Genomic DNA, 45304 nt, shown 5'->3' on the forward strand with positions numbered 1-45304 from the left:
GCGTGTCCAGGTGGGGGCGGTCTGCCGGTGCTACGGACACTGCGCGTGGTCTACAGCGACGGCGAGTGCCCCATCGAAGCCACGGTCATGGCCAAGGCGGGCCACCTCTACGAGCTCCAGTACGAGTTCACGCCGTCCTGATCTGCCGCCGTCCGCTGTTGAGGTCAGCAGTAGACGTCACTGACGTCGGCTTCGGACCCTTGATCGTCGCAAGCCACGGCCTCCGTCGCAGGGCTGGCTTCCGCGTGATCGGTATCCGCGAGCGCATCGTGATCAGCAACTGCGCCCTACACAGAGCCCCCCGCCAGGACGGGGCACGGATGGGGTACGGCGCGGGGCTACTGGTGCTTTCCGCTGCCCGTCCCGCCGCTTGCCTGTCCCGTCCCGCCGCTAACCTGGCCGTTCCCGGTCGCATTGTGCGTACCGCCGGGGTCGGCACCGGATGCGCCGGTGCCGGACGTGCCGTTGCCGGACGCGCCGGTGTCCCCCGTTGCGCCGCTGTCGGCGTTCGCGGGGCCCTTGCCGGGTTTGCCCGCGCCGGTGGTCCTGTTCGGGGTGGCCGTAGCCCGCGTCAGCTGCTCGGAGCAATACGTGGCGACCTTGTCCTGTCCGCCGGCGGCCGTGACGAGCTGCTGCCAGGCCGTCGCGTTGAGTGCTTTGCCGTGCTTCCCGACCTGCTCGTAGGCGCGGCAGTGAGCCTCGGTGTCCTGGGCGCGGGAGGGGTGGTCCGTCGGTTCGGGGCGGTCGGAGGACGCCGACGAGGCCGTGCCGCCCGGCTGGTCCGAGGCGGCCGTCGATGGGTGCGTGGTTCCCCGGCCGGTGTCGGCTCGGTCGGCGGAACCGATGGCCGCGACCGCAACGCCGCCCAGGGCGAGGCTGGCAAACGCCACGCCGAATGTCATCCGCATCGGGCGCCGTATGCGCCGCTCCTCGGGCCGGCGCCAGTCGTCGCAGCGCCGGGTACGCGCCCGGCGCGCGCCCGTGCTGCCGTGGGCGGCGGACCGGAAGGCGGCCAGGGCCTGCTGCTCGGCCCTGGGGTCGAGGTGGTCTGCGCGTAGGGCGGCGGTCAGCGCCGTTTCCAGCGTGGCGGAGTCCTGCACGTCCGGCGGACCGGACACGGTTCCGTCAGGGTGCCCATGCCGGTGACGGACCGGAACTCCGTCGCCGCTCAGTCGTTCACCCATGTTCGCTTCCGTTCCTGCCTGGCTGTTTCGTTCGAGGTGGCGGGCCTGGCGCTTCCCGGCTGCCTGCTGGTGCCCGCGTCGTTCATTTCGACTCCCCCAGCGTTCGGGAAGCCTCATCCGTCACATCCGCATCCGCCTTGCCGCCGACGCCCAGCTGGCGGGCCAGGCGTTTCAGGCCCCGGTGCGCGGCCGTGCGCACCGCTCCCGGACGTTTGCCGAGGACGCGTGCCGTGGCCGGACCGTCCAGGCCCATGACGACCCGCAGGAGCACCGCCTCGGCCTGGTCCCGTGGCAGCCCGCGGACCAGCTCCAGGGCCCGCTCGGTGGAGAGAGACTCCAGGGCCTGGTCATAGGTGTTGTGCGGTCCGGGCAGGTGCAATACGTCCTGTTCGGTCCCGCCGGCCCGGGGCCGTACGCGCTGGCGGCGCAGATGGTCCAGGGCCCGGTGCCGGGCGATGGTCGCGGTCCAGCCACGGAACCCGGCCCCGTCCCCCTTGAAACGCCCGAGGTCGCGGGCTATCTCCAGCCAGGCGTCGGAGGCCACGTCCTCCGCGTCGTTGCCGACCAGCCCGTGGAGATAGCCCAGCAGGCCCGGCTGCACGATCCGGTAGGCCAACGCGAAAGCGGCCTCGTCGCCGTCCTGGGCCCGCGCGATGGCAGCGCCCAGTTCCCCGTCGCATGCCTGTATGCGCCGGGGTTGCCGTGCCTGGCCCAAGACTGTCCTCGTTCGCACCGGGTTCATAGCGATCCGTGTCGTCCGCCGCGCTCCGGTCGCATCGACGGCCCGTGGTGAACAGCGTCCGCCGTCAGAGAAGTGTCACAACGCCCCAGGTCTTCACGTCGTCGCCGGAGTCCGGCCGTGCATCCGCCGTAGCGAGAGGACCGGCACGGCGGCTCCGGTGAACGGCGCTGTCCCGGCCGGGTGACGTTTCGCGTACCTCGTGCGCTGGCTGAATACCGGGGTCGGTACCGGTCCGGTGCGCACTCCCGCCGGATGCCGACACCGCCGGACCTCTCTCCGTGCTGCCGCTGACTCCCCCCGGTGAGCCGCGCGGAGAGGGAAGGGGCGGCTGGGAACCCGCCCACTGCACGGGTTCCCGGCCGCCCATGCGCATCGGACCGCCGGTGGGCGGCCGGGCGTGGATCACGGATCTCACCGCGTCCGCCGATGCCTGCGCTCCGGTGCGCTCGCCATCGCTTCGCGGCACAGCAGCCGCAGCGAGCCGTCCCGGGCGAGGCGGTGATGGCACAGCGGGCCGGATCCCACAGCCACACAATGCTTCGGCGCCGCGGTGCGCTCCTCCTGGTATGAGTGCGTACCTGCGTCTGCGAGCGGTGCCGCCCCCGGCACTGCGCGACAGCGCGACCGTTCGCCGCGGCGGACCAAGAGCTGGGGGCGTTCTACGCACACGCGGCCGAGTGCGGCGACGCGGTGGTGAAGTGGTTGCCGGCCTGGGGTGCGTTATCGGCCCGCTGCTCACTCCTTGTCTTGATCGCCCTCTTCGGGGGTTTTGTAGGTCCCGTGAGGCCCAGGTGTAACACTTCCGGCCGCGTTCGCTCTTTCCATGTGGGCGACCGCACCGGTCGGCCAGGACAGGGGACACGACTCGTGCGGTGGACAGACGAAAGCGGAGCAGGGTACGGCGAGGATCCGTACGGCAGCCCCGGCTACACCTATGCCTACGGCCACGAGTACGCCTACGGCCACGAGTACGGCGGGGGCGTCACCACCGCCACCGCCTCGCCGCCCTGGCACGGGGTGCAGCCCGCGCAGTGGAGGCACCCGACGGGTCACACCCCGACGGCGTGGGACTCCCCGCACGGTCACGTCCTCCCGCACGGTCACGTCCTCCCGCACAGTCACGTCCTCCCGCACGGTGACGTCCTCACCGCGCAGCTCCCGGTGTGCGACACACCCGGCAACCCCGTCCCGGAACCGGGTACGTCCGAGAGTGAGTCCGCGCGGCCCGTCTTCGTCGATTCCTCTGGGCGACGCCAGCGCCGCGTGCTCCGCGCCGCCCGGCTGCTGGTGATCCCAGCCGGCGGCTATGTCGCCCTGCTGATCAGCACGATGCTGGGCGGCCCCAGCATCAGCTCTCCGTTCGTTCCGCACGCGGACTCCACGCACCCGGCCGCGCCCGGGGCGGCCGCACCCGACTCCTCGTCCGGCACCGGACACTCGACGCCGAGGCCCACCGCGGCGCAGAAGAACTCCGACGCCGCGGTACCCAAGGCCCCCAGCCCCACTGATCGGTCGGCGGCCTCCACCGCCCCGGCGGCTGCGTCCCGGCCCACGGCTGTGCCCACCACGACCGCCATTCCGACCTCGACCACCTCGTCGGCCTCGACCGCCGCCCCCGCACGCTCCTCCCACGGGCGGGCCCTCGGCTCGTCCCACAAGCCCGTGAAGTGATCCAAGGCTCTGACGTGAGCGATCGCCGACGCCGCACCGCTCGTGCCCGCCGCCGCGGCCGCACGCGCCAGATCACACCCCGTGCCCACTGGCTCCTGCTGAGCGTGCTCGCGGTGACCCTGTCGATGGCCCTCCTGTTGCAGGGGTACACCCACCACATGTTCGGGATCACAGCGGACGCCGTGACCGATGCCCGTGGCCCGAGCGGGGTGGTGCCCGGCCGGGTGGCCCACGGCGGTCCCGTGATCGCGGACGCCGCCGGCGCTGCGCACACCGCTCGGGTCAAGGACCGCACCATCGCGCTCACCTTCGACGACGGTCCCGACCCCGTCTGGACGCCGCGCATCCTGGACGTACTGCGCCGCAACCATGTGCACGCGACGTTCTTCGTCGTCGGAACCCAGGTCGTGGCCCACCCGGAGCTGGTCCGCCGGATCGTCGCCGAGGGCCACCAGATCGGCATCCACACCTTCACCCATCCCGACCTGGCCCGCCTCGCCCCATGGCAGCGTTCCCTGGAACTGCGGGAGACGCAGCTGGCGCTGGCCGGCGCCGCACGGGTCACCACCGCACTGCTCAGGCCGCCGTATTCCGCGAAGAACGACGCGCTGGACGACGCCGACTGGTCCGTCCTCAAGCAGGCCGACGCGGCAGGCTATGTCGCGGTGCTCTCCACACAGGACGCCGAGGACTGGCAGCGCCCCGGTGTGGACCGCATCCTCGCCAACGCGACCCCCCGCGGCCACGCGGGGCAGATCGTGCTGATGCATGACGCCGGCGGTGACCGGTCACAGACCGTCGCCGCGCTGAGCGCCCTGATCCCACGGGTCAAGGCGCATGGCTTCAGGTTCGCGACAGTCGGTGCCGCGGTCGGCATGGCCGGGCCCGTCCAGCGCGCCGGGTTCGGCGACCATCTGCAGGGGATGGCGCTCATCGGGCTGCTGCGGGTCGGGGACTGGGTCGTGTGGCTGCTGGGCGTGCTGATGTGCGCGGCCGGAGTGATCAGCGTGCTGCGCGCGGCGGTCGTGCTGATCGCGGCCCGCCGGCACCGGCGGCTGCGGACGGGGTGGTGGGGCCGGTCCTGGGGGCCGCCGGTGACCGAACCGGTCAGTGTCATCGTCCCGGCGTACAACGAGAGCGCCGGGATCGAGGCGGCCGTGCGCTCACTGCTCGCCTCGGACCATCCGGGGGAGATCATCGTGGTGGACGACGGTTCCACCGACGGCACCGCCGACCTGGTGGAGTCGCTCCACCTGCCGGTGCGGGTGATCCGCCAGCAGAACGCGGGCAAGCCCGCCGCACTCAACACCGGACTCGCTGCCGCCACCTACGACCTGGTGGTCATGGTCGACGGTGACACGGTCTTCGAAACCGACACCGTCCGCACGATCGTGCAGCCCTTCGCCGACCCCCGGGTGGGCGCCGTGTCGGGCAACGCCAAGGTCGTCAACCGCGGTGGCCTGCTGGGCCGCTGGCAGCACATCGAGTACGTGGTCGGCTTCAACCTCGACCGCCGCCTGTTCGACCTCGCCGAGTGCATGCCGACCGTCCCCGGAGCGGTAGGCGCGTTCCGCCGCCGGGCGCTGCTGGCTCTCGGCGGCGTCAGCGACGTCACCCTCGCCGAGGACACCGACCTGACCATGGCGCTGTGCCGGGCCGGCTGGCGTGTGGTGTACGAGGAGGGCGCGGTGGCCTGGACGGAGGCGCCCGCGTCACTGAACGCCCTGTGGCGGCAGCGGTACCGCTGGTGCTACGGCACCTTGCAGGCTATGTGGAAGCACCGCGGCGCGCTGGTGCAGCGCGGCGCCGCCGGGAAACTGGGCCGCCGCGGCCTCATCTACCTGCTGCTCTTCCAGGTCCTGCTGCCGCTGCTCGCACCCGTCGTGGACATCATCGCCCTCTACGGGCTGCTCTTCCTCGACCCGGTCCGGACCATCGGACTCTGGCTGACCTTCCTCCTGCTGCAACTCCTGATGGGCCTGTACGCGTTCGGCCTGGACGGAGAAAGGCCCGGCCCGCTGTGGAGCCTGCCGCTGCAGCAGTTCGTCTACCGACAGCTGATGTACCTGGTGGTGATCCAGTCCGTCTTCACCGCCGTGTCGGGCTCCCGGCTGAGATGGCAGCGCATGGAGCGGTACGGCAGCCTCCAGGCCCCGGCAGGGGCACAGACGCGCAGCGACGATCTGCCTCCGCAGGTCCCCGGCAGCCTTCCGCGACCGGCACCGTACGAGCCCCTCCAGCAGCCGGCGTCGTACGAGGGTCATCCACCGATCCCGCCTCACCCCGAATCGTATGAGACATCGCAGTTGTACTGGTAAGTCAGTAGTCCTGCGTGCATGCCGTTGGGGGCTCTGCGGGTCAGAGGCCCCAGCGACATGGACGTACGCGCAGCCGCAGCCCGATGTTGCTGCGGCCGCGATGAACGCGGTAGTCGGCGTCGAGCACCCGGGCGGCGGCACTTTCGGCAGTCGAGGGGGAGTTCCCGCGGGAGGCCGGAGCCGCCCCTCCAGCCGGCTGCCAGCGGATCCAGACCGCATTGCCGGTACGTTGAGGACTGGGTGGCCGTGAAGACGGCGTCGGCGCCTCTCGGTGGACCCGGCCGAGGTGGCGCGCTCCAACAGGTCGCGGCTGGCTGAGCACTCGATGGCGCCCAGGCTCTTTGAGACGCCGGTGTCAGGACGCTCTGCGTTCGCTTGCGGATGTGTGAGCGGTCGGCAACGTGTGTTCGGTCAGACCCGCAAGGAGCCCGAGCGAGGTTTCCGCTTCGGATCCTGCCGGGGCGCTGTAGATCATCATGGTCATGTCCGGGTCGTCCGGGGCTCGCATGGCGACGTAGTCGAGGGCGAGTTCGCCGATGAGGGGATGGGCGAAACGCTTGCGGCCGCGGGTCTTGCCGCGGACATGGTGACCAGCCCACAGGCGTCGGAAGTCTTCGCTGTACAGGGACAGTTCGCCGACCAGACTGACGAGCTGGGGGTCGTCCGAGTGGCGACCGGCGTCGAACCGGAGGTTGGCGACGGTGTCGCGGGCCTTGGACTCCCAATCGGGATAGAGGTCCTTCGCCCCGCTGTCGAGGAAGACCAGCCGGGCCATGTTCCGCTCGATCGTCGGCAGGGCCGGGGAAGTCGGCGATCAGCACTCGGGCCAGCTCGTTCCAGGCGAGGATGTCCAGGCGGCGGCCGATGATGTAAGCCGGGACGGTGTTGAGCGCCTCCAGAGCCTGACGCATCTCGGCACCGACCTGCTGAGGACGCCCGGAACGCGTGCGCCTTGCGGCCGGTGTGGCGAGGTTGTGCAGGTGGGTGCGTTCGTCGTCGTCCAGCCGCAGTGCACGGGCGACCGCATCGAGCACTTCGGTGGAGACGTGGCGTGCCCGCCCCTGTTCCAGCCTGGTGTAGTAGTCGACGCTCACTCCGGCAAGCAGAGCGAGTTCCTCGCGGCGAAGCCCTGGCGCTCGCCGCTGGGTTCCGAAGTCGTTCGCGCCGGCTTCTTCCGGGCGAAGGCGCGCCCGCCGGGCCTTCAAGAACTCGCTGAGCTGCTGTGCGCGATCCATGCGTTTCAGTGTGCGCCAGGACGGGCCGGTTCTGCCTGGTTCTGACAGACCCAGGCAGGGCCGACCCCGGCTGATCGGAACCCTGGGTGGAGGGGTGCCCAGCACTCAGGATGAGTGGCGTTCGCGAACAAAGCCCGTCGAGAACGATGACGCATCAGGAGCAACCTCATGTCGAACACGCTCACCATCATCGCCGACTTCACCGCCAAGCCGGGCCAGGAGGAGCGTCTGCGTACGGAGCTGAACGCGATGGTCGAACTGTCACTGGCCGAGGAAGGCTGCCTCGGCTACCAGCCCTTCACCGACGCCGGCCGTACCGACCGCATGGTCATCATTGAGGAGTGGGCCGACAGTGAGGCCCTGGAGCACCACTTCTCGCTGCCGCACTTCAAGCACGTCGCCGCGGTCCTGGAGGAGATTCTGGCGGAGCCGTTCACTTTGCGTCGCCTGACCGACATCCCTGCCCGAGTGCCGCCGGCCTCAGCGGCAGATCGGCAGATGACCAAGGTTGACTGAGACACGCGACCGGATGGTTCAGGTAGACCGAGAATGGCTCGCCCTTCAGCGAGACGGGTCGGTCTCGCCCCCTCGCCTGGCCTTCGGGCCGGACGAGGGGGCTTTGGTGATGTCATGTCATCACCCGCCAGGTGGACAGACTCGTATACCGCGCCCCCAGCGGCGTAGCGTGGATGGACCATCCACCTGGCGGGGGTGCGGAAGCTTGAGCAGAACCGGCGGTTGACGGCGCGGCTTTCCACGCTGAACCAGCTGGCCGGCGCGCTGGACGTCGAGACGTCCGTGCCAGTCGGACAGCCAACTACCCTTGAAGTGCGCTCCGATGGTGATACCCCCTCCGTGCTCGCACTGAGGCAGGCGGTATCGCCCCTGTCCGACCTGCTCGGCGAGGACCTCGACGCGGAGGACCCGCCATCCCGGTTGGGGCCGGGGCCGCCGTGCTCTTCGCTGGGTGTCTGCGTTACCGGTTCAGCCGTTGGGCTCGGGCCTTGCGGAGGATGTCGAGGAGTCCTTGCGGGTTGGTGCCGTTGTTGATGCCGACGTGGAGCATGTCGGCCATGGTGTATTCCGGGTCGGTGGCAGTTCGAGAAGGCCGAGGCGGACGCTCCCCTCGCCCTCGTACCAGGGGCCCTGATCGAGGGGCGGCAGCTGTGCTTCCGCTGCCAGCTGCCGACGGACGAGCCGGTCATCGTCGGCGAAGAGCACGGCGGCAGCCTCGGCGGCGACACGATCTACGCCTGCCCGCCGCACGCCGCGTACTTCCCGGAGAGCGCCCGGATTCGGCCGGCTCCCATGCGTCCGGTGACGAGGTACTGATGGCCGGCTCCCAAGTCGCCGAGAGGACCCCGAACGCGGAGCTTCTGCCCGCCCTGCTCGCCTCCGTGGATCCCCAGAAGCTGACGTTCCGCCAGTCCCAGGGATGGACCTGCGCGCTGTGTCGGAAACCGCTCCGCGCGGACCAGTTGCTTGGCACCGTCGAGCTGACGTACGGCGGGGGCGAGGTCACCGAGCAGGTCGAGTTGTGGGTGTGCCGCCCCCTGTGCCGGGAGGCGCCTGATGCGTGACCGCTTCCTGCGGTGTTTCCGCGCCGCCCGCGCCGGACTGGTGCTCGGGGCGGGCCTGGGCCTGCTGGCCGGGGTCGTTGCCCTGTGCGTGGCCGGAGACCCGGCCCGATGACCGGGTGGGTCGCTGGCGTCCCCGGGGCCCGCACCGGGGTGGCTTCGCCGTCAGCGGCCCACCCGCCAGACCCCTGCCGTCGGCGCGCACACCCCTCGGCAGGGTGGCGGGGATCCGGTGCTGATCGGAGCCCCGTCGAGAAAGGCTCGTCCCGGCCGCCTGCTTGGAGGCCGGCGGCCGGGACGAGGACCGTGCACCACCCCACACTGAGAGGTAGGCACATGCGAGACGTTACTGCGTTACTCGACCCACCCGCCCGGGATGCGGTCGTGGGCACCGTCCTGAGAGACAACCCGGAACTCGACGAGGCCATGGCGCTCCGAATCGTGTCCGAGGCCGTGAAGTTCGTCGCCGCCGAGGCCGTTTCGGACCGCCCGCTCACCCCGTCGCGAGTCGTCGACGAAGGGTGGCACGCGCTCATCCTCCACACCCAGCTGTACCGCGAGCTCTGTCGGCGCCTGGGCAGGTTCGTCCACCACGTCCCGGAGGCCCCGGACCCCGAGCGACGCGAGCCCGAGGCGCTGACGCGGACCCAGGAGCGCATCGTCGAAGCCGGGTTCACCGTCGATGACGCACTGTGGCTCGCGCCCACTGACACCTCGATCCCGGTCGCGGCCACGTGCCAGCACTCGGACGATGGCGGCCCGATCGTCATCATCCCCAAGCCCAAGGGCTGACGCGTAGGCTGCGGGCCGGAAGAGAGAGGAGAGCGCCCATGGAGTGGATCGACCCGAGGTACGCCGAGTTGGTCGCCGCCATGCGAGCCGCTCAGGCGGAGGCCGAGGAGCACCCGCCCACGGCCGGGCGTCTCCAGGGGTTCATCGTCCCTGACTCCGACCCCGGCCCGCTGCCGCGCTGAGCCGGGCCCCGCGTGCGCGTCGCCAAGGTGGCGCGTCGGCGGGGCCGAACTGCTGGAGGTAGGCCCGCGCCGATCCGAACCGAGCGTTCTTCCTTGGTGTGAGCCTCCCACCCAGTGACCACGGGTCCGCTGAGGCGGAAATCGGCGACGCTGGATGGGGAGCAGCGCCGCCCCTCGTAGTCTCACTGTGTGGACTGCTTCCCTCTGCCGTGCAGGGTTATACCCCGTTGCAATCCATGATCCTTTGGGGATGTGGCATCCCGTCGTGAAGGAGGCCCCCCGTTCGAATGAACGAGGGGCCTTGTGACTCTCTGACCTGCTGCGCAGGTGGTGCCCCCGGCAGGGCACCAGGCAGATGGGAACGGCGCAGGGCGGTGGTCCCCGGGATCGCGGATCACTGTGGAATCCACTCTGTACCCATGAAGCGGCTCGGTCGTTGGCCGCAGGTTCGAGTCCTGGGCGGGAGCCGCAATCAAGGGCTGGTCGTGCTGTACCCCCTGTGACCTGCGGAAATCCCCTGGTCGTGACGATGTCGGCGCGTCTACCGAAGACGCGGGTCGCATGACGCACAGCGTGAGTCTGATGCGCAGCGTGGGGCATGGGCCCGGGGGCGGGTTCGGTGCGGTAGCCCAGCGCAGCACCGCCAGGCGACGAGCCGCGGAACGGGGCACGGTGGTCGCCGTTCCAGAACAGGCGGGGCCGAAGAGCCTAACCGCCGGCGGCCCAGGCGAGCGCGCCGCATGTGTGCGGGGCAACCTGAGGGGGCCACGCGGCATGCGCGTGGCCCCCTCTGTTACCGGTTTCGGTGCGGAGTCCGGCGCTGTACGCGCCGAGATCCGTCTCGCCAGTCCCCTCGGCGCCGGATATCGAGCCTGAGAAGGGCTCAGGAGACGATTTGGGCGAGAGCACCGGTCAGGGCGGCCGCAAGGGTGAGCGCGGCAGCGAACGTGGTGGTGGCCCGCATGAGGGCAGCGGGGTAAGTGGCGCCATCCAGCCGGGCGAGCAGGCCCGCAGCGGCGGCAGCCAGTAGGGCGAGCATGACGACCAGCGCAGTAACGAGGAGGACAACGACGAGACGGGTCACGGCAGGCTCCTGCAAAGGTGAGGCGTTGACGTGACGAAGGTCGCGGAGACGATGTTCGCCGGGGTCCGGCTGAACAATGATGAACACGGGCGAACACATCGAGCCGGGGCGGGACGAATGCACGAAGAATCTAGCGAGCTGGCGGCGCTCATCGAGCTGCGCAAGAGGTTCGCCGACGGCCTGGCTCGTGCCGGGCTGAACAAGACTCAGCTCGCCGCCCGAGCAGAACTGGGCCGCACCACCGTGCAAGAGGCGTTCCAGGCGGGCAAGCCCGCTCCATCAGCCGAGACGGTTGTCGCGCTGGCCCGCGTGCTACGCCTGCCAGACCAGCAACTGCTAGATCTGCGGCGCGTCGCCGCTAGAGAGAACGACCCTGCCCTTGGAAAGGACCACGGCCCGGGCAAGCCGATCACGGAGTGGGACCCTCACGACTTGGAGGTCCACCCCGCCGGGGTCGGCTCTGGGATCGTGCCTCAGCGGGTGCTGCCCGGCTATGTCCCGCGTGGCCATGACCGGATCCTCACCGACGCGGCGCTGGAGGCCGCACAGGGCAACAGCCGGATGCTGGTCCTGGTCGGAACGTCCTCCACCGGCAAGACAAGGGCCTGCTGGGAGGCCATTCAGCCGCTCGAGACCCGCGGGTGGCGGCTGTGGCACCCGTTCGACCCGACCCGAGCCGAAGCCGCCCTCGACGACCTCGAACGTGTCGTGCCTCGCACAGTAGTCTGGCTCAACGAAGCCCAGCACTACCTCGGCAACCCCCAGCTCGGCGAGCGGATCGCGGCCGCCGTCCATTCGCTCCTCACCCAGCCCCAGCGCCGACCGGTCCTCGTTCTGGGCACCCTCTGGCCCGAATACGCCGACCAGTACACAGCCCTGCCCCCCGCTGGCTCCCCGGATCCGCACAGCCGGGTCCGAGAATTACTCGCCGGACGCACCCTCACCATCCCTGACACCTTCGACCAGGACGCACTACGATCCGTAGCTGTCCTGGCGCAAGACGGCGATCAACTGCTCGCCGACGCTCTCACTCGAGCCCACGCCCACGGACGAATCACCCAGGACCTCGCCGGCGCCCCCGAACTGCTACGTCGCTACGAGCACAGCACACCGACCGCCAAGGCCGTACTGCAGGCGGCTATGGACGCACGCCGTCTTGGCATCGGCCTCCACCTCCCGCAAACCTTCCTCACGGATGCCGCGATCGACTACCTCAGCGACCAGGACTACGACGAACTCACAGACGACTGGGCAGAGGCTGCCTTCGCCGACCTCGCCCGCCCCGTCCACGGCAAGCAGGCACCCCTGCGCCGCACCGGAGCCCGGCCCAGGCGCCGCCCACCCGGCGGCCCGACATCGGCACCCACGCCTACCTCCGTGACAGGACCAGCGTTCCGGCTCGCCGACTACCTCGAACAGCACGGCCGCACCACCCGGTTGAAGCTGTGCCCACCCGCATCGTTCTGGGCCGCCGCCCACGCCCACCTCACCCACCCCGACGACCTCGGCAACCTTGCGATCGCCGCTGAACAAAGGCACCGCCTGCAGTGGGCACACCACCTCCGGCTCCGCGCCGCCAACGCAGGTCACCCCTACTCCCTCAACTACCTGGCACGGATGAGGGAGGGGGCAGGGGACATGGAAGGCGCTGAATCCCTCTACCAGCGAGCCGCAGACGCCGGCGGCACCAGCGATCTGACTGACCTGGCGGACCAAAGGAGAGAAGCTGGAGACCCGGAGGGCGCCGGAGCCCTCTACCGGCGGGCCGCTGATGCCGGCGACGCAGACGCCTTGTTCCTCCTGGCGGGGCGCCGGAAGGCAGCCGGAGACCGTGAGGGTGCCGAAGCCTTCTACCAGCGAGCCGCAGACGCTGGCCGCGCTGACGCCCTTGTCGACCTAGTGGAGCTGAAGGAGGAAGCCGGGGACTGGGAGGGTGTCAAAGCCCTCTACGAACGGGCCGCCGATACCGGCGACACCTACGCCATTGCCCGTTTGGCAGACATGCGGGCGGAGGCCGGGGACCAGGAAGGTGCTGAAGCCCTTTACCAAGGGGTCGTCGATGCTGGCGACACCGATGCCCTGATCTACCTGGCCCAGCTGAAGGAGGATGCCGGAGACTTCGACGGTGCCGAAGCCCTTTACCAACGGGTCGTCGATGCTGGCGACACCGATGCCCTGATCTACCTGGCCCAGCTGAAGGAGGATGCCGGAGACTTCGACGGTGCCGAAGCCCTTTACCAAGGGGCCGTCGATGCTGGCGACACCGATGCCCTGATCTACCTGGCCCAGCTGAAGGAGGAAGCTCGAGACTTCGACGGTGCCGAAGCCCTCTATCAGCAGGTCGCCGACACCAGCGACCCCTACACCGTGGTCCACCTGGCCGAGCTGAAGGAGGAAGCCGGAGATCTCGAGGGTGCCGAGACCCTCTACCAGCAGGCTGCTACCAACCCCATCGCACTGACAGTCCTGGCGCGAATGCGGGAACAGGACGGTGACTGGGAGGGCGCCAAAGCGGTCTACCAGCGCGCCGCAGACGCAGGCCACGCTGGCGCCCTGGTTCGCCTGGCAGAGCTGCGAGACGAGGCCGGGGACCAGAAGGGCGCTGAGACCTTCTACCAGCAGGCCGCCGCCACCGGCGACCCCGACACCCTGATCCACCTAGCACGGATGCGAGACGAGGCCGGGGACCAGAAGGGCGCTGAGACCTTCTACCAGCAGGCCGCCGCCACCGGCGACCCCGACACCCTGATCCACCTAGCACGGATGCGAGACGAGGCCGGGGACCAGAAGGGCGCTGAGACCTTCTACCAGCGAGCCGCCGATACCGGCGAACTTCCCGACGACGAGGCTAAAATGAGGTGGCCGTACGGACTCGACCCGGACGGCTCGCCTACGCCCCCTTGGCCGTGAACTGAGGACGCCACGCGAGAGCGCAGCACAAGATTCGGTGAGTGATGCGACGCTGGTCGACTCAGAGATTTCTGAGTCCACCGGTTCACTTCTCTATCGGCGGCCAGCACTAGACCCGGGGCAATCGGCTTCGACAAAACATCCTGAACCTGTCCACAGCCGCTCTCCCGACCTGGCCAGCTCCTCAGCGCCCGCCGGGTGAACGTCGCCACCACGATCCGGCGCAACCGAGAGTGCTCGAACGGGATCCCGGTTGAGCATCATCGCGCGTGAACTCCAGGTCCGCCTCCTTCGCGATCACCGCGGTCTTCTCACCCGCCGCGAACCGTTCCCCGGTCTGAAGCCGGATCCCCTCACGAAACGCCCGACGCTCAGCGGTCAGGCCCCGCCCTCCGGATAACGCATACCACCGGCATACCGCAGGGATCATCAACCGTCACTGCCCGACGACAACCCGAAAAACTCAGTAACCGGCGACCCACCGCGATGTTCCCGCGCTCGGGTCAGACTGTGGGGCGGGCGTGCTGGCCGACGGCTGTGAACTCGCCTGTGTACAGGCCGCTCCCTCGCGGATAGCGGCACCGTGTCGACTTCCGGGGCCCTCGCGGCCAGCCACACCACGGTCGCCCAAGGAGCGCTTGGCCTTGGTTCCGTTCAGCCCTTGGCCGGCTCACGTTAGGGGTCTCTACGGCGTTCATGTTCGTCATTCCATATCCGGAGCAGGATGCAGGGGTCTGCGCCACAGGCTCGTGCGTAGCGGTCCGTGAAGTGCTGGGTTGGGAACTGGCGGCAGGCCAGGATGCTGATGACGTACTTGGGGTCGCTGCCGGTTCTGCGCGCCAGGGCCTCCAGCGGGAGGTGGGTCTGGCGCCAGATGGAGGTCATGACCAGACCGATGTGGGTATGTGCCGCAGTCGGGCGGCGTGGTGTGTGAGGCATGCACGGATCTCCGCTGAGGTGGGGAGTACGGGGCGCCGCGGTGCCCAGCGCCCCGCCGTGGTCAGAGACGGTGCCTTTGGTGACCGTGGATGGGGTGTTGGGCGGCCAGTTGCATTCCCAGAAGGACCATCGTGGCCGTTGCGGAAAGGGAATGGCCGAGCCGCTGTAGGAGCAGGGCGTGTCCGACCGGTGAAGTGAGCACCTGCAGGGTGTGGATGAGACAGTCCGGGCAGGGCTGTGTCATCCACAACGCACGAAGGCGGATGTTGCGGGGTTTATGGCGGCGGCGCCGGGGGGATGTCGCCATGGCGTCTCTCCTTGGGGAGTCGTAGACACAGGGCCCCGGCGGCGGCTGCAACCACAACTGCTGGGGCCCTGTTGCCGTTCGGCCTCGGTGGCCGAGCGCGATTGACGGTAGGCGGAACGTGGCATCTCGCGTGCCTTGCGTCACGGCGATGAGCCCTTCCTGCGTGCCGCGCACCGCGCTCTGCCGGGACGCCGCTGCCATCGAGCGGATTCCGCTGAGTTCGAATCAGGTGACAGAACGCGCGCCGGTGGTGCGCCTCCTTCCGGCTGGTCACGCCCCTTCCGCTGCTCGCGCGATGCGTCAGTTTCACAGCGAAATTCGAATCCATGGGTCGTGCGGCGATGGCCTGCGATGGCTGGTCTGACAGTGGGATGAACGCGCTCGTGACAAGAGCGCACTTGCATGGGCAGAGGTGGCTGAATTCCGGAAATATTGCTTCAACCATGCATAGGGGGCACCGTGGCTGGTGATCCTGCCAGTGTCAGGCCGGATGCAATTGCATCTGGCTCAACGGAGTGTTCGTTCGCTGCGGAGGTTCACCGATGAAGAAGCTGAGGCGTACATCTACGGAGTCGGCAGTCCGCCGAGGAGATGGCTTATCGGCGTGGCGGAAGAGTTCGCACAGCAACCCCTCAGGTGCCTGTGTCGAGGTCGCGGAGACTGCCGATGGGGTGGTCGCCTTCCGGGACTCGAAGAGGAAGGAAGGCCCCGTCATGGCTGTTTCCCGGGCTTCGGCAGCGGCGTTTACAGCTGCTGTGGCCCGCGACGAGCTCTGACGAGGCAACCGGTTTCTAGGATGCGCGCCTGCAACTTCGCGCTCGGGAATCTTCAGCGTGAGCATGAGGCTTGCCCGGTGCCCGGCGTGCGCTTCCGTCGGCGTGGGGCCTGTGGCGGGTACGCGTTGAACGGATGGCTGCGGATTCCGTACTGGACAGTGAGGGCAACCGACCAGTAGGCATGAGGCAATGCAAGTGCATCTGCTGCATCCACCCCCTGCCAGGGGGTGGATGGTCATGGATGAAGGGATGACCAGTGGGGGAGCAGCCGGCACCCGGACAAGCCAACAGCCAGGAAGCCGAGTTAGGGCAGAACCGGGCGCACAGCGCACGCATGTACGACTACTATCTCGGCGGGAAGACGAACTATGCGGTGGACCGTGAAGCAGCTGAAGCGGTCATCCGGGTCTTTCCCGCAATAGAGGTGACCGCACGGGTCAACCGCGCCTTCATGCACCGAGTCGGCCGCTACCTGGCTCGGCAGGGCGTGCGGCAGTTCATCGACCTGGGTACCGGTATCCCCACCGCCCCCAACCTCCATGAAATTGTCCAGCAGATTGCTCCCCACAGCAGCGTCCTCTACCTGGACAACGATCCGATCGTACTGGTCTACGCGGACGAGCTCCTGGACGGCACGCCGGAGGGAACGACGTGCTATGCCGAAGCCGATGTCACGCGGCCCGAGAAGGTCCTGGAAGCAGTCGAGGCGACGAACACCATTGATCTCGATCGACCGGTAGCGCTGAGCCTCCACGCCCTGCTGCATTTCGTCCCTGACGAGCAGGACCCCTACGAGATCGTCCGCTCGCTCCTCGCCCGGGTCGCTCCCGGCTCGTATCTGAGCCTGTCGCACTGCACGGGAGACTTCGACCCAGAAGCCTGGTCCGCCATTGTCGACGCCTACACACAACGAGGCACCCCGACCCAAGTGCGAACCAAGGCCGAGGTGCTACGTTTCTTCGACGGTCTGGAGATGGTGGAGCCTGGAGTGGTCGTGGGACACCGATGGCGCCCAGAACCGGCCAGCGGTCCCAGCCTCGTGACGGATGCTCAGGTTTCCCTGTATGCCGGTCTGGGACGGAAGCGCTGACTGCGGCGCATTATCGGTAGCAGTTCGACTTCAGTAGGTCCCGGAGCCGCTGCACCGACCTGGCGGGCGAAAGTGACTGGTTGCGCAGAGCGTCAAATTTCTTGATGCGCTCATCAACCTGTTCCTCGTCCTGGAAGATCAGCCCGCCCTCGAAAGTCTCCGCGTACGCGATTGTGGGCAGAATCCGTGTGGAGAAATCCCAAATCGTGGTGGAGTTGATGAAGACTGGCAGGTTGTATCGATCCTGCTCGGCTATGCGGATCTGGTACCGAGGGCTGGTAGCCAGGTCAATCAGATGCCGCACCTGCTCACGCATGATCTCCGGAGTCCCGTAGCGGCGCCTCAGAGAGCCCTCGTCGATGATGCAGATGAGCTTCTTGTCCGCGGGTGCCTGCCGAAAACGCAGTTGTCGCTCCATGCGGAAGGCGGCCAGTGCCCGGTGTTGGCGCGCATCCCCGCTGCCGCCCTGAATCACGGCGTGAGCGTACGCCTCAGTCTGCAGCAGGCCGGGCAGCTGGAGAGGCTCGAAGACCTTGATCCGCTGCGCCATGCTCTCGAAGCTGACGACCGCCTGGAGATGCTTTTGAGTCACGCTTGACCACGGCTGCCACCACGGCTCCCGGTTGGCCTCTTCGGCCAACTCCCTCAACTGCGCCTGTTCCAGGGGGTCGTCGACCTCATAAATGGTAAATAGCCGCCTCAGGTCGCACTCCTTGAATTGGTGCTGGCCATTCTCGATGCGACTGACCTTCGAGGGCGACCCCTCCAGGTAGCGCGCCACCTCCTCCTGCTTCAGGCCAAGGGAATTGCGACGGGAGCGTAGGGCATTGCCCAGTACCATCCGCTGCGCAGACGGTACTGCCTCGTCGCGCAGGTATCGCACGCGACGGCCCGGCCTGGACGCGTCTGCACCGCCAGACTCCTGTACGCCTGCCAATGGTTGAGCCACAGTCTCTCCTTGAGCTTAGATCACTGACGGTGAGGCTTACGGCGCTCATGGTGCACGACGAGCGTCTTCGGAGGTGACGGAATGGGAGAATCCGCCGAGGATGACCCCGTGATCGGTTTGATCCGGCCAAGCCTCGCCAGTCGGCTACCGCCAGTGCAGCGAAGGAAGAGGCGAGCGTATGGCCACGCAGGTTCACCACGGCTCCTGCGGCGGACCAACTGATCGTTCACCGTCACCAGGGGGCGGCTGACCTTGTGCCTGTTTGTTGTTGCCGGAATGGGCCGGGGTGCGGAGCCGAGGTCGTGCTCACCTGCGGGCGGTGGTGTTGGTCTTGCCGATGCCGGTTCCGTGGGCGAGGTCTTCAGCGGGGTCGGCTATCAAGGAGCTGGGGGTGGAACGGGACACCGATGAGGTGCCAGGTGGCGTGGTCGATGCCCGAGCCGACCCAGATGGTCCAGATGGCGAGGCAGCAGTTCCTGAATCGGCGTTAGGCTCCTTACCTCGCATGGGTTGCGACGGAAGCGATTCTGCGAGATCCGGGCCCTCGTCACCCCCTGCTCGGTCTTGAGCCTCTCGCACTCCGCCGTGGTCGTGGACGTTTGCCATGCCCATCGGCGGACGGGGTTGCCTTCACCGTCGGGGGCTGGAGCCTCGTACGCGTTGCAACTTGCATTGCCGTGAAGTCTTCATCGCAGTTTCATGGAGGTTATGCCACTGCCCATGCGCGTGATCACTCCCGGTCGCCTCGCGGCGCTGCGGGAGCAGGCAGGGCTGTCGAAGACCGAACTCGCTCGGCGAATCGGGGTGTCGACGCGCATGGTGTTCTTCTACGAAGAGGGCAGGCACACGCCGACGCCGCAGCGGCTGCAGAAGATAGCTGAGGCGCTGCGCTGCGATTTGGAGGAGCTCACCGGAGTCCGCCGCGGTGAGGAAGGCTCACGCGGATCAAGTGCCTGGAGCCGCGCCAGAGCCTTGCCCAAGAACGCCTGCGCCAGCTTGGCGTGCCGACGGGCAATATCCCGACGCGCCTGCTGCTGCTCTGCGAGGAACACCCGGTCCTGCTCACGGTCGTACACCGTCGCCCGCATTACCCACGCGTACTGCCGCGACCACTGGAACAGGAGGGTCGTGGATTTACCCAACCCTCGCGCAACCTTCGTCACACTCCGTGCCGCACCGAGATGGCGGTAGGCGGCGAAGGCCTCGAACGCCTGGGGAGACTCACCGCTCTGCCGCTCCCAGGGATCGACAACACCCCGGTCGACCACCGGTTAGCCTTCCTTCTCCCCCGTGCGCCACCAAATCCCGGCTATGTCCAGAGCACAAGACTAGAAGCTGATCGGCGAACGGCGCCGCGGACATGGCTATGGGTACAGACGTGCAGGCTTCCGGACACTCTTCACCTCCGCTCGCGCAGAGAGCACAGCCACCACCGGTACGTGGAGCCGTCCCCGACCGGTTCACCTCCGCTCGCGCAGAGAGCACAGCAAGTCGTAGTCGGACATGGTGGTGGGGTTCGGTTCACCTCTGCTCGCGCAGAGAGCACGCATCATGCACCATCAGGCCCGTGAGCTTCTGCGGTTCACCTCCGCTCGAGCGGAGGTGAGTCGGAGTGACCATGGACCGGGACGACTCGGAGGTGGTGCTCTCCGCGCGAGCGGAGGTGAGTCGCAGGTCAAGGGCTGGTGGGCGTCCTCGCCACGACGCTGCTGCGCCTGCAGCGGCGGGAGCCGTGGTTCCGGCTCGGCGCCAACGACCCGGGCCGCCAGCGGGAGCGCCACCCGGAGCCGGTCGGGCAGTGGCCGGGGCGGGCGATCTCGTAACCAACGTGTGCGACCAGTAGTGTGCGGCTCATGCCTGACTCTGCCCCCGTTGATCCTGACCAGCCATACGACATCGCCGGCCGCATTACGGTGAGTGCAGGTCCTGACATCGCGGGCAAGATTGTTGACTGGGCCTGTGATGTGGACAGCACCTATGGAGAGGGCCCAGAGCCTCCCATGCCGGAGGTTATCCAGGTGGCGTGCCCCCAGTGCGGCCAGGAGGAGCTCCGGTTGCGCGGAACCTGGTCCGGCCCGGTCACGATCACCTGTCCGTCTGGGCATAGCTGGCCTGGCACGGTTGCGATGATGCGCGAGGCAATCCGGCTCTTCCTCGCCCAAACCTGATCACGTGCCAGCGAGCGTGACCTCCGCCAGCGTCTGGCAGGTGTAGTAGCCATGCCCGACGTCCTGGTGTTGGCGTACTACGTGTACTCGGTCGACGCGGATGTCCATCCGGTCCGGTCTCGCTCGTCGCAGGCCGCGGTTGAAGGTGTGAGCGTGTCAGGCGTGCGTAATGGTGCACTCGGGGTATCAGGACTCTCCGAATAGCTCGGACAGCATGGTGCCTCCCTTGTCGGGTCTGTGCATGGTGAGCTGAGCCTGGTGGAAGCTCGGCGCGGCGATGTCCGGAGCCGCCCCTGGGCTCCAGGCGTTGCTGCCTTGCCTCTTGGGATCAGGCGATGACGAAGGGGGTGAACGCAACTGTTGCGTGGCTCAGACTCAAGGTCGTTTGCCCTGCGGTACGCCTGTAGCGTCCCCGTCCGGTACACCGTCGGCGTACGCCCTTGAGCGATCCGACTTATCGGCCAGACAGCACGTGGTTCGTCAGCAGCGTCAACGCCTCTTCCGCAGGCCGTGAAGCCCACGGTACGGCTGCGCCGCCCGGCCAGAGCTATGGCGCCACCGGGCGAACGAGGGCGCCCCGCACATCTGTCCGAATCCCGCTCTACTTCCATGCGGTGGACGCGGGTTAACTCAGACCTTTCGCCCGGAGCTGGGTGGGAGAAGCTGAGAGGAGAGCACAGATGGCAGACAGGGCATCCACACAGGTGGGGACCAGCCCCGCGCTTCTGATCGCCGTGGAGGAGCTGGCGACCGCGCACGACCGCAGCGAGTCCGAGCGGTCCGACATCACCAGCTCGCAGAACAGCGCGGGCGATGACGGCGACAACCGCGACCTGAACCTCCCGAAGGAGTAAGGGGAACCCATGGAGCACCGGCTCGTCACCCACATTGAGAAGGCTCTCGACTGGGACGGGCCGGGTTCCGTGGGGACCGCGTTCGCACGCGGCCGTCTCACGGACCCGGAACTGCCCGCACGGCTGTTGACCCCGCACAAGCTGCTGGACCTGATCAAGCGCCACCACCTGGCCAATCCGCAGCTACGCTGCTACGCCGAGGGCGACGAAATACACCCGTCCACGTTCCTGTCCACCAACGTCAACCGGCGCAGGCAGGCCGTGAGCCAGGCCGACATGGCGGCTCTGGGACGGATTCTCAACGAGGGTGGCACCGTGGTCCTGGACCACGTGGACTTCTTCGACCCGACGCTGGAAGTCGCCTGCCGGGCCCTGGGCTGGTGGTCGGGCGAACTGACCTCCGCGAACGCATACCTCGCGGTCGGTGAAACCGACGGTTTCCATCTGCACTGGGACGATCACGAGGTCATTGCTGTGCAGCTTTCGGGCGAGAAATCGTGGGAGGTGCGTGGCCCGTCCCGGTCGGCGCCGATGTACCGCGACGCGGAACGCAACCGCACGCCCTCCGAGGAAGTGCTGTGGAAGGGCACCATGCGGGCCGGGGACGTCATGCACATCCCCCGCGGCTTCTGGCATACCGCCACCCGCCTCGGCTCAGGTAGGGGTGGCCACTCACTGCATGTGACGTTCGGGTTCACCAAACGGACCGGCGTCACATGGGCCAACTTCCTCTCTGACGCCGCCCGCGCCAGCGAAGCATTCCGCCACGACCTGGAATCCGCCCACGGAGCCGGGCACAAGGTGCTGACGGACAAGCTCAGCGCTCTGGCCACTGCCTACAGCCCCGAGCGTTACCTGGACGAACTGAGGTTCAGTACCCCGCCCGCACGCCACATGCCGCATGTGGGTGCCTTTGGCCCACCGGATGGAGTCGCGGCCACCACCGAGTTCGCGCCATCCATCATCCGATCCGGTGACACGGTCCAAGTCTGCGGCGGTGGAAAGCGGCTGACCTTCCACGAACGCGCAGAACCCGGTCTCTGGGTGCTCCTGTCGGGCCACCCGGTCTACCTCGACGGTGCCTCCGAGGACATCACCACTCTGGCCGACCTGCTGATCACGGAGGGGCTGTGCGAACCACTGACGGAAGTATCGTCCTCGGGCTATACCGGTCTGGTCACGCCCGTGACCTACTCGAAGCAGCCGTCGGCCTCGGCATAACACACCTCGACACCGCGTCCAACTACCTTCGTCATCGCTCCCACGAGGTCCTGAAGACAACGGTCGGCGACCTGCTGCCGAAATTCTCGGTCTCCACCAAGGTTGGATATTTTCCCGAGGGCCACAGCCTCGATCCCGCCCGGCTGCGCATCGCCGCCGAGCAGGCGATCAAGGACCTCGGGCGGGAGCCGGATCTGGTGTTCCTCCACAACCCGGAGCAGTCGGCATCCGACGCCGAGACGCTGGCGCAGGCGTGCGCGGCCCTGGCCGACACTGCACAAGCGGGGCTCTGCCGTTCCTGGGGCGTCTCGACCTGGGATCCGCGCCCGCTCATGGACTTCGACGTGCCGTGCCCTGATGTCCTCATGGTGCGGGCGGGGCTGCTGGTCGGGGTCGACGTCCTTGAAGCGTCCGAGGCCCTGGCGACGCGGTGGCGTCCGTCGCAGGTGTGGGGCATGAGTCCCTTCGGCGGAAGCACGACCCAGGCGGTGTGGGAGCGCTTCGATCCGAGGGTCTTCCTGCGAAAATCCCCGTCAATCACGAAGGCCCAGGCTGCGTTCCGCTCCTCCTACGGCCTGCCTCGGGTTGACACGGTCGCTGTCGGCACGGACAACGTCGACCACCTGCGGGAGCTGACCGAGGCCCTGGCGTACGAGATCGACGAGAGGGTGGTCCGGGAGTACCGGCAGCTCCTCAGAGCCCGTCAGCTCGCCTGAAGCTCCTGCAGCAGCTGCTCCGCCGTCTTCCGCGCGGGGACCAGGCGGGGGTCCTCGGGATCAGCGTAGGGGCCGAGGATCTTCGCGGCGACGAACAGCGTCATCAGCTTGCCGTCCCGGCTCGCCAGATCGTTGCGCCGCTCGCTGCGGACGCGGTCGGCCAGAGCCGGGACGGCGAGGGAGGCCCCCCACAGATTTGCCGCATCCAGGCCGCACGGGGCCATGCCCCAGTCCTCCCAGTCGAACACGCAGAACACCGGCGCCGTCACATTCGCCCAGTTGAGATCCCCATGGGCCGGACACCAATCGACCACTGCCGTATCGACGCCGGGGAAGACGCTGTGGATCGTTCCCGTGACCAGCTCCTGCGTGAGGGTCTCGGTATCCGGTGTCGCGATCCGGTTCGTGTGCTGCGCGGCCAGGGCATCTAGTGAGGCATTCAGCGAAGCCCACCACTCCTCAGTCAACTGCGGGTCCTTCGCCACCACGGCGCTGCCCACTGCTGCACCCGGCAGCAGTCCGGTCTCGTCCGCCCGCCACATCACCGGTTCCACCTCGTCCCGCCACGCGACACCGGCGAGCCAAGCTGGCTTAGCGATCCCGCGCAGGGCCTCCGCGGACGCAGTGCCATCCCCGCCCTGGACCCCGATCCGGTCGAGTCCGCGCCGCTCGATGCGCACCCACGTACCGCGGTCCGTACGTGCCCCCACAGACCGGCGCTTACGCACCACAGTCTCGTGATCCAGGCGCACCCCCAGCGACCGCTCAACACGGTCCACTACGGCTTCCACGGGCTCTTTGCGCAGATCCACCGAACGCAGCGTCATACGCCCGAACGTACCAAGTCCCAGCCGAAGCGCGCCGAGTCCGACACAGCCCTGCTCTTCAGGCGGCTGACGCCGCCGCGCCCGCCCTGGACCGCCTGGCCCACCCCTCCCGCCTTGGCCCGCGCATCGTGATCGCCCCGAACGAGGACGAGATGACCGCGGCCCCACTCCGACACCACCCCGTACTACGTCCTCGGCCCCGACACGACCGGTGCCGCCGAGTCCCTGGCCGTGCTGGCCGAAGATGCCTTCGACCGCATCATTGCCACGGGCCTCGACGAGCTCGTCGAGCCGCACGCCGCCGTGATCTGTTTGACCGGCGAACGCCGCCCCGGCCAGACCCTGCACAGCTTCGCCCTCACCCGGCTCCCGGCGACCGTCTTCACGGACCACACCGGCGATGCTGCGTCCTCGCCCACCTCGGCGACCGGCCCATCCGCCTGCCAGCGCCGCTGGACAACCTCATGCTGGAATTCGTAGCCTCCCGAGCCACCGACACACTGATCCGGCATGGGGGAGACTGGCTCTTCCCGGGACGGGCGGCAGGACGGCCAATCCACGACTCGCAACTGCTCCGACGGCTCCGCGCTCACGGAGTTAAGGCCCGCCAGGGACGCAGCACCGCGTTGTTCGCGCTGGCCCAGCAGTTGCCCACGGGGCAGTTGGCCAAGATGCTCGGCCTTCACGTCGGCGTGGCCGTCGCCTGGCAGCGTGCGAGCGGCGGCGACTGGATGGCGTACGCCGCCGATGTCGCCGCCCGCTTCGCGATCCGCACCTGTTCACAGGCAAGCGACGAGCCGGCCGACGGCAACGGTGACCCGCCGAGTCCCGCCCTTCGGGCCCAGCCGCCGATCACGCGGCACGGCCACGGGCGGGGCCCGGTCCGGCACCACCCGGAAACGGTCGCGCACCGGGCTCCCCGGGCTCGTGAACGGGTGCTAGACGCGCGACTTCCGCACCGAGTGCCATGCCGCCCCGGCCAGAGCCCGAGCCGACCGGAACACCGAGAGCTGTTCGTGCCGGCGGTACAGGGCCCAGTTGTACGGCACGAGCGACAGCTTGTTCGACGAGAGCGACCCGGCCCGCTGAGACCGGTACACGGCCAAGGGTTCCCGCAGAGCCCGGGCGGGGGTCCCGTCCCGCATGATCGACAACCAGAGCGCGTAGTCCTGCCTCTTCGGCATGTCCGGCATCAGCTTCGCCCCGACCACCCTGCGGTCGTACATGCCGGTCAGGGCGCCGATGTGGTCCTGGACCAGCATCGCGCTGTAGTCCACGCGTTCCGGCGCCCACACGACGCGCCCGTTCGGGACGAAGTCGGCGGCCTCGCCCGAGTACAGGGCGTCGACCTTGTAGTAGGAGGTGAAGGTGAGGGGCGTCCCGGCCGTCGCGGCGAAGCCGAGCTGCTTCTCCAGCTTCGTCGGGAGCCACATGTCGTCGCTGTCGAGAAAGGCGATGTAGTCACCCCGGGCCCGCGCGATGGCCAGGTTCCGGGCCTTGGCCGCGCCCCCCTGCCGGGCCGCTGCCTCCGGCAGGACCCGCTCGTCCTGCCGGGCCAGCTCTCTCAGCAGATCCATCGAGTCGTCCGAGGACGCGTCGTCGGTGATCAGCAGTTCGAGATCGGTGTGGGTCTGCGCCAGCACCGACCGAACTGAGGGCCCGAGCGTGGCCGCCGAATTGTGTACCGGCATCACCACAGAAACCAGGGGCACAGCAGTGCTCCTTACCCAGATTGGAGCCGTCATGGAAGTTGTTGTGGCGCCGGCCAAGGCTACGTGGGACTGCCGCTCGCCGTGCGCGCCGCCGAGGTGGGCCATCGCGTCGTCGGCTACGACGTGGACCCACACCGCATCAAGCGGCTCACCGCCGGCGATCCGTACGTTGAGGACGTGGCCTCCTCCCGGCTCCGTGCGGTGCTGGACACCGGGGCCTACTCCGCGACCGCCGACCCTGCCGCGCTGGCCGACTTCGACATCGCGGTGATCACGGTGCCGACCCCGCTGCGGGACGGCGTGCCCGACCTTACCTACATCGAGTCCTGCGCCCGGACCCTGGGCGAGCACCTTCGCCCCGGCGCGACCGTTGTCCTGGAGTCCACGACCTATCCCGGCACCACCGAGGAACTGCTGCTGCCGATCCTGGAGAAGGCGTCGGGCCTCAGGGGCGGGGTGGACTTCCTGGCCGGACGTGCGGCCGGTGGCGCAGCCCGATCGCGAGGTTCAAACGCATCAGCCGCGCCGCCGCCGGGTTGCCGGCCCGGTCTGCGGATCTGAGACCGGTCTCGTGCGCCTCAACCCACACGCGGTAGGGAGGCCAGCGCTAGAACAACGCCCAGCTGCGGCTCACTCCCGACGAGCCATATTTGGCCACCTCTTTTCGGCCCATCCGGAAGGGCGCGGAGCACACCGGAAGAAGTGCCGCTATGCCGATCACAGATGTTTCGTGAACGCCTCACGTGACAGGGGCTGCGGGCACTACCGTCCGGAGCGGAAGCCGACGAGATGACAGGAGCACGGCGTTGGAGAACTTCTTCGTCCCCAAGAAGATCTGGCAGGGCGGAGGCCCCTTCCCGCACGTCCTCGTGTTGCTGAGCGAGTATCCGGAGTTCCGTGAGTACGCCCGCGCCCACCACGACCTGCTCTCCGAGTACGGCGACAAGCTCGGCGTGATCCCCGAGGAGTGGCTGCACTCCACGGTCCAGGGCATCCATCACGCGATCGACGACGGCCAACTGGACAAGCTACGGGACGCCCTGCGCGTCGAGCTGGCCGGAATGGAGCCGTTCCGGGTCCAGCTCGGCCCGGTGTGGCCAGGCGTCACCGCGGTCACGGTCGCCGTCTACCCGGAGGACGTGATGGCCGAGCTCAACGGCCGCGTCCGTACGGCGATGGAGAAGGTTCCCGGCATCTCGCTGCGTGCGAAGGAGGCCAGGTTCTGGGCTCACGCGTCGTTGACCTATGCCCGGGCCGACTTCCCGGACCGTGACCTCAACCGTGCGCTGCGTGCGCTGCGGCCCCCGCGAGTGGACATCACGATCGACCGAGTCCACCTTGTCAATCAGTACCAGCGCCCCAACCTTGGCTATTACACCTGGGATGTGGTCGAAGAGGTCCCGTTCGGGTGATCCGAGGCATCTGTCGCGTCCTTCGGCCGTGAGCCGATGCCGATGGCGGACCGGGCGGCAACCTCGGCGGCGTACTCAAAAGCGCAGCTCAGGCGGCCTCAACGAAATCCCGGGCACCTTCTCGGCCGCAGTGCGGACGCGGCGGTTGAGTGCGGCCATCCCGTCCTCCGCCGGGGTAGACCGCGACGGTCACGGCGGTGATACCAGGCCATACCGGAAGGCCGAGCTGGACCTGGAACGGCTCCATGTCGGCCAACGCATCGCGGAGGTGCCGCAGAGCTGAGCCAGCTGCTCCGTGTCGACCGCGTGGTGGATGCCCTGGACCGTAGAGTGCAGCCACTCCTCGGGGATCACACCGAACTCGGCGTGCTCGGCGAGCAGATCGTGGTGGGCGCGGGCGTACTCGCGGAACTCCTCATACTCGCTCAGCAGCACGAGAACGTGCGGGGAAGGCCCTCCGTCCTTCCAGATCTTCTTGAGGGTGAAGAAGTTCTCCAACGCCGCGCTCCTGAACTTGACGTCGTAGGGCTGTAGTTCGGCAGCGTAGCGGCCGTGGCCCGCCAGCGCGTCGCGAAGGTCCTGTGATTACCGGTGCCTCGTCTGATCGCTGCTGTGTACGTACAGGACCCGTGCACCCGAGAGGAGTTGATCCTGCTCCCGGGTGATGAGCCCAGTCCGGAGGTCGCTGCGCTGGTGACCAATCCCGATGCGTGGGAGGTTCTGCCGACGGAGTGCGGGCCGGAACCGATTGCGGTTGGTGAGCCGGACCCATCCGGCCAGAAGGCCGCAGAACCGGATGCGGGCGAGACCGATGGGGACGGGCCGAAGAAGCAGACGCCGCGGCGTTCGCGGTCCTCGACGGCTTCATCGTGACCCCTGACGGGGGCCCGAGAGGCTGTCCCGTCATGATCGGCCCGCCGACAGGAGTCCTGGCGGCGGGCCGTGATGTAGCGAAGAAGGGAGCGGTGGTGGACGAGTTCCAGCGGCGTGGTTGCTGGCTCAGCTCGGGCCGGACTCGGACTCGGCGGACTTGGAGCGTCGGTTCTTCCGCCTCCGGTCGGTACAGGCGGTGGCGCTGGAGGTGCTGGGGGAGCGACGGGCGAAGCTGCTGGGCGACCCGCTGAAGGTCACCGTTGACGGCGTGGTGACCATGGACCTTCAGGAGAACCTGCGGGGCATCGAGCGGCAGATCGACCAGGTGCGTCAGACCCCAGCCCCGGACGACCCCGGCGAGGAAGAAGAAGCCGACGAGGTGATGGGCGTGACGTGGCTGACGCCGGGGCGCCGGTACCGGTAGCTATGCGGATCTTCCTGGGCGCCACGCGCACCTTGGGTAAGGGCAGCCCCAGCGATGGGCCGGGACGGCTGAAGGGCGCGTGTTGCGCCGCTGCATCAGACGGGTGGCGATGGGGCCGCGCGGGGAGCGCCGGAAAGCGGTCCAGCCAGGTTGCACCGTGGGTACCGGATCGCCTGCCTCGATCCGGTGGCCCCCGGCGACCACCGGCGGAACGGAGCCCTACCCCTCCGTGTGGGGGTCTTCGCCCGGCGGTTCGCTTAGGTCGTCGGGACACTGCTCGATGCGTTTTGCCTGCGGCGCCCGGCTTCCGGGACTATGGCCGCATGGCCTCGTTGAAGCAGTTTGAGCCCGCGTCCGGCACCCGTGATTTTCTCGCCGCTGAGCATGAGAGGCGGGAACGCGCGTTCGCGACAATCAGGGAAGTATTCGGCCGCTACGGCTTTCAGCCTCTCCAGACGCCGGCGTTCGAGCGGCTGGACGTCCTCACCGGCAAGTACGGCGACGAGGGCGACAAGCTGATCTTCAAGATCCTCCGGCGCGGTGAGCATGAGGCGACCGGCGAGGCTGACCTTGCCCTCCGCTATGACCTCACGGTGCCGTTGGCCCGCGCGGTGGCGGCCTACGGCAGCCAGCTGCCCTCCCCGTACAAGAGGTACGCCATCGCTCCGGTATGGCGGGCCGACCGGCCGGGCAAGGGACGCTTCCGCGAGTTCGTACAGTGCGACTTGGACATCGTCGGATCGTCCTCGCCGTTGTCCGACGCCGAGGTTGTCCTCGCCTTGCACGACGCCCTGGATGCGCTGGGCGTTCCGGAGTTCCGGTTCCTGCTGAACTCCCGGCACGTCCTGTTCGGCCTGTTGGAGGCGTACAACGTCCCCGAAGACCTCGGCTCCGGCGTGCTGATCACGCTCGACAAGCTCGACAAGCTCTCCCCGGAGGCTGTTGTCGGCGAGCTGGTGGCCAGCCGCGGGCTGTCGCAGGAGGTGGCACAGGGTCTGGTGGATGACCTCACTTCGCCCGACGCGGTCGAGCGGATCCGGGGCGAGCTGAAGTCCAGCGAGATGGGCCAGGCGGGACTGGCGGAGGTGGACCGGCTGCTGGAGCTGACCAAGGACGCGATCCCGGCCGAGCGGATCGGGTTCACGCCAAACCTGGTACGCGGCCTCGACTACTACACGGGGATCATCTTCGAGGTCGTCGCGCCGGGCATGCCAGGCTCGATCGCCTCCGGCGGTCGGTATGACGGGCTCATCGCTCGGCTCGGTGGCAAGGACTCCCCAGCCTGTGGCGGCTCGCTTGGCATCGAGCGGATCCTTCCGCTTCTGGAGCAGGCTGACCAGGACAGCTACTCGCAGATCGACGTGGCTGTAACGGTCATGGGCGAGGACCTGGCGGCGGACAGTTTCCGGATGGCGGCTGAAATCCGGCGCGTCGGGGTACGAACTGGTGTCTACCTGGGGGCCAGTGGGAAGTTCGCCAAGCAGATGAAGTGGGCCAGCGACCAGGGGGCCCGCTTCTGCGTGATCTACGGCAAGGCTGAGTGCGAGGCTGGCACGGTCACGCTGCGGGACATGGACAGCGGCGAGCAGGTCCAGGTCCCACTCGATCAGGTCGCCGCGGAGCTCGCGCGGCGGTGCGCACCATCCAGTTGACGTGCAGCGGGCCCTGTCCGCTGCCGACTTTCGAGGAGGAGCGGATGGGAACGCAAGGCGATCGGATCTTTGAGGTGACGGCTGAGCGCGGGTTTCCGGATCCGTGGCTCAGCTTCGGAGACTCACTGTGCGACGAGGCAGCTCTCAGCACGGAGTTAACCCGCGCGATCAGCAAGGCACGTAAGGAACCCACAGCCGAGACCCGTGCCGAGGTCGCGCGGGTCTTCCAGGCGAAGACGGCGAACCTGCGGCGCTGTGCCGGGATCCTTGACCAGGTGCTTGGTGACTACGACGCCTCGGGTATGTGGGCGGTCCTGGACGAGCGGGCTGGCAGGCTCGCTATCGAGGACGTGCTGGAGACCTGGGGGCGCACCCAGGCGTTGCACCCGTTCCCCGTCGTGCTCAAGAGCCTGGAGTTCAACTGGGGCTACATGAAGGAGCACGGCGTCCGGGCGTTCTACGAGATGACCCGCGGCTACGTCGCGCGGCTCCAGGAGAACACCGACCGCTGGCATGACGCCTGGCAGGGCGAGGTCGAAACCGGAGTGGTGGACCGCATCACGTCCATCGAATGCGACTTGGCGAGCATCGAGGCGCCGATGCACTGCGACGTGTGCAAGAAGACGATCACGGCGCTGCTGTACCTCGACGAGTAGCCAAGGGAAGGTGGAGCGAACGCTCCTGCTGGTCCAACGCGCTGCGCCCACGCCTCCGAGGTCGGAGGCGTGGGCGCAGCGGTTTGGGAAGCCAACTTGGGCACAGTGTCGTTACTGTGCCTGCTGGGAAGGCTTCTCACGGTGACTCCCGGCTCGGTACCTACTCACCAGGCGCCGATCTGGGAGCCACCGTTACTGGAGGCCTCACCCCTGGGCAAGGTGTCAGTCGACACCGGGGCTCTGGATGGCGAAGGCGATGAATGCCGCCCATCCTTGTGGTGACACGGTGAGGTTTGGGCCGCTGATGTCCTTTGAGTCCCGTACGTGGATGGCGTTGGGTCGGGCTGCGACCTCAACGCACTGCCCACCGTTACTGCCGCTGTAGCTGCTCTTGACCCAGGTGAGGTCGTCGCAGGCGTGCATCGTGGCCTGCTCGATGGTCATAGATTCCCCGCCAGTTCTTCGATGAGCTTCACTGAGTCCTCCGCATTGAGGGCTTGGCCCCGGATGATTCCATACCGTCCTTCGAGCGATCGGACCTTGTCCGGAGCTGCGATCCAGTCGCTCCCCGCTTGCCCTTCCACGTATCCAAGCCGCTTGCCCTCAGCTGTCTCCAGAAGCGTGAGGGGGCCATCGAAGCCAGCGTGCGTCTCGCAGGCCGTTGGCAGCACCTGAATTGTTACATTCCGCATGCGAGCGCACTCGATCAGTTTATTGAGTTGGCCCTTGAGCGCCGACTTCCCTCCGATCGGACGCCGTAGTACCCACTCCTCGATGACGAAGCTGAGCATGCAGGTGGGCTTGCGGGGTAGCAGGGCTTGTCGCTCTAGTCGGGCAGCGACTCGGGCCTCGACCTCCTCGTCGTCGAGAGTCGGATGGTGGGCGCTCAGTACTGCATGGGCGTAAGCCTCGGTCTGTAGCAACCCATTCACCACGTGGGTGTCGTAGATGTCGATGCGGAGGGCGCTGGCTTCAGCCTGAACGTACTCCTCGAACCACTCGGGGAAGAGGTACTGGTTGGACAGATGTTCGCCTACGACCACTAGGACACCATGGGCCTGGAGTGCGGTGTCGACAGCCTCGATGTAGTCCGGCTGTGCTCGGCGTTCGCCCCTTTCGATCTTTCGCACGAGGTCAACGGAGTACGGGATCTTGTCGCTCAACTCCTGGGTGCTCAGCCCTCGAACTTCGCGGAGGCGCTTCTGTTGGGCGCCGAAGATGACGTAGCTCGGCGGCCTGTCATCCTTGTCCTCGCTGGTCAACGGTCTCCTCCTTTCGACTATGGCCCTGCGGCGGGACAGGGCAGTACAAAGTCCTACCGCAGGAGCCCAGTTCGCTTTGTCCACCGGGAAGAGCTACCGATCCTGGCTCTCCGTCACCAGTGTGTGACACATGATCTCCAAACCTCATCTAACGCAAACGACCTTTGTGCCGGGAGCGTTGGAGGGTGACCAGGGTCCGGTGCATGAGGGGCCGGTGTGGCTGCCTTCCAGCGGAGTCCATATGGTGCGGGCGGGAGCCCACTTCGATGTGGTCCGCGTCCCCGGAGAACGCGGGATCGCCACAGCAAATGATCTGTGCGCGACGGCTCCGGGGCGCAGCGGACCGATCCTTCGGCAGCTACTCGGCACGGATGTCACCCTCTTCTTCGTGATGCCGGACCCGCAGGAGACCGTTAAATGGCCTCCTGGCATCAGGGAGCTTCGGAAGGACGAGACCGTACGACTGCCTGCCCTCGGAACCAATGACAGCGGCAGTGAGTGGGTGGCTTGTCCTACAGCTGCCGCTCCATATGTCGACCGACGAGCACTTCAGGCAGTGCTCATCCGGGCGACCGGCTGGACCCCGGTGGAGGGGGCGTGAATCTCCATCGGGGCACAACATCGCGGCGCTCGACGGTGCAAGTGGCGGTCGGCCAGACCAGTGGGCTTCTGCGGCGTCAGGCCAAGCAACTGGACGTCGAGACCACTCGCTTGGCTTCTCCCGAGACTGTTCGTGCGTGCATCACTCCCCTGCACAACTCGTTCATCTACGACGAAGGGATCGCTGACGACCTGGACACGGCCTTCGGCTTGCAGTCGGCCCTGCTCACCATGGAGGACGTACAGGAGCTGGCGCCCCGCATCGGCCGCCATCTGCGTCAGTTGCAGAACATCGCTGTCCAGCGTGGCGCCGGAGCCCTGAGTCCGGAACTCACGGCGATTGTGGAGCGAGCACAGCGGCTCAAGGTCGAGCCCCCGCCTACCGATCTCGCATCAGCCCGGGGACATGTGCGTCGGCTGGCGCTGGCGGTCGAAGAAGTGCTTGGGGTGCTGGCAGCCGAGACGACCGACACCGCTGGCTCCACCCACGTCGAGGAACGGTGGTCAGCATGACGCTGCCCCGCGGCTACTGGTGCCAGGTGATCTACACGGAACCGGATCGGCCCGACGCCGTAGTGCTGAGCACGACAACCGGCTTCCCCGGCCGCGCGGTCACCTGGCTCAGGACGACCGCACGGAACGTCGCCGTCGACCTGGATCGCGAAGCCTTCGGCACCGTGTGGGCCTGGCTCGGCGATCACCAGGGCGCCGGCATGGTCGTCAAGGATCTGCACAACGGCATCCCTTATACCGCCCGACTGGGCAGTAGCGAACGCCCGATGTGGCTCGTAGTCCATCCCGTCTCGTGCCTGCCTCTCTTCGATGTCTGCACCCGACCGCGCGCCTTATCCGTTCCCAGCCAGGCCGGGGTGCTTCGTAGTCAGGCGGCGAGCCCTCTGCACTGTCCTGCCAACCGGAGGTCCGCATGAGCACCCTGCCCATTACGCTCCCGTCGAGTGACCGAGCGGCTCTGGTGACGGCAGCGCACGAGCTACGGTCCGCTCTGCACCAGGCCGGGATCAACGGCCCGAGTCCCGTGATCGGGCTGCACGGCGCTCTCATCGGGCTGAGCGCCGTCAACGCCCGTGAGGCCGCTGAGCTGACCCGATTGATCCGCAAGGGCCTGCGAGAAGCCTTCAAGGTTGCCCGTCGGCTGCGAGAGGTGGTCCTCGCGCACGACCTTGACTTGCCGGACCTGAAGGTGGATGGCGGTCGCATCATGCTCGGCGAGGTATCCGTCCCCACCGCCGCACAGCTCGCCATCCTGCTCGGCGCCCCGCGGGAGGAAGTTGAGGCCGGAGCCGACGCGACGGAATGCGCGGCCAGGTGGGCACACCAGGTGCGAGTGCGTGACCTGCTCTCCGACTCCTACGAGGCCATCGCCGAGTGCATTCTCGCCGATGTATACGCCCACCCGGACTGCATCCGATGCAACCACGAGCCCAGCATCGAGCTCGGCTCGATAGACGTCGAGGCCGCTCGGCGTCTGCTGGCAGCCCTTCGGGCCGCCCTTCCCTGAGCCGGTCGCCGGTGCGGACCGGAAACGACACACCGGCGACCTTTCCAAGTGGGTCCTCTCAGTCCCGCGCGGCCACCGTGCACGCGCCCGTACGGCCGCCCCGGGACGCCCCCGGAGAGGACGGCGCCACTGCCCAGCCACGCCGACGCTGGGAGCTGGCGCCCCAGCCGCCCTCGCCCGCAGTCACCGAGCGGCGGCTGGCCACGCCCCTTCCTCCACCCCACACCACCGCATCGAGGAGATCGGCCATGCCCCCCGTGCCCACCCGTGACGCTCCGGCGGTACCCGGCGTGCCGTGGATTGCGACCTGGAGCCGTGAGCGCATCAGCACCAACCTGCTGGAGAGTCGCCTGCCCGGGGGGCTGTTCTACTTCAACGAGGGCCCCGGCGATCGCGACAAATTCGGAGCCCTGTGGGCCCGGCAGGCGCAGCGCATCGGACACGGTGCCGCTGAGCTGGCCGGGATCCATCCGCGCCGTCAGCGGCAGGCCATGGAACAGCTGCTGTGCCAGGTGTGCGGGCTGGGGGCTGACACCAGTGAGCTGGGCGTGCTGTGGATGGAGCCCGTCGTACCCGGCGCCTCCATCTGTCCGTCGTCCACCCACCCACCGGTCTGCGTGCCGTGCGCCATGGAGTCGCGTGAGCGGTGCCCCCGGATCAGGCGGACCGGCGTGCACATCTTCCGCGTCGCGAGCCCCATGCCCGAGGGCGTCATTGGCACCCACTACTACCCCGGCCTCGACGGCACGCTCGTTCCCGATGGGTCGATGGAGGTGCGCTACGAAGACAGCGAGGTGAAGTGGGTCCTAGCGCATCAGATGATCACGGCACTCACCGGGATCACCCCGGTCGACCTCGACGAGGAGTACGCCCGCTACCTGGCCACTGACCCAGAGCCGAGAGTCGCCTCCGTCCGCAGCACGGCGTCTCGGCGGTGCCCTCGTCAGGCGATCTCCGACCACCGCACGACGTCTCCCACTACTTAGGAAGGACTTGCTCATGTGTTCGCACACACCGCGGTGCCCGGCCGCCGACGCCACCGACGCGGGCGCAGCCCATCCCATTTCCATCCACTTTGATCAGGGTTGGGTGCTCCTGTGTAACGGCCTCGTGGTCTTTGACGACACCGGCCAACTTCGGCCCGATCTGAAGGTCGTCCCGCCCCGCCGCGTCGCGGCTCCCTCCCAGACGGAGAAGGCTGCGGCGTGAGCATCCAGGACCAGGAGCACACAGCCGAGCCCAGCTCATCCCCCGCGGACTCCGCAGGCACCCGCCGCGCGTTGCGCGCTGACCTGCTGCGCGTGGGGAAGATCGGCGGCGCGAGGTCCGCGACTTCATCCGCGGCCGTGATCGAGGGCCACGCCCTTATCGACCGGCGCACCGGTGTGTGGGTGCCGCTGGCCGAGCGCCGCCGACAAGCCGCAGCAGGTTCACCAGCGGACCAGGCCCGGTGGGACCGGCTGATCGAGGCGGTCACCCGCCCTACGCAGCCGACCGAGGTCTCGTACGAGAAGCTGGTCGTGCGCGTGGGCAGTGCCCGAGATCTGCTACGCACCCTGGCTGACACCCTGCCGCCATTCGTGCCAGTCGCAGAAGTCGCTCAGCGGATCGAGCAAAGGGTCGAATCCGGTACCTACCCTCCTGGCGCCGTCCTGGCACCAGGCCGGATCGCAGCCGACCTGGGCCTCCCTCTTCAGAGCGTCCATCTGGCCTTATCTGATCTCGCTGGCAAGGGCGTGATCGAACAGCAGGCGAACTGTCGCGCACGGGTACCAGGAGCAAACCCCTTCAACGACAGGCCCCGCCAGCTCGCTCAACTCCTGCGGGCACTGGCAGCAGGAGGGGCCTTCCCTCCCGGCACCGCGCTGCCGGGCCGACGGGAGCTGTGCCGCATCCTGGTCACCGGGGACAAACCGTTCGCCGCCGCACTGCGTCTTCTGTTCCAGGAGGGGCTGCTGGAGCGTGATGTCCGCCAGCGGCTGACCGTGCGTCGAGGCTCCGTGAAGCGAACCGACCCGCCGAAACTTCCCGCACCAGCAGGGCACGTGAAGAGTCTCCGCGACGACGAGATCCCAGAAGCGGCCCGTAGGACGCGCGCCTGGTGGAACGCACGGCTCTCACCAGCGCCTGCCGCACTGGATCAGGTCATCGACCAGCTCGGCGCGACAGCTCATCAACTGGTCGACCGGGCCCAACCTGGCTCCGTCCCGCCGAGCACCGCGCAGCAGCAGTTGTCGGCCCTCGTCGCGCGCACGGCCATCACGGCCGCTGCGGTACACCATCCGCACTTCGAACTCCGGCTGTGGCACGCAGCATGCCTGGCTACGGCCGTGTGCGACCTGCTGGCCCTCCTCGACGACCTTGACGCCAGCCGTCCGAGCAGGCGCACCGCGATGCCCCCCTTGCTGTGAAGCCCCGAGTCATCCCCTGCTTTGCGTAGTTGCCCGTCCGTCCAACGATCAACCTGACGACGAGAGAAGCGGTCATGCAAATCACCGTCCTGTGCTGGAACTTCGAACGCAACGGTGCAGACGACCCGGCCAAGCGTCTACGAGCACACGAGAAGTTGGTGTCCCTCAACCCGCACCTCGTGTTCCGACAGGAGATGTGGGGCGCGGACGCCAACGGCAACGCGATCATGTACGAACTGGAAGACGTGCTCGGCCTGCGCGGCTGGCTCGGCCCCCAGTCATGCACCGCAGTCTTCGCCGACCCGCGCGTATTCCGGACACTGCGGGAGTGGCCGAACACCGGCCCCATGTGGGTGCTGCCGCCGACGGCGCTGACCATGCGCTACCTGCCCGCCGGGAACGAAGCGATACCCCTTGCAGTGGCCTCGTACCACCTCAACTACGCCTCGCCCACGAACCGACTTGCCGAGGCCGAGTGGCTGTCGACCTGGGCCGACAAGAAGTGGACCACCCCGGACGGCGAAACCGTCCGCATGCCAGCCCTCTTCGGCGGAGACAACAACGGATACCCGGCCCCCGGCCTCGACGGCGACCTGGCATTGCCTGAGCTGGCGAAGATCAACGACCAGCCGCACCGCCTGCACCGCTCCTATATCGGCCCGAACGGTACCCGGCTCATGGACACCCGCCCGGACGAGGCGCTGCGCACCGCCGGCATGGAGGACGTCGCCCGCCAGTGGGCCACGGCGCGAGGCGGCGACAAGACCGCCGTCTCCCGCACGGTCAACGCCTGCGAGACACACGGCCCCGACTCGCGCATCGACAGGATCTACGTCACCACCGACCTGTTGGATGCGGTGACCGGCGTCGACGTCATCGAGGTCCCCCTAGATCTCTCAGACCACCACATCGTCCGACTCACCCTGGACGGCGAACGACTCTCCGACATTCTCAACCGCCAACCCATTGAGGTTGCCGCATGACGACGGTGACACCCCCGTCGCAGCGACCTGGGACGCCTACGCCGCCGACGGACGCGGCTATCACACCACCACCTGCACCGACCTGGCCTGCCACGTGCTCGGCACGCCACGCACGCTCGCCCGGCTGTCCGTCTGCCTCAGGCGCGGATTGTCGGGCGTAGCAAGACCCAGCCCGGAGATGACCCTGGCGCCTACCCGTGCACGTGGAGCGCCTCGCGTCGGGACTGGACCGCGCAACCAGAACGCCCATGGCAAACGGCGACGGCCCTGACCTGGAGAGTGCATGCTTACGAACCCAACGTTCCGCAGCGTCGAAGGCGCGTACCTGGCTCTGCTCAGGCTCGCGACCGAAGAGCACGAGCACCACATCGCTGCACGCGGCAATGACGCGCGCGAGGTGATCGGAGTCGGCTTCCGGCTGCCTGATCCCCGCCAGCGGCTGCCGTACCTGTCGCAGCGCAAGGCCAACCCGATCTTCCAGTACGCGGAGGCGCTGTGGTACCTCGCTGGCCGCCGCGACCTGGAGATGATCAGCTACTACGCCCCCACCATGCGCTCCAGCTCATCCGACGGTGTGAACCTCGGCGGCTCCGCGTACGGGCACACACTGTTCACCCCGGCCGAAGGGGACACCGTCTCACGGTTCGACCGAGTACTGGGGCTGCTGCGTACCGAGACCGACAGCAAGCGCGGCTACCTGCCCGTGTTCTCCGCAGCAGAGCTCGCCATCAGCGACAACCCGGACATGGCATGCCTGGCCGGCTTGCACCTCCTGGCGCGCGGCGGACGGCTGCACATGGTGTGCAGCATGCGGGCCAACGATCTCGACTGCGGCCTGCTGTCCGACGTCTTCAGCTTCACCATGATCCAGGAGTACGCGGCCATCCAGCTCGGCCTTGAGCTGGGCACGTACACGCACTTCATCGGCTCGGCACACGTCAACGACCGCAACGCCGCCCGCGTCAAGCGGGTCCTCAACGAAGCCGACTGCCGACGGGCGCCCGTCCACTTCCAGTTCCCGGCCATGCCGGACAACACCACCGCGACGACCGTGGCAGATGTCCTGGAGCACGAAGAGGCGCTGCGCAGGAACGAGATCCGCTACAGCACACAGCTCATCCAGAAACTGGACATGGACCCGTATTGGCAGCAGGCGGTGCTGCTGTTCGAGGTCTACCGGCAGATCCAGCACGACGAAGCTGTGGCCGTCGATCCTGACATCCTGGCTGCGCTGCACCCGGGCTTGCGCTGGCTCGTCGGCCACCGCTGGACCGCGTGCGCTACCGCACTTGGCGGGGGTGCGCAGTGAGCCGGAAGCCGCCGAGTGGCGCCGTGGTGGAGGGCATCGACTTCGGCCGTTGGGTCGTCATCCTGTGCAAGCCGGACGCCGTCGAACGCGGGCTGGTCGATGCTGTGCTGGACCGGATCGCGGCCGAGGGTGCCACGGTCAGCGGTCGGCGCGAGGTCACCGCACAACCGTGGCAGGCCCACGTCCACTACTGGGACCTCCTGGTGGACGCCGACTGGTACCCCGATCGCGACATCCCCGCATGCCTGGACGACACATATGTCGGGCGCCGGGTCGCGGTCGCCCTCGCCTACGGCGAACCGGGCATCCACGCCTGGCTGCGGCGTCTTCTCGGTCACTTCGACCCGACGCAGGCCGAGCCCGGCACGATCCGAGGCGACCTCGGCAACGACAGCCTTGAAGCCGCACTCGCCGAGAAGCGCCTCGTACGCAACCTCGTGCACACCTCGGACGACCCCGACGCCGCGCGACGTGACTTCGGCACGTGGTTCGGCGCCGACCGCCGAGCCCTACTGACGTCGCCGAGGATCCCGCTCCAGCCCACCCCCGCCGACAACTGATCCCCCGCTTCCTGGAGGTTCCCGTGAACGCTTCCCCCGAGCTCGCCGCGGTTCCACGTCGTCCGCTGCCGATCCTGACGCCGCAGCAGATCAGCGCCCTGAAGCCCGAACTGGCGGACGTGATCGAATACCGCAAATCAGGGCTGTCACTGAACTGGATCGTCGGCTGCCCGATTGATTGCGTGTACTGCGTGCGGCATCTGTTCGACAACTTCGAGATGAAGGTCCCGCGGCGTCTGATGAGCGACGAGGAAGCCGTCGCCGCCCTTGTCTCGCACCGGTACTTCCGCCCGCACAAGACGCCCATCCAGCTCCTGAACCGGGCGACCGACCCCATGCTGCCGGTCGTCAAGCCGCACCTGTTCAACGTGCTGCGGCACCTGGATCAGCAGGGCCTGACCAACCACGTCCTGATCATCACCCGCTGGCGCATCGCCCCAGAGGACTGCGTCGTCCTCAACAGCTTCAAGAACCTCCGGCTGACGGTGCTGGTCACCCACTCGGGCATCGACAACGAGAAGATCGAGCCGGTCGACTCCAACATCGCGGCGGAGAGCCTGCGGACCCTCTATAAGCACGCCGAGCGGTACCGCACCGTCCTGTACTGGCGGCCGATCGTGCCCGGCCTCAACGACAGCGACGCCCACCTGGCGCGTGCACGCGAGCTTTCCGTGCACGCCCACGCCACGGTCTTCACCGGCCTGTTCTTCCGCAAGGAGATCGCCGACTACTACCAGGCGCATGGGCTGTCCATGCCGTACGACGATACGGCCCGGCGCAAGATCATGCCCGAGGTGGCGGAGAAGCGAATCCTGGACTATTTCCACACCCCTGAGTACACCGCCGCGCCCTGGGGCGCCCTGTTCCGCAAGACCTCCTGCGCGGTCGCCTACGCCCACGGGGAGGCCGACTACAACGGTCATTACGGCATCAGGGAACTGTGCAACATCTGCCCCGAGGAGCAGATCGCTCTGTGTAGGTCGGCCTGGGTCAAGCCCGACCTCGCCGAAGTCACCGATGAGGCCCGAACCCTCGGCGCGACCGGGGAGGTTGAGGTCACTGACCGTGCCATCGTCGTGGAGGGACTGGATGAGCCGCCGCGCTACTACCTGCAGCACGGGTTCGGCTACCAGTGCCACGACCGTGCCAAACCTCACCACTACCGCCAGCACGGCCGCGCACCGATCGGCTGGCTGGCGGAGGACGGACCTAAGACCGCATGAATTTCTCCTCCTGGCCCTCCTTGCTCGTCGTTGACGTTGAAGGCAACGGGACCACGCCGCCCGACCTCGTCGAGGTCGCCGCCCTCCCCATCCGTGAAGGCCGCCCCGACAAGAGCACCGCTGGAGCGTGGCTGACCCGGCCGAACCGTCCGATCACCTCCTTCGCCACCAAGGTCCACGGCCTGACCAACGACATGCTCGCGGGCAAGCCCACCTGGGAGGAGATCGCCAACCAGGTCCACGACTTCCTCGGCACCTCGTGGATCTGCGCCCACAACGCACACGTGGACTACCGGGTGCTGAAGGCGCACCTGCCGAAGTGGGAGCCGGCCGGAGTCCTCGACACCCTCCGACTCGCCAAGGCCACCCTGCCGGAACTGACCGGCTACAGCCTGGACGCCCTCATCGGGCACGTGCAGCCGGACCTGAGCGAGGCCCCGGCCCAGCGGCACCGGGCCACGTTCGACGCCTTCGCCACGGCGCAGCTCCTGATCGCCATGGCCCGCCACTACAACGCCTGGGACCAGCTCGTCGCTGCGGCCGTGCCGCCCGGCCTGCCCGGTGCCCCCGAACCAGAAAAGGACCCCGGCCTGTGGTGACCCAGAAACCCATCCGTATCGGGGTGCTCGGCACCCACTCGACCGGCAAGACGACGCTGCTGAAGCGGATAGAGATGGAGCTGCGGAGCCACGGGGTGACCGTGGCTCGCACGAGCCGTCTGGCCAAGCGTGCCGCTGGCATCGGCCTGCCGAAGATGCAGCACCACACCGCGATGTCCACCGAGTGGATCGTCACGCAAGGCATCGCCGACGAGATCGCGGCCGCCGCGCGGGGCGCCGAGGTTGTCCTTGCCGACCGGGCCTGTCTCGACGCCCTCGCCTACTTCCAGGCGGCGCTCGAATTCCGCGGCGAACACCTTCACCGGCTGGAGAGGGAGCGCCTGCGACTTCTCACCTCCACGCAGCTCCCGAAGTACCACCTTCTCCTCGCCACCGTGCTCGACCCGGACGTACCGGTAGACGACAGCCACGACTACGACGCCCGCTACCGCCTCCTGGTCGACCGCCACGTGCATGGCCTCCTCGCCGACGACGAGATCGAGCACCAGCGGGTCACCAGCGCCCCGGACAGCCAGACCCGCGCCATCGAGCGCGCCCTTCAGCTCTGCCTTCAGGAGGCCGCCGTATGACCGCCACGCCGCCCGCGGGCGCCATCACCATCGCCGGGAAGTCCGTCTCCCGGCTCGGTTTCGGCACCATGCGCTTGACCGGCCCCGGCATCTGGGGCGACCCCACCGACCGCGACACCGCGCTCAGCGTGCTTCGGCAGGCCGTGCACACCTACGGCATCACCCACATCGACACCGCGGACGCCTACGGCCCACACACCGTCGAGCACCTGATCCATGAGGCCCTGTACCCGTACCCGGAGCACGTGCTGATCGCCACGAAGGTCGGCCTGCTCCGTCCCGCCCCGAACGTGTGGGCGCCGCACGGCCACCCCGCCTACCTGCGGGCCTCCGTCGAAGCGAGCCTGCGTCGCCTGGGCGTCGAGCGCCTGGAAGTCTGCTACCTCCATCGCATCGACCCAGAAGTGCCAATCGCCGACCAACTCGCGGTGATGAAGGCCCTGCAGGCGGAAGGCAAGATCGGACACATCGGCCTGTCGAAGGTCACCCCCGAGGACATCCGATTGGTGAGCAAGGAGCTCACGATCGCGGCCGTGCAAAACGTTCTGAACATGACCGACCACTTCGACCCCGCGCTGGAGCTCTGCGGAGAGCTGGGCATCCCATACGTGCCCTACCGGCCGTTCGACGCCGGCACCCTGGCCCAGGCGCACGGAGTCGGCGCCCCGCTGCACTGGCTGCTCAACCTCGGCGATCACGTCGCCCCGATCCCCAGCACCAGCAAGCCACAGCATCTCGAACAGATCGTGGCCGCCGTGACGGGCGAGGCCCGCTGATGCCCATGATCACGGCACCAGTCATCCCCACCGCGCGCAGCGGCGCCCCGGTGCGGAAGACAGCCCCGTACGAGAATTGGAGACCGCCGGTCATCGGGGTGTCCTTACTCGTCCCCGTGGGACCTGACGCTCTCGTGGTCGCTGACCTACTCGGCAGCACAATGCTGCCCACCGGATGCGTGTACGACGGGCAGACGCCCGAGCAGGCAGCCCAGGACGTTCTTCGTGGCGCTCCAGACTGCCTCCCCCTCCTGCGTCGTGTCGCCCTGGCCTGGGCGCAGATGCGGCGCAGGAAGGTCATCACGCACGTGCTGGCGACTGCGCCGATGACCCGCGAAGCCGTCGGGCACCTGACCTACCGCGACCCTCGGGCAGACATGCGCGTGCTGCCCACCATGCGCGTCCTCAATGAGCTCACCGAGGCAGGGAGACTACGGGCGCTGGTCGCGCTACAGGCCCTTGCCACCGGCGAGACCGCCTATATCGAAGGGGGAGTTGTGCGCCCCTCCGCACCCTCAAGCCTCACCCAGGGCCCGTGAGGGCCCCTCGGGAAGACGGCCTCACCGACTACGCCGCCATGACGCTCAGCCTCACGGTCGTCAAAACTCGCCCTGAGCGCACGTGAGCGCACTACTGCCAGTAGCGCACCCGCAGTTGGCTGATCGAACGGGACCGAGAGCCCGCCGTCGGGCACACGGCACTCTTTCAGCCAATCGCCACCAAGATCCAGGCCCGGTGTCTCCGATGGGACCTGTCCGCACCCCATGGGACGCCGGGCCCCGACGTCGTCTGAAATCGAGCGCGTTCGATTCCGGTACGGCGCCAGCAGTTCGTCGACATCGTCGGTGATCTTTTTGACGGCCTTAGGCCACTTCGTGCCGTAGGTCTTCTCGAACGCCGCGACGGCTTTGACCGCGTGGTCGCGGTCCTCGGCGTTGTAGATGTCCTGCAGCGCCTTTCGCGCGCCGGACTGGGCCGACTTCGGGATCGCGTTGAGCACATTGGCCGTTTTGTGAACCCAGCACCGCTGGTGGCGGGCCTCGGGGAACACCTCTGCCAGGGCTTTCCAAAAGCCCAGTGCTCCGTCGCCGACCGCGAGGACCGGAGCGCGCATTCCGCGCCGTGCGCAGTCACGCAGCAGGTCGGCCCAGGACTCGGCGGACTCGCGGTAGCCGCCGGCCATCGCGATCAGCTCCTTGGTGCCGTCCGCGCGCACGCCCATGACGACGAGCACGCAGGACTTCGTCTCGGCCAGGCGGATCCGCAGGTGGATGCCGTCGGCCCATACGTAGACGTAGTCCGTTGCCGACAGGTCGCGCTCGCCGAATGCCTGCTGATCGGCCTGCCACTGCGTCGTCAGCCGGGTGACCGTAGCGGGCGAGAGGCCGGCGGAGGAGCCGAGGAACTGCTCCAGAGCGGGCACGAAGTCACCCGATGACAGGCCGTGCAGGTAAAGCAAGGGCAGCACCTCGCTGATCTTCGGGGACTTGCGGGCCCAGGGCGGCTGGATCGCCGAGGAGAACCGCATGCGCTCCCTGGTCGTCTCGTCGACGCGCCTGTCATTGACCCGCGGGGCCTTGACCTCGATCACCCCGGCCGCGGTGGTGACCCTTCTCGGCTGGTGGTAGCCATTGCGCACGACCAGACGCCGCCCGGAATCGTCCCGTTGATCTGCCAACTCGGCTATGTAGGCGTTGACTTCGGCTTCCAGCGCGGCGGCCAGCATCCGTCGTGCACCCTCGCGGACGATCTCGTCAATCAGGGAGCCGTGTGGTGTCGTTCCGTCTTCGTTGACTACCGTGAGCACGGGCGTGCCTTCCCGACCGACGCGCCAACGTCGGCCTACTCGATGACCATCACAGGATCATTCGGGAAGGTACGCCCTTCGCGCGCCAACCCGAGGTTGATCCACAGGTCTTGAGCATTGCTCGCATCTACGACGCGCTGACCCATGTTTTCGAGGTGGGGCAATGACGCGCCTTGCGCTGCGAGGACGCCGACGATCCTCTCCACGACAACGGCGGCAGCTGTGCCCCGTCGGCCGGGGCTGGTCTCCTGGGCAGGGAGGGCTGCGTCATCGTCGATTAGGACCATGGCGGCGTTGTGACCTTCTTCGGCGGCAATCTCTGCGGCGAGGCGGAATTTGATCACGTCACCGGTGTAGTTCATTACCAGGAACAGCACTCCTGCGCCGGTGTCAGCAAGAGTTGCTGCGGTGGCGATCTGGGTCTGCGGTGGGGGAGGCGAAAATGTCGCCGAGAACGGCTGGTAAGCATGCCTTCTCCGACGAATCTGGCATGCAATGGCTCATGTCCTGAGCCGCCTCCGGAAATCACAGCTTCTTTCCCTGCGGGCAGCGGTCTGCGTGGGAGGCATAGCCGGTGGGCGAGATCTACGCGGACGATGTCGGAGTGGGCTTCAGAGAGCCCGGCGAGCATGTCGCCTACGACGCTGTCCGGGGAATTAAGAATCGTCTTCATGGTCGAGACCGTTCACGGCTGATGCAGCGGGCTGCAGTGAGGCTGGCATGAGGGCAATCGCAGTGGCGATGTAAGACGCCACCACCAGCTCCGTTGCGGGTGCGAATGTTTCACGTAGACGACACCGCAGAACCGTGAAGAGCGGAAGCCCGGGCACTTCGAGTTTGCGTGCACTGGCATGGAGCGAAAGCGGCTTATCGATGGGTGACGGTGGAGATTCACGGCTGAACCGTCGAATCACAGTGAGCTGCATGAGGTTGGGGGAGTCACCCATAACCCTGGACGTGAAGGGGGAGGTTGCGATTGAGGTCGGGTGATTACACCCGAAGGTGTGATTCCGCTCTTGATGAATTCCACGGTGTTGTGGTCGCACCCTAATTGCGAACTGCGGCGGAGGTACTTTCATGGCGCCCATCATTTTCGCGGTCGTGCTTCTTCTACCGTTTTCCATCACGAGCGCACCGATCGCGTTGGGTGTGGCCCGCGCATGGGTACAGCCTGGGCGCGGTCGTCATCGACGCGTCACTCGCCATTACGCGAGACGAGGGGTGCGGCGATGACTGGCGCTGCGGATGAGAGACAAGCCTCAGTGTGGCGGTGGAGTGGCCGTAGCGCCGAGGCTGCGGCGTCGGCCCGCGTAGCCCTGCGAAATGCTTTGGCCCAGTTGGGACTACCTGACGGGATGGTGTGCGATGTGACACGGGCGGCCTGGGAGCTGACC

Annotated in this window: 43 protein-coding genes and 6 pseudogenes; 34 read left to right on the top strand and 15 right to left on the bottom strand. The window is 67.8% G+C overall.

What is annotated here, in order from left to right:
• Positions 1 to 15: 15 nt before the first annotated feature.
• Positions 16 to 141: pseudogene (locus JK363_RS22935) on the top strand (GntR family transcriptional regulator); the annotation flags it as partial.
• Positions 142 to 338: 197 nt separating this feature from the next.
• On the opposite strand, the gene JK363_RS22940 reads toward JK363_RS22935, so the two are convergent.
• Positions 339 to 1118 carry a hypothetical protein gene (locus JK363_RS22940; protein WP_307821831.1) on the bottom strand — a complete coding sequence of 260 codons (780 nt, stop codon included), beginning with the start codon at positions 1116 to 1118 and terminating at the stop codon, positions 339 to 341.
• Positions 1119 to 1266: 148 nt separating this feature from the next.
• On the bottom strand, positions 1267 to 1899 hold the full coding sequence (locus JK363_RS22945) for an RNA polymerase sigma factor (RefSeq protein ID WP_201876884.1): 633 nt from the start codon (positions 1897 to 1899) through the stop codon (positions 1267 to 1269).
• Between the two features lie 894 nt (positions 1900 to 2793).
• Here JK363_RS22945 and JK363_RS22950 point away from each other — a divergent pair.
• Positions 2794 to 3597 carry a hypothetical protein gene (locus tag JK363_RS22950; protein ID WP_201876885.1) on the top strand — a complete coding sequence of 268 codons (804 nt, stop codon included), beginning with the start codon at positions 2794 to 2796 and terminating at the stop codon, positions 3595 to 3597.
• Between the two features lie 125 nt (positions 3598 to 3722).
• Positions 3723 to 5915, top strand: coding sequence for a bifunctional polysaccharide deacetylase/glycosyltransferase family 2 protein (locus JK363_RS22955; protein ID WP_236076041.1), 2193 nt, complete (start codon positions 3723 to 3725; stop codon positions 5913 to 5915).
• Here the strand turns inward: JK363_RS22955 and JK363_RS45170 are convergent.
• Together JK363_RS45170 and JK363_RS45175 are read right to left on the bottom strand one after the other, a co-directional pair.
• Positions 5876 to 6784, bottom strand: coding sequence for a hypothetical protein (locus JK363_RS45170; RefSeq protein ID WP_504752136.1), 909 nt, complete (start codon positions 6782 to 6784; stop codon positions 5876 to 5878). The two genes, JK363_RS22955 and JK363_RS45170, sit on opposite strands and share 40 nt — an antisense overlap.
• A gap of 168 nt (positions 6785 to 6952) precedes the next feature.
• A pseudogene (locus JK363_RS45175) lies at positions 6953 to 7150 on the bottom strand (helix-turn-helix domain-containing protein); the annotation flags it as partial.
• 168 nt (positions 7151 to 7318) lie between these two features.
• On the opposite strand from JK363_RS45175, the gene JK363_RS22965 reads away from it, so the two are divergent.
• From JK363_RS22965 to JK363_RS22980, 4 genes are all read left to right on the top strand, one after another.
• Complete coding sequence (locus JK363_RS22965) at positions 7319 to 7666, top strand: putative quinol monooxygenase (RefSeq protein ID WP_201876887.1); 348 nt, start codon at positions 7319 to 7321, stop codon at positions 7664 to 7666.
• An 815-nt stretch (positions 7667 to 8481) separates the two neighbouring features.
• Positions 8482 to 8730 carry a hypothetical protein gene (locus JK363_RS22970; protein ID WP_236076025.1) on the top strand — a complete coding sequence of 83 codons (249 nt, stop codon included), beginning with the start codon at positions 8482 to 8484 and terminating at the stop codon, positions 8728 to 8730.
• A gap of 333 nt (positions 8731 to 9063) precedes the next feature.
• On the top strand, positions 9064 to 9519 hold the full coding sequence (locus JK363_RS22975; protein WP_201876888.1) for a glycine-rich domain-containing protein: 456 nt from the start codon (positions 9064 to 9066) through the stop codon (positions 9517 to 9519).
• A 38-nt stretch (positions 9520 to 9557) separates the two neighbouring features.
• Positions 9558 to 9701: a hypothetical protein gene (locus JK363_RS22980; protein WP_201876889.1), complete on the top strand. Its 144-nt coding sequence runs from the start codon at positions 9558 to 9560 to the stop codon at positions 9699 to 9701.
• Between the two features lie 883 nt (positions 9702 to 10584).
• Here JK363_RS22980 and JK363_RS22985 read toward each other — a convergent pair.
• On the bottom strand, positions 10585 to 10785 hold the full coding sequence (locus JK363_RS22985) for a hypothetical protein (RefSeq protein ID WP_201876942.1): 201 nt from the start codon (positions 10783 to 10785) through the stop codon (positions 10585 to 10587).
• 30 nt (positions 10786 to 10815) lie between these two features.
• Between JK363_RS22985 and JK363_RS22990 the strand changes: the two genes are divergently transcribed.
• A complete protein-coding gene (locus JK363_RS22990; RefSeq protein ID WP_307821833.1) occupies positions 10816 to 13695 on the top strand; it encodes a tetratricopeptide repeat protein in 2880 nt (959 codons plus the stop codon).
• Positions 13696 to 13981: 286 nt separating this feature from the next.
• Here the strand turns inward: JK363_RS22990 and JK363_RS45035 are convergent.
• A pseudogene (locus JK363_RS45035) lies at positions 13982 to 14100 on the bottom strand (IS630 family transposase); the annotation flags it as partial.
• A gap of 1383 nt (positions 14101 to 15483) precedes the next feature.
• Here JK363_RS45035 and JK363_RS22995 point away from each other — a divergent pair.
• Both JK363_RS22995 and JK363_RS23000 read left to right on the top strand, forming a co-directional pair.
• The gene (locus JK363_RS22995) at positions 15484 to 15717 is read left to right on the top strand and encodes a DUF397 domain-containing protein (protein ID WP_201876890.1); all 234 of its coding nucleotides are present in this window, start codon (positions 15484 to 15486) and stop codon (positions 15715 to 15717) included.
• A gap of 256 nt (positions 15718 to 15973) precedes the next feature.
• Positions 15974 to 16807: an SAM-dependent methyltransferase gene (locus tag JK363_RS23000; protein WP_201876891.1), complete on the top strand. Its 834-nt coding sequence runs from the start codon at positions 15974 to 15976 to the stop codon at positions 16805 to 16807.
• A 10-nt stretch (positions 16808 to 16817) separates the two neighbouring features.
• On the opposite strand, the gene JK363_RS23005 is transcribed toward JK363_RS23000, so the two are convergent.
• Positions 16818 to 17756 (bottom strand): helix-turn-helix domain-containing protein, encoded by a 939-nt coding sequence (locus tag JK363_RS23005; RefSeq protein WP_307821834.1) that lies wholly within the window; start codon positions 17754 to 17756, stop codon positions 16818 to 16820.
• Positions 17757 to 18476: 720 nt separating this feature from the next.
• On the opposite strand from JK363_RS23005, the gene JK363_RS44720 reads away from it, so the two are divergent.
• The 5 genes from JK363_RS44720 (at position 18477) to JK363_RS23030 (ending at position 22715) form a co-directional block, all read left to right on the top strand.
• Positions 18477 to 18947: a helix-turn-helix domain-containing protein gene (locus JK363_RS44720; RefSeq protein WP_201876892.1), complete on the top strand. Its 471-nt coding sequence runs from the start codon at positions 18477 to 18479 to the stop codon at positions 18945 to 18947.
• A gap of 494 nt (positions 18948 to 19441) precedes the next feature.
• Positions 19442 to 19579 (top strand): hypothetical protein, encoded by a 138-nt coding sequence (locus JK363_RS23015; RefSeq protein ID WP_201876893.1) that lies wholly within the window; start codon positions 19442 to 19444, stop codon positions 19577 to 19579.
• 1025 nt (positions 19580 to 20604) lie between these two features.
• Complete coding sequence (locus JK363_RS23020; protein WP_201876894.1) at positions 20605 to 20778, top strand: hypothetical protein; 174 nt, start codon at positions 20605 to 20607, stop codon at positions 20776 to 20778.
• A gap of 9 nt (positions 20779 to 20787) precedes the next feature.
• On the top strand, positions 20788 to 21999 hold the full coding sequence (locus tag JK363_RS23025; protein ID WP_201876895.1) for a JmjC domain-containing protein: 1212 nt from the start codon (positions 20788 to 20790) through the stop codon (positions 21997 to 21999).
• Positions 21909 to 22715, top strand: coding sequence for an aldo/keto reductase (locus tag JK363_RS23030; protein WP_201876896.1), 807 nt, complete (start codon positions 21909 to 21911; stop codon positions 22713 to 22715). The genes JK363_RS23025 and JK363_RS23030 overlap by 91 nt, the downstream gene beginning before the upstream one ends.
• Here JK363_RS23030 and JK363_RS23035 read toward each other — a convergent pair.
• Positions 22703 to 23542 (bottom strand): hypothetical protein, encoded by an 840-nt coding sequence (locus tag JK363_RS23035; protein ID WP_201876897.1) that lies wholly within the window; start codon positions 23540 to 23542, stop codon positions 22703 to 22705. The two genes, JK363_RS23030 and JK363_RS23035, sit on opposite strands and share 13 nt — an antisense overlap.
• 231 nt (positions 23543 to 23773) lie before the next feature.
• Between JK363_RS23035 and JK363_RS23040 the strand changes: the two genes are divergently transcribed.
• The gene (locus tag JK363_RS23040) at positions 23774 to 24022 is read left to right on the top strand and encodes a hypothetical protein (RefSeq protein WP_201876898.1); all 249 of its coding nucleotides are present in this window, start codon (positions 23774 to 23776) and stop codon (positions 24020 to 24022) included.
• Between the two features lie 458 nt (positions 24023 to 24480).
• On the opposite strand, the gene JK363_RS23045 is transcribed toward JK363_RS23040, so the two are convergent.
• The gene (locus JK363_RS23045) at positions 24481 to 25254 is read right to left on the bottom strand and encodes a glycosyltransferase family 2 protein (protein ID WP_201876899.1); all 774 of its coding nucleotides are present in this window, start codon (positions 25252 to 25254) and stop codon (positions 24481 to 24483) included.
• 51 nt (positions 25255 to 25305) lie between these two features.
• Here JK363_RS23045 and JK363_RS23050 point away from each other — a divergent pair.
• Positions 25306 to 25728, top strand: a pseudogene (locus JK363_RS23050) (nucleotide sugar dehydrogenase); the annotation flags it as partial.
• Positions 25729 to 26060: 332 nt separating this feature from the next.
• Positions 26061 to 26666: a 2'-5' RNA ligase family protein gene (locus tag JK363_RS23055; protein WP_201876900.1), complete on the top strand. Its 606-nt coding sequence runs from the start codon at positions 26061 to 26063 to the stop codon at positions 26664 to 26666.
• Between the two features lie 189 nt (positions 26667 to 26855).
• Here JK363_RS23055 and JK363_RS23060 read toward each other — a convergent pair whose 3' ends face one another.
• A complete protein-coding gene (locus JK363_RS23060; protein ID WP_201876901.1) occupies positions 26856 to 27164 on the bottom strand; it encodes a hypothetical protein in 309 nt (102 codons plus the stop codon).
• 532 nt (positions 27165 to 27696) lie between these two features.
• On the opposite strand from JK363_RS23060, the gene JK363_RS23065 reads away from it, so the two are divergent.
• The 3 genes from JK363_RS23065 (at position 27697) to JK363_RS23075 (ending at position 30271) form a co-directional block, all read left to right on the top strand.
• Positions 27697 to 27963: a hypothetical protein gene (locus JK363_RS23065; protein WP_236076027.1), complete on the top strand. Its 267-nt coding sequence runs from the start codon at positions 27697 to 27699 to the stop codon at positions 27961 to 27963.
• Positions 27964 to 28250: 287 nt separating this feature from the next.
• A complete protein-coding gene (gene hisS, locus JK363_RS23070) occupies positions 28251 to 29615 on the top strand; it encodes a histidine--tRNA ligase (RefSeq protein WP_236076028.1) in 1365 nt (454 codons plus the stop codon).
• Between the two features lie 44 nt (positions 29616 to 29659).
• Positions 29660 to 30271, top strand: coding sequence for a hypothetical protein (locus tag JK363_RS23075; RefSeq protein ID WP_201876903.1), 612 nt, complete (start codon positions 29660 to 29662; stop codon positions 30269 to 30271).
• A gap of 222 nt (positions 30272 to 30493) precedes the next feature.
• Here the strand turns inward: JK363_RS23075 and JK363_RS23080 are convergent, their stop codons facing one another.
• Together JK363_RS23080 and JK363_RS23085 are read right to left on the bottom strand one after the other, a co-directional pair.
• Positions 30494 to 30715, bottom strand: coding sequence for a DUF397 domain-containing protein (locus JK363_RS23080; RefSeq protein ID WP_236076029.1), 222 nt, complete (start codon positions 30713 to 30715; stop codon positions 30494 to 30496).
• Positions 30712 to 31533 (bottom strand): helix-turn-helix domain-containing protein, encoded by an 822-nt coding sequence (locus tag JK363_RS23085; RefSeq protein ID WP_201876904.1) that lies wholly within the window; start codon positions 31531 to 31533, stop codon positions 30712 to 30714. The genes JK363_RS23080 and JK363_RS23085 overlap by 4 nt, the downstream gene beginning before the upstream one ends.
• Positions 31534 to 32130: 597 nt before the next feature.
• On the opposite strand from JK363_RS23085, the gene JK363_RS42645 reads away from it, so the two are divergent.
• The 13 genes from JK363_RS42645 (at position 32131) to JK363_RS23145 (ending at position 42103) form a co-directional block, all read left to right on the top strand.
• Positions 32131 to 32646, top strand: coding sequence for a DUF6415 family natural product biosynthesis protein (locus tag JK363_RS42645; RefSeq protein WP_201876905.1), 516 nt, complete (start codon positions 32131 to 32133; stop codon positions 32644 to 32646).
• Positions 32643 to 33062 (top strand): hypothetical protein, encoded by a 420-nt coding sequence (locus JK363_RS23095; protein ID WP_201876906.1) that lies wholly within the window; start codon positions 32643 to 32645, stop codon positions 33060 to 33062. The genes JK363_RS42645 and JK363_RS23095 overlap by 4 nt, the downstream gene beginning before the upstream one ends.
• Positions 33059 to 33652, top strand: coding sequence for a hypothetical protein (locus JK363_RS23100; protein WP_201876907.1), 594 nt, complete (start codon positions 33059 to 33061; stop codon positions 33650 to 33652). Before JK363_RS23095 ends, JK363_RS23100 begins: the two co-directional genes overlap by 4 nt.
• Positions 33653 to 33900: 248 nt before the next feature.
• Complete coding sequence (locus JK363_RS23105; protein ID WP_201876908.1) at positions 33901 to 34638, top strand: hypothetical protein; 738 nt, start codon at positions 33901 to 33903, stop codon at positions 34636 to 34638.
• A gap of 13 nt (positions 34639 to 34651) precedes the next feature.
• Complete coding sequence (locus tag JK363_RS42650) at positions 34652 to 34861, top strand: DUF5999 family protein (RefSeq protein WP_236076030.1); 210 nt, start codon at positions 34652 to 34654, stop codon at positions 34859 to 34861.
• Complete coding sequence (locus JK363_RS23110) at positions 34858 to 36063, top strand: GntR family transcriptional regulator (protein WP_201876909.1); 1206 nt, start codon at positions 34858 to 34860, stop codon at positions 36061 to 36063. The genes JK363_RS42650 and JK363_RS23110 overlap by 4 nt, the downstream gene beginning before the upstream one ends.
• 74 nt (positions 36064 to 36137) lie before the next feature.
• Complete coding sequence (locus JK363_RS23115) at positions 36138 to 37046, top strand: endonuclease/exonuclease/phosphatase family protein (RefSeq protein WP_201876910.1); 909 nt, start codon at positions 36138 to 36140, stop codon at positions 37044 to 37046.
• A gap of 283 nt (positions 37047 to 37329) precedes the next feature.
• On the top strand, positions 37330 to 38355 hold the full coding sequence (locus tag JK363_RS23120) for a thymidylate synthase (protein ID WP_201876911.1): 1026 nt from the start codon (positions 37330 to 37332) through the stop codon (positions 38353 to 38355).
• Entirely contained in the window at positions 38352 to 38915 is a 564-nt protein-coding gene (locus JK363_RS23125) for a nucleoside-diphosphate kinase (protein ID WP_307821835.1), read from the top strand. Before JK363_RS23120 ends, JK363_RS23125 begins: the two co-directional genes overlap by 4 nt.
• Before the next feature lie 23 nt (positions 38916 to 38938).
• Positions 38939 to 40138, top strand: a complete 1200-nt coding sequence (locus JK363_RS23130) for a radical SAM protein (RefSeq protein ID WP_307821836.1) — start codon at positions 38939 to 38941, stop codon at positions 40136 to 40138.
• Positions 40135 to 40737 (top strand): 3'-5' exonuclease, encoded by a 603-nt coding sequence (locus JK363_RS23135; protein ID WP_201876912.1) that lies wholly within the window; start codon positions 40135 to 40137, stop codon positions 40735 to 40737. The genes JK363_RS23130 and JK363_RS23135 overlap by 4 nt, the downstream gene beginning before the upstream one ends.
• Positions 40734 to 41327, top strand: a complete 594-nt coding sequence (locus JK363_RS23140; RefSeq protein ID WP_307821837.1) for an AAA family ATPase — start codon at positions 40734 to 40736, stop codon at positions 41325 to 41327. Before JK363_RS23135 ends, JK363_RS23140 begins: the two co-directional genes overlap by 4 nt.
• Positions 41324 to 42103 carry an aldo/keto reductase gene (locus JK363_RS23145; protein WP_201876913.1) on the top strand — a complete coding sequence of 260 codons (780 nt, stop codon included), beginning with the start codon at positions 41324 to 41326 and terminating at the stop codon, positions 42101 to 42103. Before JK363_RS23140 ends, JK363_RS23145 begins: the two co-directional genes overlap by 4 nt.
• An 811-nt stretch (positions 42104 to 42914) precedes the next feature.
• Here the strand turns inward: JK363_RS23145 and JK363_RS23150 are convergent.
• From JK363_RS23150 to JK363_RS44725, 3 genes and pseudogenes are all read right to left on the bottom strand, one after another.
• Positions 42915 to 43910: pseudogene (locus JK363_RS23150) on the bottom strand (IS256 family transposase); the annotation flags it as partial.
• Positions 43911 to 43945: 35 nt separating this feature from the next.
• Positions 43946 to 44407, bottom strand: a complete 462-nt coding sequence (locus JK363_RS43875; RefSeq protein WP_307821839.1) for a dihydroxyacetone kinase subunit DhaK — start codon at positions 44405 to 44407, stop codon at positions 43946 to 43948.
• Positions 44380 to 44583: pseudogene (locus tag JK363_RS44725) on the bottom strand (dihydroxyacetone kinase subunit DhaK); the annotation flags it as partial. The pseudogene JK363_RS44725 and the gene JK363_RS43875, both read right to left, overlap by 28 nt.
• Between the last annotated feature and the right edge of the window lie 721 nt (positions 44584 to 45304).

Source organism: Streptomyces coffeae (assembly GCF_016741875.1).
GTDB lineage: Bacteria > Actinomycetota > Actinomycetes > Streptomycetales > Streptomycetaceae > Streptomyces > Streptomyces coffeae.

What these genes read in the sequence shown, in the direction of transcription:
- JK363_RS22965 (WP_201876887.1), top strand. Translation starts at nt 7,319, where the DNA reads ATGTCGAACACGCTCACCATCATCGCCGACTTCACCGCCAAGCCGGGC.
- JK363_RS22980 (WP_201876889.1), top strand. Translation starts at nt 9,558, where the DNA reads ATGGAGTGGATCGACCCGAGGTACGCCGAGTTGGTCGCCGCCATGCGA.
- JK363_RS23035 (WP_201876897.1), bottom strand. Translation starts at nt 23,542, where the DNA reads ATGACGCTGCGTTCGGTGGATCTGCGCAAAGAGCCCGTGGAAGCCGTA.
- JK363_RS22975 (WP_201876888.1), top strand. Translation starts at nt 9,064, where the DNA reads ATGCGAGACGTTACTGCGTTACTCGACCCACCCGCCCGGGATGCGGTC.
- JK363_RS23020 (WP_201876894.1), top strand. Translation starts at nt 20,605, where the DNA reads ATGGCAGACAGGGCATCCACACAGGTGGGGACCAGCCCCGCGCTTCTG.
- JK363_RS23095 (WP_201876906.1), top strand. Translation starts at nt 32,643, where the DNA reads ATGACGCTGCCCCGCGGCTACTGGTGCCAGGTGATCTACACGGAACCG.
- JK363_RS23100 (WP_201876907.1), top strand. Translation starts at nt 33,059, where the DNA reads ATGAGCACCCTGCCCATTACGCTCCCGTCGAGTGACCGAGCGGCTCTG.
- JK363_RS23080 (WP_236076029.1), bottom strand. Translation starts at nt 30,715, where the DNA reads ATGACCATCGAGCAGGCCACGATGCACGCCTGCGACGACCTCACCTGG.
- JK363_RS23145 (WP_201876913.1), top strand. Translation starts at nt 41,324, where the DNA reads ATGACCGCCACGCCGCCCGCGGGCGCCATCACCATCGCCGGGAAGTCC.
- JK363_RS22955 (WP_236076041.1), top strand. Translation starts at nt 3,723, where the DNA reads ATGGCCCTCCTGTTGCAGGGGTACACCCACCACATGTTCGGGATCACA.
- JK363_RS23105 (WP_201876908.1), top strand. Translation starts at nt 33,901, where the DNA reads ATGCCCCCCGTGCCCACCCGTGACGCTCCGGCGGTACCCGGCGTGCCG.
- JK363_RS23120 (WP_201876911.1), top strand. Translation starts at nt 37,330, where the DNA reads ATGCTTACGAACCCAACGTTCCGCAGCGTCGAAGGCGCGTACCTGGCT.
- JK363_RS22995 (WP_201876890.1), top strand. Translation starts at nt 15,484, where the DNA reads ATGAAGAAGCTGAGGCGTACATCTACGGAGTCGGCAGTCCGCCGAGGA.
- JK363_RS23135 (WP_201876912.1), top strand. Translation starts at nt 40,135, where the DNA reads ATGAATTTCTCCTCCTGGCCCTCCTTGCTCGTCGTTGACGTTGAAGGC.
- JK363_RS23025 (WP_201876895.1), top strand. Translation starts at nt 20,788, where the DNA reads ATGGAGCACCGGCTCGTCACCCACATTGAGAAGGCTCTCGACTGGGAC.
- JK363_RS23115 (WP_201876910.1), top strand. Translation starts at nt 36,138, where the DNA reads ATGCAAATCACCGTCCTGTGCTGGAACTTCGAACGCAACGGTGCAGAC.
- JK363_RS44720 (WP_201876892.1), top strand. Translation starts at nt 18,477, where the DNA reads ATGCGCGTGATCACTCCCGGTCGCCTCGCGGCGCTGCGGGAGCAGGCA.
- JK363_RS42650 (WP_236076030.1), top strand. Translation starts at nt 34,652, where the DNA reads ATGTGTTCGCACACACCGCGGTGCCCGGCCGCCGACGCCACCGACGCG.
- JK363_RS22970 (WP_236076025.1), top strand. Translation starts at nt 8,482, where the DNA reads ATGGCCGGCTCCCAAGTCGCCGAGAGGACCCCGAACGCGGAGCTTCTG.
- JK363_RS23075 (WP_201876903.1), top strand. Translation starts at nt 29,660, where the DNA reads ATGGGAACGCAAGGCGATCGGATCTTTGAGGTGACGGCTGAGCGCGGG.